55 protein-coding genes, 2 tRNA genes and 1 pseudogene (1 of these 58 running past the window's edge) are annotated in these 57671 nt (G+C 75.8%); 39 read left to right on the top strand and 19 right to left on the bottom strand.

Annotated elements, in window-relative coordinates:
- The 5 genes from ACI796_RS08200 to clpX form a co-directional block, all read left to right on the top strand.
- Positions 1-6, top strand: a tRNA-Pro gene (locus ACI796_RS08200) (it extends 68 nt beyond the left edge of the window).
- A gap of 86 nt (positions 7-92) precedes the next feature.
- Positions 93-1562, top strand: a complete 1470-nt coding sequence (gene tig, locus ACI796_RS08195) for a trigger factor (RefSeq protein ID WP_456940732.1) — start codon at positions 93-95, stop codon at positions 1560-1562.
- Positions 1563-1868: 306 nt separating this feature from the next.
- Positions 1869-2504: an ATP-dependent Clp protease proteolytic subunit gene (locus ACI796_RS08190; protein WP_456940731.1), complete on the top strand. Its 636-nt coding sequence runs from the start codon at positions 1869-1871 to the stop codon at positions 2502-2504.
- A 20-nt stretch (positions 2505-2524) separates the two neighbouring features.
- Entirely contained in the window at positions 2525-3154 is a 630-nt protein-coding gene (locus tag ACI796_RS08185) for an ATP-dependent Clp protease proteolytic subunit (RefSeq protein ID WP_387985431.1), read from the top strand.
- A 304-nt stretch (positions 3155-3458) separates the two neighbouring features.
- Entirely contained in the window at positions 3459-4733 is a 1275-nt protein-coding gene (gene clpX, locus ACI796_RS08180) for an ATP-dependent Clp protease ATP-binding subunit ClpX (protein ID WP_456940730.1), read from the top strand.
- 65 nt (positions 4734-4798) lie between these two features.
- Here the strand turns inward: clpX and ACI796_RS08175 are convergent, their stop codons facing one another.
- Positions 4799-5770, bottom strand: coding sequence for a DUF559 domain-containing protein (locus tag ACI796_RS08175; protein ID WP_456940729.1), 972 nt, complete (start codon positions 5768-5770; stop codon positions 4799-4801).
- Between the two features lie 71 nt (positions 5771-5841).
- A complete protein-coding gene (gene valS, locus ACI796_RS08170; RefSeq protein ID WP_456940728.1) occupies positions 5842-8424 on the bottom strand; it encodes a valine--tRNA ligase in 2583 nt (860 codons plus the stop codon).
- 41 nt (positions 8425-8465) lie between these two features.
- Between valS and folC the strand changes: the two genes are divergently transcribed.
- Both folC and ACI796_RS08160 read left to right on the top strand, forming a co-directional pair.
- Entirely contained in the window at positions 8466-9818 is a 1353-nt protein-coding gene (folC, locus tag ACI796_RS08165; RefSeq protein ID WP_456940727.1) for a bifunctional tetrahydrofolate synthase/dihydrofolate synthase, read from the top strand.
- The gene (locus ACI796_RS08160; RefSeq protein ID WP_456940726.1) at positions 9815-10207 is read left to right on the top strand and encodes a DUF4233 domain-containing protein; all 393 of its coding nucleotides are present in this window, start codon (positions 9815-9817) and stop codon (positions 10205-10207) included. The genes folC and ACI796_RS08160 overlap by 4 nt, the downstream gene beginning before the upstream one ends.
- Here ACI796_RS08160 and ACI796_RS08155 read toward each other — a convergent pair whose 3' ends face one another.
- On the bottom strand, positions 10208-10741 hold the full coding sequence (locus tag ACI796_RS08155; protein WP_456940725.1) for a Clp protease N-terminal domain-containing protein: 534 nt from the start codon (positions 10739-10741) through the stop codon (positions 10208-10210).
- Between the two features lies 1 nt (position 10742).
- On the bottom strand, positions 10743-10982 hold the full coding sequence (locus ACI796_RS08150) for a helix-turn-helix domain-containing protein (RefSeq protein ID WP_456940724.1): 240 nt from the start codon (positions 10980-10982) through the stop codon (positions 10743-10745).
- 74 nt (positions 10983-11056) lie between these two features.
- Here ACI796_RS08150 and ndk point away from each other — a divergent pair, with 74 nt between their 5' ends.
- Genes ndk through ACI796_RS08130 form a run of 4 tightly spaced genes read left to right on the top strand, consistent with a single transcriptional unit; the run spans position 11057 to position 14075 of the window.
- Complete coding sequence (gene ndk, locus ACI796_RS08145; protein WP_456940723.1) at positions 11057-11470, top strand: nucleoside-diphosphate kinase; 414 nt, start codon at positions 11057-11059, stop codon at positions 11468-11470.
- 43 nt (positions 11471-11513) lie between these two features.
- Entirely contained in the window at positions 11514-12467 is a 954-nt protein-coding gene (locus ACI796_RS08140; RefSeq protein ID WP_456940722.1) for an ABC transporter ATP-binding protein, read from the top strand.
- 1 nt (position 12468) lies between these two features.
- Positions 12469-13245 (top strand): ABC transporter permease, encoded by a 777-nt coding sequence (locus tag ACI796_RS08135; protein WP_456940721.1) that lies wholly within the window; start codon positions 12469-12471, stop codon positions 13243-13245.
- A complete protein-coding gene (locus ACI796_RS08130) occupies positions 13242-14075 on the top strand; it encodes an ABC transporter permease (protein WP_456940720.1) in 834 nt (277 codons plus the stop codon). The genes ACI796_RS08135 and ACI796_RS08130 overlap by 4 nt, the downstream gene beginning before the upstream one ends.
- On the opposite strand, the gene ACI796_RS08125 is transcribed toward ACI796_RS08130, so the two are convergent.
- The gene (locus ACI796_RS08125) at positions 14072-16318 is read right to left on the bottom strand and encodes a putative bifunctional diguanylate cyclase/phosphodiesterase (protein WP_456940719.1); all 2247 of its coding nucleotides are present in this window, start codon (positions 16316-16318) and stop codon (positions 14072-14074) included. The two genes, ACI796_RS08130 and ACI796_RS08125, sit on opposite strands and share 4 nt — an antisense overlap.
- Positions 16319-16618: 300 nt before the next feature.
- On the opposite strand from ACI796_RS08125, the gene ACI796_RS08120 reads away from it, so the two are divergent.
- The 9 genes from ACI796_RS08120 to ACI796_RS08080 all read left to right on the top strand — a co-directional run bounded on the left by ACI796_RS08120 (position 16619) and on the right by ACI796_RS08080 (position 27657).
- Positions 16619-18547, top strand: coding sequence for a TIGR03960 family B12-binding radical SAM protein (locus ACI796_RS08120; protein ID WP_456940718.1), 1929 nt, complete (start codon positions 16619-16621; stop codon positions 18545-18547).
- Positions 18548-18549: 2 nt separating this feature from the next.
- Positions 18550-19317: a TIGR03936 family radical SAM-associated protein gene (locus ACI796_RS08115; RefSeq protein WP_456940717.1), complete on the top strand. Its 768-nt coding sequence runs from the start codon at positions 18550-18552 to the stop codon at positions 19315-19317.
- 276 nt (positions 19318-19593) lie between these two features.
- Positions 19594-22857: an Rne/Rng family ribonuclease gene (locus tag ACI796_RS08110; RefSeq protein WP_456940716.1), complete on the top strand. Its 3264-nt coding sequence runs from the start codon at positions 19594-19596 to the stop codon at positions 22855-22857.
- A 191-nt stretch (positions 22858-23048) separates the two neighbouring features.
- Entirely contained in the window at positions 23049-23360 is a 312-nt protein-coding gene (gene rplU, locus ACI796_RS08105) for a 50S ribosomal protein L21 (protein ID WP_091113808.1), read from the top strand.
- A 7-nt stretch (positions 23361-23367) separates the two neighbouring features.
- Entirely contained in the window at positions 23368-23625 is a 258-nt protein-coding gene (gene rpmA / locus ACI796_RS08100; protein ID WP_073419148.1) for a 50S ribosomal protein L27, read from the top strand.
- Positions 23626-23728: 103 nt separating this feature from the next.
- Positions 23729-25240, top strand: a complete 1512-nt coding sequence (gene obgE, locus ACI796_RS08095; RefSeq protein WP_456940715.1) for a GTPase ObgE — start codon at positions 23729-23731, stop codon at positions 25238-25240.
- Positions 25237-26373: a glutamate 5-kinase gene (proB, locus tag ACI796_RS08090; protein WP_456940714.1), complete on the top strand. Its 1137-nt coding sequence runs from the start codon at positions 25237-25239 to the stop codon at positions 26371-26373. Before obgE ends, proB begins: the two co-directional genes overlap by 4 nt.
- Complete coding sequence (gene def / locus ACI796_RS08085; protein WP_456940713.1) at positions 26370-26852, top strand: peptide deformylase; 483 nt, start codon at positions 26370-26372, stop codon at positions 26850-26852. Before proB ends, def begins: the two co-directional genes overlap by 4 nt.
- Before the next feature lie 22 nt (positions 26853-26874).
- Positions 26875-27657 carry an isocitrate lyase/PEP mutase family protein gene (locus tag ACI796_RS08080; protein ID WP_456940712.1) on the top strand — a complete coding sequence of 261 codons (783 nt, stop codon included), beginning with the start codon at positions 26875-26877 and terminating at the stop codon, positions 27655-27657.
- A 9-nt stretch (positions 27658-27666) separates the two neighbouring features.
- On the opposite strand, the gene ACI796_RS08075 is transcribed toward ACI796_RS08080, so the two are convergent.
- From ACI796_RS08075 to ACI796_RS08065, 3 genes are read right to left on the bottom strand one after another with little or no spacing between them, the layout of a single operon-like run.
- Entirely contained in the window at positions 27667-28005 is a 339-nt protein-coding gene (locus tag ACI796_RS08075) for a hypothetical protein (RefSeq protein WP_456940711.1), read from the bottom strand.
- A gap of 34 nt (positions 28006-28039) precedes the next feature.
- The gene (locus ACI796_RS08070) at positions 28040-28354 is read right to left on the bottom strand and encodes a hypothetical protein (RefSeq protein WP_456940710.1); all 315 of its coding nucleotides are present in this window, start codon (positions 28352-28354) and stop codon (positions 28040-28042) included.
- Positions 28351-29007 (bottom strand): maleylpyruvate isomerase family mycothiol-dependent enzyme, encoded by a 657-nt coding sequence (locus ACI796_RS08065; RefSeq protein WP_456940709.1) that lies wholly within the window; start codon positions 29005-29007, stop codon positions 28351-28353. Before ACI796_RS08065 ends, ACI796_RS08070 begins: the two co-directional genes overlap by 4 nt.
- Before the next feature lie 72 nt (positions 29008-29079).
- Between ACI796_RS08065 and ACI796_RS08060 the strand changes: the two genes are divergently transcribed.
- Positions 29080-29565, top strand: a complete 486-nt coding sequence (locus ACI796_RS08060; RefSeq protein ID WP_456940708.1) for a MarR family winged helix-turn-helix transcriptional regulator — start codon at positions 29080-29082, stop codon at positions 29563-29565.
- Here ACI796_RS08060 and ACI796_RS08055 read toward each other — a convergent pair.
- From ACI796_RS08055 to ACI796_RS08040, 4 genes are read right to left on the bottom strand one after another with little or no spacing between them, the layout of a single operon-like run.
- Positions 29556-29966, bottom strand: coding sequence for a Fur family transcriptional regulator (locus ACI796_RS08055; protein ID WP_456940707.1), 411 nt, complete (start codon positions 29964-29966; stop codon positions 29556-29558). The genes ACI796_RS08060 and ACI796_RS08055 overlap by 10 nt on opposite strands.
- Positions 29963-30985, bottom strand: coding sequence for an iron chelate uptake ABC transporter family permease subunit (locus ACI796_RS08050; protein ID WP_456940706.1), 1023 nt, complete (start codon positions 30983-30985; stop codon positions 29963-29965). Before ACI796_RS08050 ends, ACI796_RS08055 begins: the two co-directional genes overlap by 4 nt.
- Before the next feature lies 1 nt (position 30986).
- On the bottom strand, positions 30987-31790 hold the full coding sequence (locus ACI796_RS08045) for a metal ABC transporter ATP-binding protein (protein ID WP_456940705.1): 804 nt from the start codon (positions 31788-31790) through the stop codon (positions 30987-30989).
- A complete protein-coding gene (locus ACI796_RS08040) occupies positions 31787-32743 on the bottom strand; it encodes a metal ABC transporter substrate-binding protein (RefSeq protein ID WP_456940704.1) in 957 nt (318 codons plus the stop codon). Before ACI796_RS08040 ends, ACI796_RS08045 begins: the two co-directional genes overlap by 4 nt.
- A gap of 65 nt (positions 32744-32808) precedes the next feature.
- On the opposite strand from ACI796_RS08040, the gene ACI796_RS08035 reads away from it, so the two are divergent.
- From ACI796_RS08035 to holA, 10 genes and pseudogenes are all read left to right on the top strand, one after another.
- A complete protein-coding gene (locus tag ACI796_RS08035) occupies positions 32809-34077 on the top strand; it encodes a glutamate-5-semialdehyde dehydrogenase (RefSeq protein WP_456940703.1) in 1269 nt (422 codons plus the stop codon).
- Positions 34078-34105: 28 nt separating this feature from the next.
- Positions 34106-34993, top strand: a complete 888-nt coding sequence (locus tag ACI796_RS08030; protein WP_456940702.1) for an AAA family ATPase — start codon at positions 34106-34108, stop codon at positions 34991-34993.
- Positions 34993-36444, top strand: coding sequence for a vWA domain-containing protein (locus ACI796_RS08025; RefSeq protein ID WP_456940701.1), 1452 nt, complete (start codon positions 34993-34995; stop codon positions 36442-36444). Before ACI796_RS08030 ends, ACI796_RS08025 begins: the two co-directional genes overlap by 1 nt.
- A gap of 298 nt (positions 36445-36742) precedes the next feature.
- Positions 36743-37465 carry a nicotinate-nucleotide adenylyltransferase gene (gene nadD, locus ACI796_RS08020; RefSeq protein ID WP_456940700.1) on the top strand — a complete coding sequence of 241 codons (723 nt, stop codon included), beginning with the start codon at positions 36743-36745 and terminating at the stop codon, positions 37463-37465.
- Entirely contained in the window at positions 37462-38040 is a 579-nt protein-coding gene (gene rsfS / locus ACI796_RS08015; protein ID WP_456940699.1) for a ribosome silencing factor, read from the top strand. The genes nadD and rsfS overlap by 4 nt, the downstream gene beginning before the upstream one ends.
- Complete coding sequence (locus ACI796_RS08010) at positions 38037-38792, top strand: histidine phosphatase family protein (protein ID WP_456940698.1); 756 nt, start codon at positions 38037-38039, stop codon at positions 38790-38792. The genes rsfS and ACI796_RS08010 overlap by 4 nt, the downstream gene beginning before the upstream one ends.
- 70 nt (positions 38793-38862) lie before the next feature.
- Positions 38863-39717, top strand: coding sequence for a DegV family protein (locus ACI796_RS08005; RefSeq protein WP_456940697.1), 855 nt, complete (start codon positions 38863-38865; stop codon positions 39715-39717).
- A 134-nt stretch (positions 39718-39851) separates the two neighbouring features.
- Positions 39852-40766, top strand: coding sequence for a ComEA family DNA-binding protein (locus ACI796_RS08000; RefSeq protein WP_456940696.1), 915 nt, complete (start codon positions 39852-39854; stop codon positions 40764-40766).
- Positions 40763-42871: pseudogene (locus ACI796_RS07995) on the top strand (ComEC/Rec2 family competence protein); the annotation flags it as partial. The gene ACI796_RS08000 and the pseudogene ACI796_RS07995, both read left to right, overlap by 4 nt.
- A 310-nt stretch (positions 42872-43181) precedes the next feature.
- The gene (holA, locus tag ACI796_RS07990; RefSeq protein WP_456940695.1) at positions 43182-44183 is read left to right on the top strand and encodes a DNA polymerase III subunit delta; all 1002 of its coding nucleotides are present in this window, start codon (positions 43182-43184) and stop codon (positions 44181-44183) included.
- An 84-nt stretch (positions 44184-44267) separates the two neighbouring features.
- Here holA and rpsT read toward each other — a convergent pair whose 3' ends face one another.
- A complete protein-coding gene (gene rpsT, locus ACI796_RS07985; protein ID WP_456940694.1) occupies positions 44268-44528 on the bottom strand; it encodes a 30S ribosomal protein S20 in 261 nt (86 codons plus the stop codon).
- A gap of 180 nt (positions 44529-44708) precedes the next feature.
- On the opposite strand from rpsT, the gene lepA reads away from it, so the two are divergent.
- Entirely contained in the window at positions 44709-46538 is a 1830-nt protein-coding gene (lepA, locus tag ACI796_RS07980; protein ID WP_456940693.1) for a translation elongation factor 4, read from the top strand.
- Positions 46535-47191: an MOSC domain-containing protein gene (locus tag ACI796_RS07975; RefSeq protein ID WP_456940692.1), complete on the top strand. Its 657-nt coding sequence runs from the start codon at positions 46535-46537 to the stop codon at positions 47189-47191. Before lepA ends, ACI796_RS07975 begins: the two co-directional genes overlap by 4 nt.
- Before the next feature lie 6 nt (positions 47192-47197).
- Here ACI796_RS07975 and ACI796_RS07970 read toward each other — a convergent pair whose 3' ends face one another.
- A complete protein-coding gene (locus tag ACI796_RS07970) occupies positions 47198-47608 on the bottom strand; it encodes a hypothetical protein (protein WP_456940691.1) in 411 nt (136 codons plus the stop codon).
- 122 nt (positions 47609-47730) lie between these two features.
- Between ACI796_RS07970 and ACI796_RS07965 the strand changes: the two genes are divergently transcribed.
- Together ACI796_RS07965 and ACI796_RS07960 are read left to right on the top strand one after the other, a co-directional pair.
- Positions 47731-48432, top strand: coding sequence for an LppX_LprAFG lipoprotein (locus ACI796_RS07965; protein ID WP_456940690.1), 702 nt, complete (start codon positions 47731-47733; stop codon positions 48430-48432).
- The gene (locus tag ACI796_RS07960) at positions 48401-50149 is read left to right on the top strand and encodes an MFS transporter (RefSeq protein WP_456940689.1); all 1749 of its coding nucleotides are present in this window, start codon (positions 48401-48403) and stop codon (positions 50147-50149) included. Before ACI796_RS07965 ends, ACI796_RS07960 begins: the two co-directional genes overlap by 32 nt.
- Here the strand turns inward: ACI796_RS07960 and ACI796_RS07955 are convergent.
- The 5 genes from ACI796_RS07955 to selD form a co-directional block, all read right to left on the bottom strand.
- Positions 50118-50432: a hypothetical protein gene (locus tag ACI796_RS07955; protein ID WP_456940688.1), complete on the bottom strand. Its 315-nt coding sequence runs from the start codon at positions 50430-50432 to the stop codon at positions 50118-50120. The two genes, ACI796_RS07960 and ACI796_RS07955, sit on opposite strands and share 32 nt — an antisense overlap.
- 14 nt (positions 50433-50446) lie before the next feature.
- Positions 50447-51412: a zinc-binding dehydrogenase gene (locus tag ACI796_RS07950; protein WP_456940687.1), complete on the bottom strand. Its 966-nt coding sequence runs from the start codon at positions 51410-51412 to the stop codon at positions 50447-50449.
- A gap of 138 nt (positions 51413-51550) precedes the next feature.
- On the bottom strand, positions 51551-52135 hold the full coding sequence (locus ACI796_RS07945; protein ID WP_456940686.1) for a hypothetical protein: 585 nt from the start codon (positions 52133-52135) through the stop codon (positions 51551-51553).
- A gap of 139 nt (positions 52136-52274) precedes the next feature.
- Positions 52275-52853: a hypothetical protein gene (locus ACI796_RS07940; RefSeq protein WP_456940685.1), complete on the bottom strand. Its 579-nt coding sequence runs from the start codon at positions 52851-52853 to the stop codon at positions 52275-52277.
- Positions 52854-52916: 63 nt separating this feature from the next.
- Positions 52917-53924, bottom strand: a complete 1008-nt coding sequence (gene selD / locus ACI796_RS07935; RefSeq protein WP_456940684.1) for a selenide, water dikinase SelD — start codon at positions 53922-53924, stop codon at positions 52917-52919.
- A 23-nt stretch (positions 53925-53947) separates the two neighbouring features.
- Between selD and ACI796_RS07930 the strand changes: the two genes are divergently transcribed.
- The 4 genes from ACI796_RS07930 to ACI796_RS07915 all read left to right on the top strand — a co-directional run bounded on the left by ACI796_RS07930 (position 53948) and on the right by ACI796_RS07915 (position 57551).
- Positions 53948-54043: transfer RNA gene (locus ACI796_RS07930), tRNA-OTHER, on the top strand.
- Positions 54044-54080: 37 nt separating this feature from the next.
- Entirely contained in the window at positions 54081-55391 is a 1311-nt protein-coding gene (gene selA, locus ACI796_RS07925) for an L-seryl-tRNA(Sec) selenium transferase (protein WP_456940683.1), read from the top strand.
- Entirely contained in the window at positions 55382-57127 is a 1746-nt protein-coding gene (gene selB, locus ACI796_RS07920; RefSeq protein WP_456940682.1) for a selenocysteine-specific translation elongation factor, read from the top strand. The genes selA and selB overlap by 10 nt, the downstream gene beginning before the upstream one ends.
- Positions 57128-57176: 49 nt before the next feature.
- Positions 57177-57551 (top strand): PH domain-containing protein, encoded by a 375-nt coding sequence (locus tag ACI796_RS07915; RefSeq protein ID WP_456940681.1) that lies wholly within the window; start codon positions 57177-57179, stop codon positions 57549-57551.
- Positions 57552-57671 lie beyond the last annotated feature (120 nt).

Genomic DNA, 57671 nt, shown 5'->3' with positions numbered 1-57671 from the left:
CCCCGACCCCGCCCCCGGCGTCTCTAGACTCGGGGGTCGACCCGGCGCCGGTCCCGGCGTCCCCTTCCGTCGTACCGAGGAGCACTGCCGCTGTGAAGAGCACCATCGAGGAACTGGGCCCCACGCGGGTCCGGATGGCGATCGAGGTGCCGTGGGGAGACCTGGACCACGCCTTCGGCGAGGTCTACAAGGAGCTCAAGCGGCAGGTGCGCGTCCCCGGGTTCCGTCCGGGCAAGGTGCCCAACCGGATCCTCGACCAGCGCATCGGCCGTCCGGTCGTCCTCGAGCAGGTCGTCCAGCACGCCATCCCGGAGGTCTACTCCGAGGTCGTCCGCGACAACCAGGTCCGCGTCATCGGCCAGCCCGACATCGAGGTCACCCGCCTCGACGACAACGACACCCTGGCGTTCACCGCCGAGGTCGACGTCGCCCCGAAGATCGAGCTGCCGGCCCTCGACGACCTGAACGTGACCGTCGACGACGTCGAGGTCACCGACGAGGAGATCGACCAGCAGGTCTCGGTCATGCGCGAGCGCTTCGCCATGCTGACCGGCGTCGAGCGCGCCGCCCAGGACGGCGACTACGTCTCCATCGACCTCGAGGCCCGCGTCGGCGACGAGGTGCTCGAGGACGGCACGACCAGCGGCATGTCCTACGAGGTCGGCTCCGGCTCCCTCATGGAGGGCCTCGACGACGCCGTCCGCGGGCTGTCCGCCGACGAGTCGGCCACCTTCGAGACCGCACTGCAGCAGGGCCCGCACGCCGGCGAGCAGGCCCAGGTCACCGTCACCGTCCGCTCGGTGAAGGCCAAGGAGCTGCCCGAGCTCGACGACGAGTTCGCCTCCACCGCCAGCGAGTTCGACACCCTCGAGGAGCTGCGCGACGACGTCCGCACCCGGCTGTCGCGGGTGAAGGTCATGCAGCAGGGCGCGCAGGCCCGCGACAAGCTGGTCGAGCACCTGCTCGAGGTCACCGAGGTCCCGATCCCCGAGGGCCTGGTCGACCGCGAGCTGGAGTTCCGCAACAACGCGCTGACCAACGAGCTCACCGGTGCCGGGATGGACTGGGACACCTTCCTGTCCATGTCCGGCAGCGAGAGCCGCGAGGCCTACGACGCCGAGCAGAAGAAGAACATCGAGGAGGCGGTCCGCACCCAGTTCGTCCTCGACGCGATCGCCGACGCCCGCGAGATCACCGTCGACAACGACGACCTGTCGGCGCAGATCATGGCCCAGGCCTCGCGCAACCGGATGAGCCCGGAGCAGTACGCCCAGCAGCTCCAGCAGAGCGGCAACATCGCCGAGTTCGTCGCCGACGTGCGCCGCACCAAGGCGCTGGCCCAGCTGCTCGAGCAGACGACGATCACCGACGCGTCGGGCAACGTCGTCGACCTGGAGGCCGCCCGCCCGCAGACGGTGCGCGCCGCCGAGGCCGCCCCCGCGGCTGACGGCACCGCCGCCGAGGAGGCCGACGAGGCCCCCGACGCCGAGGTCGCCGACGCGGCCGCCGTCGAGGCGACCGAGGGTGCCACCGAGGACAGCGAGGACGTCGCCAAGAGCTGACGAAGGACCCCGTCCTCTCACCCCGAGCGAGCTCGGGGCGAGCCTCGGACGGGGCCGCCCGGACGCTCACCACGGACGCCGTCCTGCCCCCGCGCACGCGGGGGAGGGCGGCGTCCGTCGTCTTCCCGGGGGCGCGCTGCGCCGTCGGCGAACAGGCCCCGCGCCGGGACTGCGGGCCCAGGGGTGCGCGTTAGGGTCGACGTGACTCGGGGCGGAGGCCGGGGGTACGGCCCGCCAGGGTCGCCGGCCCCGCTCCCCGCCCACCGAGACCGACTCGATCCACCGCCAACGGAGGTCACACCACCCGTGAGCACCCACCCGAACCCGGCCAGCAGCCCGCTCATGCGGGGCGGCGCCGGGGGGATGAACCTCAACGACTCGGTCTACGAGCGCCTGCTGCGCGAGCGCATCATCTTCCTGGGCACCCAGGTCGACGACGTCATCGCCAACCAGCTGGCCGCGCAGATGCTGCTGCTGTCCGCCGAGGACCCCAAGCAGGACATCCACCTGTACATCAACTCGCCGGGCGGCTCGGTCAGCGCCGGCATGGCCATCTACGACACGATGCAGTTCATCGACTGCGACGTCGCCACCTACGGCATGGGCCTGGCCGCCTCCATGGGGCAGTTCCTGCTGACCGCGGGCACCAAGGGCAAGCGCTACGCCCTGCCGCACGCGCGGATCATGATGCACCAGCCCTCGGCCGGCGTCGGCGGCACCGCCGCGGACATCGCCATCCAGGCCGACCTGTTCCGCCGCACCAAGCGCGAGCTCAACGAGCTGCAGTCGTTCCACACCGGCCAGTCCATCGAGCAGATCGAGCGGGACTCCGACCGCGACCGCTGGTTCACCGCGCAGGAGGCCCTCGAGTACGGCTTCGTCGACCACGTCGTCAGCCGCGCCGCGATGACCGACAGCGCCAACCCGGTCTCCGACAACTGAGCAGCGAGGACTGACAGACGATGAGCGACTTCCAGCTGCCCTCCAGCCGGTACGTGCTGCCCTCTTTCGTGGAGCGGACCAGCTACGGCATGAAGGAGAGCAACCCGTACAACAAGCTCTTCGAGGAGCGGATCATCTTCCTCGGGGTGCAGATCGACGACGCGTCGGCCAACGACGTGATGGCCCAGCTGATCACGCTGGAGTCGGCCGACCCCGACCGCGACATCACGATCTACATCAACTCGCCCGGTGGCTCGTTCACGTCGCTGATGGCCATCTACGACACGATGATGTTCGTCCGCCCGGACATCCAGACCGTGTGCATGGGCCAGGCCGCCTCGGCCGCCGCCGTCCTGCTCGCGGCCGGCACCCCGGGCAAGCGGCTGGCGCTGCCGTACTCGCGCGTGCTGATCCACCAGCCCTCCGGCGAGGCCGGCGGCCAGGTCTCGGACCTCGAGATCCACGCCGCCGAGATCGCCCGGGTGCGGGCCCAGATGGAGGAGATCCTGGCCCGCCACACCGGCCGCTCGGTGGAGCAGGTCCGCGCCGACATCGACCGCGACAAGATCCTGACGGCCCCCGAGGCCAAGGAGTACGGGATCGTCGACCAGGTCATCCAGAGCCGCAAGCTCAACGCGCTGCCGGTCTGATCCCGTGATCGCCCGATCGGTGCGGGTCGAGTTCGCGCGTGTCGCGCGCTCGACCCGTACCGTTCGGGGTGCAGTGCCGGGAGTGACGCGCGAGTCGGACGCCCCCGGCGCACCGGGGCGTCGAACCCCCGCGGCGTCGGCGGCGACAGGTACCGTCGGCGAACGCCCCAAGCCCGGCCGGCAGCGCCGGGAGGTCACCCTCGCGGCACCCGCTCCCGCGGAGCCAGCACGGGCAGCAAGCGACACACGATCCGCAGGTCCGCACCCCCGGGATCTGCAAACCCCCTGAGGTGGAGGTCAGCAGGTGGCACGAATCGGTGAGAGCGGTGACCTGCTCAAGTGCTCGTTCTGCGGGAAGAGCCAGAAGCAGGTCAAGAAGCTCATCGCGGGCCCCGGCGTCTACATCTGCGACGAGTGCATCGACCTCTGCAACGAGATCATCGAGGAGGAGCTCTCGGAGTCGTCGGACCTGAAGTTCGACGAGCTGCCGAAGCCCCGCGAGATCCACGACTTCCTCGAGCAGTACGTCATCGGCCAGGAGAAGGCCAAGCGCACCCTCGCCGTCGCGGTCTACAACCACTACAAGCGGGTGCAGGCCGGCGGTGAGCGCTCCAGCCGGGACGACTCGGTCGAGCTCGCCAAGTCCAACATCCTGCTGATGGGCCCGACCGGGTGCGGCAAGACGCACCTGGCGCAGACGCTGGCCCGGATGCTCAACGTCCCGTTCGCGATCGCCGACGCCACGGCGCTGACCGAGGCCGGTTACGTCGGCGAGGACGTCGAGAACATCCTGCTCAAGCTGATCCAGGCGGCGGACTACGACGTCAAGCGGGCCGAGACCGGGATCATCTACATCGACGAGGTCGACAAGATCGCCCGCAAGAGCGAGAACCCGTCGATCACCCGCGACGTCTCCGGTGAGGGCGTGCAGCAGGCGCTGCTGAAGATCCTCGAGGGGACGACGGCGTCGGTGCCCCCGCAGGGCGGCCGCAAGCACCCGCACCAGGAGTTCATCCAGATCGACACGACGAACGTGCTGTTCATCGTGGGCGGTGCCTTCGCCGGCCTGGAGAAGGTCATCGAGCAGCGGGTCGGCAAGCAGGGGATCGGCTTCGGCGCGGAGATCCGCGGCAAGAAGGAGATCGAGGAGGCCAACGCCTTCGCCGAGGTCATGCCCGAGGACCTGCTGAAGTTCGGCATGATCCCCGAGTTCATCGGCCGGCTCCCGGTGATCACCAGCGTGCAGGCCCTCGACCGGGACGCGCTGATCCAGATCCTCACCGAGCCGAAGAACGCGCTGGTGCGCCAGTACCGGCGGCTGTTCGAGCTCGACGGCGTGGAGCTGGAGTTCACCGAGGACGCCCTCGAGGCGATCGCCGACCAGGCCATCCTCCGCGGCACCGGCGCCCGCGGGCTCCGGGCGATCATGGAGGAGGTGCTGCAGTCGGTGATGTACGAGGTGCCCAGCCGCGAGGACGTCGCCTCCGTGGTGATCACCAAGGAGGTCGTGCTGGAGCACGTCAACCCGACCATCGTGCCGCGCAAGCCCAACCGCGAGCGCCGCGAGAAGAGCGCCTGACGCTCGGCTGACACACCGCTGTACCCCGGTGGCCCAGGACTCGGTGAGTCCTGGGCCACCGGCGTTCAGAGGGCCGCAAGCCGCCGGCGCAGGACCGCCTCGATCTCGCGCCGGCAGCCATCCGGGTCCGTGGTCAGCCGCCGGTAGCTGAACCGGAGCACGACCCAGCCGAGCGCCGCCAGGGCCGTGTCGCGGCGCAGGTCGCGCTCCCGCTGCTCGCGGCTGCCGTGGAAGGCGGCGCCGTCGAGCTCCACCGCCACCCGCAGCCCGGGCCACGCGACGTCGAGGTAGACGGTGCGGCCCCTGGCGAGCACGATCCGGTGCTGCTGCACGAACGGCGGGATGCCGGGTGTGCGGAGCACGTGCAGGACGCCGAACACCTCGAGCTCGCTCCGGCAGCCGCCCGCGACGAGACCGAGGAGGTCGGTCAGCTCCGCCCGGCCGGCGTGCACCCGCTGCTCCGCGGACTCCTCCAGCAGGTCCTCGACGTCGACCGCACGCGTGCGGACGGCCTCGACGACCGCCTGCCGGACCACCGGGACGTCGACGGCCGCCTGCGGGTTGCGCCGTGGGCTGGCGGCCCAGCTCCACGCGTCGACGAGGCTGCGGGCGGCGCCGAGCACGGGCAGGCCGGACACCCGGACGGGACGCATCGGCAGCGTCGTCCGGTGGGCGACGACTCCTGCGGATCCGCGGGGCCAGCGGTCGGCCGGCACGGTGACGTGCACCGGCCCGGAGGGCGCGGGCGCCAGCCCGTGCACGCCCAGGGCGGACAGGTGGCTCAGCGGACCGCGGGTCCACAGCACCGCGGCGAGCGCGCGGACCGGCCACTCGTCCTTCCGGTGGGTGAGGGCGAGCACGCCCGGATGCAGCAGGACGACGTCACCGCGGGTCAGCCACCGGCTGACGCTGCTGGAGCTCGTGGCGAGGGTGACCCGGTCCCGGCGGGCGGCGCCGTGGGGGAGGAGGCGGCGAGTTCGTGCACGGGCCGGGAGCCTGGCCCAGAGGAGTGCTCCGCCGCCGGGCCCTGTGGACATCCCGACCTCTGTACGCCGGTGGCCCAGGACCGGCGCGGTCCTGGGCCACAGCGGTACAGCGGTCCCGAGGGTCAGTCCGCGGGGGCGGCCAGGACGACGTCGACGGTCAGCGGGCCCTCGCCGGCCACGACGGTCAGCGAGGCGATCCGCCCGGCCGACACCAGGTCGTCCCGCGCGGCCTCCACCAGCGGCACCTGGGCCTCCGGTGCGGTCACCGTCGCGGACTCGACGTCGGCCCGCATCGACTGCTTGGCCTCCGACTTGGCCTTGCGCACGGCGGCCAGTGCCTCGGCGGCCACCTCGACGACCGCCGGGTCCCCGCCGCCGGGCAGCTCGTCGGCGGCCGGCCACGGCGCCCGGTGCACCGAGCCGGCCTGCCACCAGGACCAGACCTCCTCGGTGACGAACGGCAGCACCGGCGCGAACAGCCGCAGCTGCACCGACAGCGCGAGCGCCAGCGCGGCCTGGGCGGAGCGGGCGGCGTCGTCCGAGCCGTAGGCGCGGGACTTCACCAGCTCCACGTAGTCGTCGCAGAAGGTCCAGAAGAAGGACTCGGTGACCTCGAGCGCGCGGGTGTAGTTGTAGGCCTCCATCGCCGCGGTCGCCTCGTCGACGACGTCGGCCAGCCGGCGCAGCAGGCCGAGGTCGATCGGCTCGGTGACCTGGCCGGCGGACAGGTGCGCGGTGACGCCGAGCCCCAGCACGAACTTGCCGACGTTGAGGATCTTCATGGCCAGCCGGCGGCCGACCTTCATCTGCGCCTCGTCGAACGGCGAGTCCGCGCCCGGCCGGGCGCCGGCGGCGCGCCAGCGGACGGCGTCGGTGCCGTAGCGCTCGAGCACGTCGATCGGCGTGACGACGTTGCCCTTCGACTTCGACATCTTCTTGCGGTCGGGGTCGACGACGAACCCGGAGATCGTGGCGTGCGTCCACGGCACCGCGCCGAACTCGAAGTGCGAGCGGACGACGGTGGAGAACAGCCAGGTGCGGATGATGTCGTGCGCCTGCGGCCGCTGGTCCATCGGGAAGACGTGCGCGAACAGCTCCGGGTCGGTGTCCCAGCCCGAGGCCACCTGCGGCGACAGCGACGACGTCGCCCAGGTGTCCATGACGTCGGGGTCGGCCATGAACCCGCCCGGGACGCCGCGCTGCGACTCGTCGAAGCCCGGCGGCACGTCCGAGGACGGGTCGACCGGCAGCGACGACTCGTCGGCCAGGATCGGCTCGTCGTAGACCGGGTCGCCAGAGGCGTCGAGCCGGTACCAGACCGGGAACGGGACGCCGAAGAACCGCTGCCGGCTGATCAGCCAGTCGCCGTTGAGGCCCTCGACCCAGTTCTCGTAGCGGTGCCGCATGTGCTCGGGCACCCACTGGATCTCCCGGCCGCGGGCGACCAGGGCGTCCCGGAGGGAGGCGTCCCGCCCGCCGTTGCGGATGTACCACTGCCGCGTGGTGACGATCTCCAGCGGCCGGTCGCCCTTCTCGAAGAACTTGACCGGGTGGGTGATCGCCGTCGGCTCGCCCTGCAGGTCGCCGGACTCGCGCAGCATCTCCACGATCCGCTGCTGGGCGCTGAACGGCGTCTTGCCGGCGAGCTCGGCGTAGACGTCGGCGGGCACGCCGTCCGGGGCGTCGGTGACGAAGCGGCCGTCCCAGCCGACCACCGCGCGGGTGGGCAGCTGCAGCTCGCGCCACCAGGTGACGTCGTTGAGGTCGCCGAAGGTGCAGATCATCGCGATGCCCGAGCCCTTGTCCGGCTCGGCGAGGCGGTGGGCGACCACCGGCACCTCGACGTCGAACAGCGGCGTGCGCACCGTCCGGCCGAACAGGTCCTGGTAGCGCTCGTCGTCGGGGTGGGCCACCAGCGCGACGCACGCGGGCAGCAGCTCCGGCCGGGTGGTCTCGATGAGGACCGGGCCGTCCTCGGAGTGGAACGAGATCCGGTGGTAGGCGCCGGGGCGCTCGCGGTCCTCGAGCTCGGCCTGCGCGACGGCGGTGCGGAAGCTGACGTCCCAGAGGGTCGGCGCCTCCTGGGCGTAGGCCTCGCCGCGGGCCAGGTTGTGCAGGAACATCCGCTGCGCGGTGGCCCGCGAGGTCTCCGAGATGGTCCGGTAGACGTTCGACCAGTCCACCGACAGCCCGACCCGGCGCCACAGCTGCTCGTAGGCGTGCTCGTCCTCCGCCGTCAGCTGCATGCACAGCTCGACGAAGTTGCGCCGGCTGACCGGCACCTGGTCCTTGCCCGGCTTCGCCGGCGGCTCGAACGACGGGTCGTAGGGGAGCGAGGGGTCGCAGCGGACGCCGTAGTAGTTCTGCACCCGCCGCTCGGTCGGCAGCCCGTTGTCGTCCCAGCCCATCGGGTAGAAGACGTGCTTGCCGCGCATGCGCTGGTAGCGGGCGACGATGTCGGTGTGGGTGTAGCTGAACACGTGGCCCACGTGCAGCGACCCGCTGGCGGTCGGCGGCGGGGTGTCGATCGAGTACGTCTGCTCGCGCGGCGCGGCGAGGGCGGCGGCGCGGTCGAAGGCGTAGGTGTCCTGCTCGGCCCAGCGGGCGACCCAGGTGTCCTCGAGTCCGTCGAGGCTCGGCTTCTCGGGTACCCCGGCCCCGGCTCCCGGGGTGGTGCTGACCGGGGTGAGGGGATCGGCGACCATGCCCCCATCCTAGGAAGTGCGCGGCTGGCATCCTGGGGAGGATGAGCAGCAGTCCCGAGGCCGAGCTGGCCCGCGTCGAGAAGGAGCTGCTGGCGCGCTGGCCGGAGACCCGGCTGGAGCCCTCCCTGGGCCGCATCGCCGCCCTGGTCGACCTGCTGGGCAGCCCGCACCGGGCCTACCCGGTCGTGCAGGTCGCCGGCACCAACGGCAAGACGACGACGTCGCGCATGGTCGACGAGCTGCTGCGCGGGTTCGGCCTGCGCGTGGGCCGGTTCACCAGCCCGCACCTGCAGTCGGTGCGCGAGCGGATCGTGCTCGACGGCGAGCCGGTGAGCGTCGAGCGGTTCGTCGAGACCTACGACGACGTCGCGCCCTACGTGCAGATGGTCGATGCCGCCGGCGAGCACCCGATGAGCTTCTTCGAGGTGGTGGTCGGGATGGCGTACGCGCTGTTCGCCGAGGCGCCGGTCGACGTCGCGGTCGTCGAGGTCGGCATGGGCGGCACGTGGGACGCCACCAACGTCGCCGACGCGCGGGTCGCCGTCGTCACGCCGGTGGCCCTGGACCACGCCGAGTACCTCGGTCCCGACGTCGCCACGATCGCCGGCGAGAAGGCCGGGATCATCAAGCCCGACGCGATCGCCGTCCTCGCCCACCAGCAGCCCGGGGCGCTGGACGCGCTGGTCCGCCGCGCGGTCGAGGTCGAGGCCGTGGTGGCGCGCGAGGGTACCGAGTTCGGTGTGCTGGACCGGCGGGTCGCCGTCGGCGGGCAGCAGCTGCGGCTGCAGGGCCTGGGCGGGGAGTACGACGAGGTCTACCTCCCGCTGTTCGGCGCGCACCAGGCGCAGAACGCGGCCACCGCCCTGGCCGCCGTCGAGGCGTTCCTCGGCGCCGGCGCGGCCACCGGGACGGTCGACGTCGAGACGGTGCGTGCGGCCTTCGCCGCCGTCCGCTCGCCCGGCCGGCTCGAGCGGGTGCGCACCAGCCCGACGGTGCTGGTCGACGCCGCGCACAACCCCGCCGGGATGGCCGCGACCGTCGAGGCGATCCGGGAGTCCTTCGACTTCACCCGGCTGGTCGGGGTGATCGGCGCGGTGCACGGCAAGGACGTCGAGGGGATGCTGCGCGAGCTGGAGACCGTCTGCGCGGAGCTGGTCGTGACGCAGAACGGCTCGCCGCGGGCGATCCCGGCCGACGAGCTCGGCGCGCTCGCCGTCGACGTGTTCGGCGCCGACCGGGTGAGCGTCTCCCCGCGGCTGCCCGAGGCGCTCACCGAGGCGATCGAGCTGGCCGAGGCCGGGCCCGACGACGCCCTCGGCGGCTCCGGCGTGCTGGTCACCGGCAGCGTGGTCACCGCCGGTGAGGCCCGCACGGTCCTGGGCGGGACGCCGTGACCGCGCCCGACCCGGTCCGGGCCGGCCGGGCGCTGCGCGGGGCGGCCGCGGCGGTGCTGCTGCTCGAGGGCATCGCGGTGCTGTTCGTCCCGCGGGCGATCGCGCAGACCGCGGCGGGCCTCGGCGGCACGCGGCTGACGATCCTGCTCGTGCTCGCCGTCGTCCTCGTGCTGGCCAGCGGGGTCCAGCGGCGGCCGCGCGGCCTGGAGATCGGCACCGCGCTGCAGGTCCCGCTGCTGCTCACCGGCCTCATCGACGCGTCGATGTGGTTCGTCGGCGGCGTGTTCGTGCTGATCTGGCTGTACCTGCTGCAGATCCGCAAGGAGCTGCTCGGCTCGCCGTTCCGCGAGCCGGCCGCCCCCTCCGGGGACGACGCCCCGCCCGCCTGATCAGGCCGCGTCGGCCTGCCCGTCGAGCCGCCGGCGCAGGCCGGCGACGTCGGCGCCGGCGCGGGCCAGCGCCGCGGACACCGCGGGGTCGCCGACCTCGAGCACCCCGGCGAGCAGGTGCCGGCCGTCGATGACCCGGTCGCCCCGCGCGAGCGCCGCGCGCAGCGCCTCCTGCAGCGCCGTGCGGCTGCCCCGGGCGAAGCGCAGGTGCCCCCGCCGGCGGCCCCGGGCCCCGCGGTCGAGCGCACCCGGGCCGAACGCCGCCTCGGCGGCCGCCCGCACCCGGTCCAGGTCGATGCCCAGCGCGGCCAGCGCGTCGGCGTCGAGCGCGCCGCCCCCGGGGGAGGTCAGGCCCGCGCGGAGGTCGGTCACGTGCACGCCCGCGGCGGCCAGCAGCGGGCCGGCCGGGCCGGGCGCGGCGGCGAGGGCGACCAGCAGGTGCACCGGGTCGACGCTGTCGGCGCCGGCGGTGCGGGCCTCCTCCTGCGCCAGGACCACGACCGTGCGTGCCTCGGCGGCGAACCGTTCGAACACCTCAGGACTCCTTCCACGTCGTCCCGGACGACCGGGCGTGCTTCTTGTGCACCGCCTGCCGCGTGACGCCGAGCGCGTCGGCGACCTGCTGCCACGACCAGCCGCGACGGCGGGCGGCGGCGACCTGCAGGACCTCGAGCCGGTCGGCCAGGTCCCGCAGCGCGCGGACCCCGCGCAGGCCGACGGCGGGGTCGTCGCTGGTGGCGGCGGTGAGCGTCTCGTCCGAGGTCCGGCTGGTCACGGTGTCAACCATGGTTGACGGGACGGAGGATGTCAACCCCGGTTGACGGACGGCGACCCGTAGGCTGCCTCCCCGTGACTGATCGCACCCTGGTCCTCGTCAAGCCCGACGGCGTCGCCCGCGGCCTGGTCGGAGAGGTCGTCTCGCGGCTGGAGGCCAAGGGCCTGCGCCTGGTCGCCGCCGAGCTGCGCACCCTCACCCGGGAGGTCGCCGAGGAGCACTACGGCGAGCACCGCGAGAAGCCGTTCTTCGGCTCGCTGGTCGAGTTCATCACCGGCGGCCCGCTGCTCGCCCTCGTCGTCGAGGGGCCGCGCGCGGTCGAGGCGTTCCGCGCGCTGGCCGGCGCCACCGACCCGGTGAAGGCCGCACCCGGCACGATCCGCGGCGACTTCGCCCTCGAGGTGCAGTCGAACATCGTGCACGGCTCGGACTCCGACGAGTCCGCCGCCCGCGAGATCGGGCTGTTCTTCCCGGACCTCGCGGCGTAATCGGCTCGACCCGGCCCCCGGGGCCGGGGTCAGCATGGGGGACATGGTGGAGTCGCTGGTCCGGGCCCGGGGCCTGGTGAAGCGCTTCGGCGAGCACACCGCCGTCGACGGCATCGACGTCGACATCGCGCCCGGGGAGGCCTTCGGCTTCCTCGGGCCCAACGGCGCCGGCAAGAGCACGACCATGCGCATGGTCGGGGCGGTGTCGCCGCCGACGGCGGGGGAGCTGCGGATCCTCGGCATGGACCCCGCCGTCGACGGCCCGGCGATCCGCGCCCGCCTCGGCGTCGTCCCGCAGACCGACAACCTCGACCTCGAGCTCACCGTCGAGGAGAACCTGCTGGTCTACGGCCGGTACTTCGGGTTGCCGCGGGCGCTGGTGCGGGAGCGGGCCGCCGAGCTGCTGGACTTCGTGCAGCTCACCGACCGGGCGCGGGACCGGGTCGAGCCGCTGTCGGGCGGGATGAAGCGGCGGGTCACCATCGCCCGCGCGCTGGTCAACGACCCCGACGTCGTCCTGCTCGACGAGCCCACCACCGGGCTGGACCCGCAGGCCCGGCACGTGCTGTGGGAACGGCTGTACCGGCTCAAGCAGCGCGGGGTCACCCTCGTGCTCACCACGCACTACATGGACGAGGCCGAGCAGCTGTGCGACCGGCTGGTCGTCATGGACCGCGGCCGGATCGCGGCCGAGGGCTCCCCGGCGCAGCTGATCGCCACCTGGTCCACCCGCGAGGTGTGCGAGCTGCGCTTCGCGCTGACCGAGGGCGGCGCCGGGCCGGCCGCGCACGCCGACGCGCTGACGCCGCTGGTGCACCGCGGCGTCGTCGAGCGGGTCGAGGTGCTGCCCGACCGGCTGCTGCTCTACGCCGCCGACGGCGACGCCGCGCTGACCGAGGTGCTCGCGCTCGGGCTGCGGCCGCTGTCGTCGCTGGTCCGGCGCAGCTCGCTGGAGGACGTGTTCCTGCGGCTCACCGGCCGGACGCTGGTCGACTGACGTGGTCCCGTCCCCGGCCGCCCGTTCCTTCCTGGCCCAGCGGCTGACCGCGCACCGGCACTTCTGGCGCAGCAGCGCGATCGGCAGCGTGCTGGAGCCGGTGCTGTTCCTCGCCGCGATGGGCCTGACCCTCGGCACGCTGGTCGACCGCGGGCCCGGCGTCCCCGGCGGGGTGGGTTACCTGGCCTTCCTCGCCCCCGGCCTGCTGGTCGCCGCGGCCATGCAGACGGCGACCGGCGAGTCGACCTACCCGGTCCTCGGGGCGCTCAAGTGGGACCGGCTCTACGAGGCGGTGCTCGCCACCCCCGCCCGCCCGGCCGACGTCCTCACCGGCCACCTGCTCTACGTCGCCTTCCGCGTGACGACGTCGGCCGCGGCGTTCCTCGTCGTGCTCGTGCTGTTCGGCGCCGCGGAGAGCCCGCTGGTGGTCCTCGCGCTGCCGGTCGCGCTGCTCACCGGCCTGGCCTTCGCCGCGCCGGTCACCGCCATGGCCGCCCGGCTGGAGGAGGACGCCGCCTTCGCGGCGCTGCAGCGGTTCCTCATCGTGCCGATGTTCCTGTTCAGCGGGACGTTCTTCCCCGTCACGCAGCTGCCGGCGGCGCTGGAGTGGTTCGCCTACGCCACCCCGCTGTGGCACGGCGTCGCGCTGGCCCGCGACCTGGCCCTCGGGACGGCGGAGGCGGGGCCCGCGCTGCTGCACGTCGGCTACCTGGCGCTGTGGGTCACCGCCGGTGCCTGGCTGGCGGCCCGGGCGCTGCAGCGGCGGCTGGTCCGGTGACCGGCGTCCCCGCGCCGGTGCGCCCGGCGTCGCTGCTGCTGCGGGTCGTGCCGCTGTACCCGCTGTCCGGGCGGCGCGCCGGGCAGCTGGTGTACCGGAACCTCCTGGTCGCCCGGCGCAGCTGGCTGGTGTTCGTCTCCGGGTTCGCCGAGCCGTTCTTCTACCTGTTCTCGATCGGCGTCGGCATCGGCGGGCTGGTCGGCGACGTCGTCACCGACACCGGCACCGCGCTGACCTACCAGCAGTTCGTCGCCCCGGCACTGCTCGCCTCGGCCGCGATGAACGGCGCGGTCTACGACGCCGTCTTCAACCTGTTCTTCAAGCTGCGCTACGCCAAGCTCTACGACGCCGTCCTGGCCACGCCGGTCTCGGCCGCCGACGCCGCGGTGGGGGAGACGGTGTGGGCGCTGCTGCGCGGCGCCGTCTACTCCGCGGCGTTCCTGCTGGTCATGCTCGCGATGGGCCTGGTCGGCTCGTGGTGGGCGCTGCTCGCCCTGCCCGCGGCGGTGCTCATCGGCTTCGCCTTCGCCGCCGTCGGGCTGGCCGCGAGCACGTTCCTGCGCGGCTGGCAGGACTTCGAGTTCGTCCAGGTCGTGATCCTGCCGCTGTTCCTGTTCTCCACGACCTTCTACCCGCTGTCGACCTACCCGCGGCCGCTGCAGGTCGTCGTCGAGTGCACGCCGCTCTACCACGGCATCGAGCTGGTCCGCGGGCTGGTGACCGGCGACGTCCGGTGGGGGCTGCTGGTCTCGGTCGCCTACCTCGCGGTGATGGGCGTGGCGGGCCTCGCGGTGGGCGCCCGCCGGCTGGCGGGCCTGCTGCTGCGTTAGGCCGCGCCGAGCAGGGGGCGCCCGGCGCGGACCAGCCGCTCGACGGTGTCGGCGGGCACCGGGGAGCCGAACAGGTGGCCCTGCGCGGCGTCGCAGCCCAGCGACCGCAGCGCGGCCAGCTGCGCGGGCTGCTCGACGCCCTCGGCCACCACCTGCAGGCCCAGGCTGTTGCCCAGCGCGATGACCGCGTCGGCGACCGAGCCGGCCGCGGCGCCGGCGGCCAGCAGCGCCACCGACGACGGGTCGATCTTCAGCCGGTCCAGCGGCAGGTCCTGCAGCCGGGACAGCGAGGACGCGCCGGTGCCGAAGTCGTCGATGGCCACGTGCACGCCCAGCGCCCGCACCTCGCGGATCCCGGCCGCGGCGTCGGGGCCGGCGGCCACCGCCTCCGGGACCTCGATCTCCAGCCGGCCGGGGTCCACGCCGGCATCCCGGGCGGCCGCGGCGATGCTGACCGCGAGGTCGCCGGTGGCCAGCCGGCGCGGGGAGACGTTGACCGCCACCCGCAGCGGGGGCAGGCCGGCGTCGTCCCACGCGCGCAGCTGGGCGCAGGCCTGGCCGATCACCCAGTCGTCGATCACGTCGATGACGCCGCTGGCCTCGGCGACCGGGATGAACCCGGCCGGCTCCACCAGCCCGCGGGTGTGCGACTGCCACCGGGCCAGCGCCTCCACGCCGGTGACCGCGCCGCTGCGCAGGTCCACCTGCGGCTGGTAGAGCACCCGCAGCTCGCCGGAGTCGACGGCGGCGCGCAGGTCGCGGACCAGCTCGTCCTGCGCGGCGACCTCCTCGCGCATGCCGCGCTCGAACACCCGCACCCGGTTCTTCCCGCCGGACTTGGCCACGTACATGGCGAGGTCGGCGTCGCGGAGCAGGTCGTCCATGCCGCGGCGGTCGGCGGCGTCGGTGAAGGTGACGCCGACGCTGCCTCCGACGGTGAACTCCTCGCCGCCCCACCCGACCGGGCGGCGCAGCGCGCCCAGCAGCCGCTCGGCGACCTGGACGACGTCGCGGCGCCCCTCGACGTCCTCCATGAGCACCACGAACTCGTCGCCGCCGAGGCGGGCGACGGTGTCGGCCGGCCGCACGGAGGCCTCCAGCCGGCGGGCGACCGCGACGAGGACGGCGTCCCCGGCCTCGTGCCCGGCGACGTCGTTGACCGCCTTGAAGTCGTCGAGGTCCAGCAGCAGGACCGCGTGCCGGCGGGCGCGGCGGTCGGCGAGGGCGTGCTCGAGCCGGTCCTGCATGAGCGCCCGGTTCGCCAGGCCCGTGAGCGGGTCGTGCAGCGCCATCCGGGCCAGCTCGCCGGCCTGCCGCTCGAGCTGGCGGGCGGCGGCGCGGGCCTCGGCCTCCTCGCGCTTGCGGCCGGTGATGTCCCGGGTGATCCCGGCGATGCCGGTCGGGGTGCCGTCCTCGTCGCGGATGAGGGAGAAGGTGACCAGGGCGTCGAAGGCGGAGCCGTCCCGCCGGCGGTGCCGCCGCTCGTGGCTGCCGGGCGGCAGCCGGGTCAGGTCCGCGGGGAGCGGGGCTCCGGCGGACAGCATCGACGCGTGCCGGCCCAGGGCCTCCGCGGCGGTCCAGCCGTAGAGCCGCTCCGCGCCGGGGTTCCAGCTGGTGATCCGGCCGTCGGGGGTCGTCGTCACGACGGCGTCGTCGGTGGTCTGGACGACGGCGGCCAGGCGGGCCAGCTCGTCGCGCTGGGCGCGCAGCGCGGCGGTGCGCTCGGCGACCAGCTGCTCGACGTGCTCGCGCCGGTCGTCGAAGCGCCGCCAGGCCAGCAGGCACGCCCAGCTCTCCAGCAGCACGAGGGCCGCGTGGAGGGCCGCCATGGGCAGCGCCGCGACGGAGTGGGCGAACACCGCGTGCGGCCACAGCGTGCCCAGCACGAGGTGGTGGACGGCCACGAACCCGACCGCGAGCAGGAACGGCGCCCGCGCGGCGTAGAGGGCGGCGAGCGGGAGCAGCGCGAAGAACAGGAAGTGCGCCTCGGTGGCGCCGTCGGACAGCCACACGCCCAGGGCCGCGGCGGTCATCAGCCCGAGGGCGGCGGCCGCGGCGCGGGTGTTGCGCCCCAGCCCCGGCGCCCAGGCCAGCGCGGTCAGCAGGGCCAGGGGAGCGGCGTGCAGCACCGCGGAGACGACGCCGCCCCCGCGGACCAGCGCGTAGACCGGGACCGCGGCGACCAGGACCAGCAGCGTCCGGAGGACGAGCAGGTGGTGCGCCGCCCACTGCTCCGCCGGCATCGCCCGGCCTCGGGGCAACGAGAGCATCGCCCGGCCTCGGGGCAACGAGAGCATCGCCCGGCCTCGGGGCAACGAGAGCATCGCCCGGCCCCTGGGGAGCGGCATCGAGAACCGGCCGGAGGGTCGGGTCGGGGAGACGCCGTCGGCGTCGCGCAGTGCACCGGTGCTCCCGGCCGGCCGGACCATGCTCCTCCTCGAAGCCGCCCTGCTGGTCACCGTCAGTTTAGGTGTGATGACGCTGCGGCGCCGGTCGACAGCGGGACCGGGCCTCCCAGGGGAGCCGTCTACCCTGGACGGGTCATGAGCGGAGAGAGCCTCTACCCCCGTCTCGAGCCCCTGCTGGCCCAGGTGCAGAAGCCCATCCAGTACGTGGGCGGCGAGCTGAACGCGCAGGTCAAGGCCTGGGACGACGTCGCCGTGCACTGGGCGCTGATGTACCCGGACGCCTACGAGGTGGGGCTGCCCAACCAGGGCCTCATGATCCTCTACGAGGTGCTCAACGAGCGCCCCGACGCCCTCGCCGAGCGCACCTACGCCGTCTGGCCCGACCTCGCCGCGCTCATGCGCGAGCACGGCGTCGGCCAGTTCACCGTCGACGCCCACCGCCCGGTGCGTGACTTCGACGTCCTCGGGGTCAGCTTCGCCACCGAGCTGGGCTACACGAACCTGCTCGAGGCCCTCGACCTCGCCGGGATCCCGCTGCACGCCGCCGACCGCGACGAGACGCACCCCGTCGTCGTCGCCGGCGGGCACGCGGCGTTCAACCCCGAGCCGATCGCCGACTTCGTCGACTGCGCCGTCCTCGGTGACGGCGAGCAGGTCGTCGGCGACGTCACCGACGTCGTGGAGGCGTGGAAGGCGCAGGGCCGCCCCGGCGGCCGCGAGGAGCTGCTGGCCCGGCTGGCCCGCGTCGACGGCGTCTACGTGCCGCGCTTCTACTCCGTCTCCTACGGCGCCGACGGGACGATCGCCGCGGTGACCCGCACCCGCGACGACGTCCCGGCCCGGGTCGGCAAGCGCACCGTCATGGACCTCGACGAGTGGCCCTACCCGAAGACGCCGCTGGTGCCGCTGGCCGAGAGCGTCCACGAGCGGATGAGCGTCGAGATCTTCCGCGGCTGCACCCGCGGCTGCCGGTTCTGCCAGGCCGGGATGATCACCCGCCCGGTGCGCGAGCGGACGATCACCGGCATCGGCTCGATGGTCGACCAGGGGCTGCGCGCGACCGGCTACGAGGAGGTCGGGCTGCTGTCGCTGTCCAGCGCCGACCACTCCGAGATCGGCCAGGTCGCCAAGGAGCTCGCCGACCGCTACGAGGGCACCAACACCGGGCTGTCGCTGCCGAGCACGCGCGTCGACGCCTTCAACGTCACCCTCGCCAACGAGCTGTCCCGCAACGGCCGCCGGTCGGGGCTGACGTTCGCGCCCGAGGGCGGCAGCGAGCGGATCCGCCGCGTGATCAACAAGACCGTGTCCAAGGAGGACCTGGTCGCCACGGTCACCACCGCCTACGCCAACGGCTGGCAGCAGGTGAAGCTCTACTTCATGTGCGGGCTCCCGACGGAGACCGACGAGGACGTGCTGGAGATCGCCGAGCTGGCCGTGGAGGTCATCCGGGCCGGCCGCGAGGCCAGCGGCCGTAAGGACATCCGCTGCACGGTGTCCATCGGCGGGTTCGTGCCCAAGCCGCACACGCCGTTCCAGTGGGCCGGGCAGGCCAGCGCCGACACCATCGACCACCGCCTGAGGGTCCTGCGGCAGGCGATCAACGCCGACCGCCGGATCGGCCGCTCCATCGGCCTGCGCTACCACGACGGCAAGCCCGGCGTGATCGAGGGCCTGCTGTCCCGCGGCGACCGCCGGGTGGGCCGGGTGATCGAGCGGGTGTGGCGCGAGGGCGGCCGGTTCGACGGCTGGAGCGAGCACTTCTCCTACGAGCGCTGGACGGCCGCGGCCGCCGCGGAGCTCACCCCGCTCGGCGTCGACCTGGACTGGTTCACCACCCGCGAGCGCACCCAGGACGAGGTCCTGCCCTGGGACCACCTGGACTCCGGGCTGGACAAGGAGTGGCTCTGGGACGACTGGCAGGACGCGCTGTCGGAGGAGGAGGTCGCCGACTGCCGGTGGACCCCCTGCTACGACTGCGGGGTCTGCCCGACCAACGGCACCGAGATCCAGATCGGTCCCACCGGCCGCAGCCTGCTCCCGCTCACCGTCGTCGGCCGCTGACCGTGGCCCGCACCCCGGAGGGCCCGCCCCCGCCGCCGACCGTCCAGCGGCTGCGGCTGCGCTACGCCAAGCGCGGCCCGCTGCGCTTCGCCTCCCACCGCGACCTCGCGCGGGCGCTGGAGCGGGCGCTGCGCCGCGCGCGGGTGCCGATGGCCTACTCCGCCGGCTTCACCCCGCACCCGAAGATCAGCTACGTGGGCGCGGCGCCGACCGGGGCGGCCAGCGAGGCCGAGTACCTGGAGATCGGCCTGGCCGAGCGGCGCGACCCCGAGGAGGTCCGGGCCGCGCTGGACGCGTCGCTGCCCCCGGGCATCGACGTCCTCGAGTGCGTCGAGGCCGCCGAGGGCGGGGGCTCGCTGGCCGACCGGATCGACGCCGCGCGGTGGCGCGTCGACCTGCCCGGCGTCGAGCCCGCGACCCTCGCCGCGGCGGTCGACGCGTTCCTCGCCCGGGAGGAGGTGCTCGTCGCCAAACGCACCAAGAACGGCCTCCGCGACGTCGATGCGCGCGGCCCCGTCGCGTCCGCGTCCGCGAGCGGGGAGGCAGGTTGTGCCATACTGCACCTGGTCGTCCGGCAGGTGACGCCCGCCGTTCGACCCGACGACGTGGTGGCCGCTCTCGCCGCCGTCGCCGACCTGCGCCCGCCGTCGCCCCCCCGGGCCGTGCGTGAGGCGCAGGGCCGGCTCGACGGCAGCGGGACCGTGGCCGATCCGCTCGGTCCCGACCGAGCGGCGCGCACCCGCTGCCAGGGGGAGCACGCCGCCGTCTGACCGGGCGACCCGGGAGTCACCGCGACGTCGAGCGACACGGCTGCCAGACGTGCCGCCCCGGACCGGCACCACCCGAGACCATCGGCACCACCGCTCCACCAGCAGTGCGGCCCCGGCCGCGGCGACCGCCGCGCGGGACCGACCACAGACTTCGCGAGCCGGGCTCGCCGCCGCACCCCGAGCGGCCGCCCGGCCCGCCCAACCCGTGCTCCTGCGCGGCCGCCCGTCCCCGGTGGGGACCGGCGCCCGGGAGCACCACACAGGAGGCGAGCCCTCGTGGCCGACCAGGACAGCGACACCCCGACCACCGACACCGGTAGCAGCCCCGCTCCCGCCCTCCCGCCCGGCGACGCGCCGGTCGCGGAGGTGCTGAGCGGGGAGGCGGCGACCGGCGGGACCCCGGACGAGGAGCCGGCCGAGACCGCCGCGGCCGAGCCGCCGGCGGAGGCCGACCCCGAGCCCACCCCGGAGCCCGAGCCGCCCCCGGCGCTGGAGGAGGAGCCGGAGGACGAGCCGGACCGGTCGCCGTTCGGCGCCCAGTTCAGCTCGCCCGAGCCCACCGCGGTCATCGCCCGGCCCCGCCGCCGCGCCACCCGCCCGGCGGCCGCGCCCGAGCCCGCCGCCTGGACCCCGCCCCCGCCGGCCGCCGCCCCGGTGGCGCCGGCCTTCGTGAGCTTCGTGGCCCCCGAGGCCGAGCCGGCGCCGACCCCGCGCCGGCGCAGCCGCCGGCCCCTGCCCGAGTCGCCCGACGTCGAGGACGTCGCGGCGCCGGCCGAGGACGACGAGGAGACCCCGGCGCCGCGCTCGCGCCGCAGCCGCTCGCGCCGCCGCGGCGGGGCCGCCGAGGAGCAGCCCGCCGACGAGCGGGCCGCCGTCGATGCCGCCGACGACACGGACGAGGACACGGCCGAGGACGCCGACCGCGACGAGGCCGACCGCGACGACGCCGACCGCGACGAGGCCGACCGCGACGAGGCCGACCGCGAGGACGGCGACCGCGACGAGACCGCCGGCGGCAGCCGGCGCCGCCGTCGGGGCCGCCGCGGCCGCGGCCGGGGCCGCAGCGGGGACGAGTCCGCGGACGCCGACACCGACGAGGACGCCGCCGAGCGAGCCTCCGACGACGAGGACGCCGAGGACGAGGACACCGACGCCGAGGCGGTCGAGGACGCCGAGGGCGAGGACGCCGAGGGCACGTCGACCACCCGGCGGCGCCGCCGGCGCCGCCGCCGCGGCGGGGACGGCGAGGCGTCCGCGGCCGAGGACGACGACGACCGCCCCGAGCGCGCCGGCCGCAACGGCCGCAGCACCAGCGACGACGACGTCCGCGGCGTCACCGGCTCCACCCGGCTGGAGGCCAAGCGCCAGCGCCGCCGCGAGGGCCGGGACAGCGGCCGCCGCCGCGCGCCGATCCTCACCGAGGCCGAGTTCCTCGCCCGCCGCGAGGCGGTGGAGCGCCGGATGGTGATCCGCCAGCGCGGCGAGCGCACCCAGATCGCCGTCCTCGAGGACGGCGTGCTCGTCGAGCACTACGTCACCCAGGCGCAGGCGACGTCGTTCGCGGGGAACGTCTACCTCGGCCGGGTGCAGAACGTGCTGCCCAGCATGGAGGCCGCCTTCGTCGACATCGGCAAGGGCCGCAACGCCGTCCTGTACGCCGGCGAGGTCAACTGGGACGCCGCCGGGCTCAGCGGCAAGCAGCGCTCGATCGAGCAGGCGCTCAAGTCCGGCGACAAGGTCCTGGTGCAGGTCACCAAGGACCCGATCGGCCACAAGGGGGCCCGGCTGACCCAGCAGGTCAACCTGCCCGGCCGGTTCCTGGTCTACGTACCCGGCGGGTCGATGACCGGGATCAGCCGCAAGCTGCCCGACACCGAGCGGCAGCGGCTCAAGGACATCCTCAAGAAGATCGTCCCCGACGACGCCGGCGTCATCATCCGGACCGCCGCGGAGGGTGCCTCGGAGGAGGAGCTCACCCGCGACGTCGCCCGGCTGCAGGCGCAGTGGGACGTCATCAGGCAGAAGTCCGAGTCCTCGAACAACGCGCCGGCGCTGCTCTACGGCGAGCCCGACCTCGCCATCCGGGTCATCCGCGACGTCTTCAACGAGGACTTCAGCGAGCTCGTCGTCCAGGGCGACGACGCGTGGGACACCGTCGAGGCCTACGTCGCGCACGTCTCCCCGGAGCTCACCGGGCGGCTGACCCGGCACACCGGCGAGGGCGACGTCTTCCGCGACCTGCGCATCGACGAGCAGCTGGCCAAGGCGCTCGACCGCAAGGTGTGGCTGCCCTCGGGCGGCTCGCTGGTCATCGACCGCACCGAGGCGATGACGGTCATCGACGTCAACACCGGCAAGTTCACCGGGTCCGGCGGCAACCTCGAGCAGACCGTCACGCGCAACAACATGGAGGCGGCCGAGGAGATCGTCCGCCAGCTCCGGCTGCGCGACGTCGGCGGCATCATCGTCATCGACTTCATCGACATGGTGCTCGAGAGCAACCGCGACCTGGTGCTGCGGCGGCTGACCGAGTGCCTGGGCCGCGACCGCACCAAGCACCAGGTCGCCGAGGTGACCTCGCTGGGCCTGGTGCAGATGACCCGCAAGCGCGTGGGCCAGGGCCTGCTCGAGGTGTTCTCCGAGCCGTGCGAGCACTGCCGCGGCCGCGGCGTCCTCGTGCACGCCGACCCGGTCGACGACCGCCGCCGCGGCGGCAACGGCTCCGGCGGGCACGGCCCGGGCTCCGGCAACGGTGGCCGGCGCGACCAGGGCGGCCGCAAGGACGCCGAGCGCACCGAGCGGAAGGACGCCGAGCGGAAGGACGCCGACCGCAAGGACGCCGAGCGCAAGGACGCCGAGCGGACCGAGGCCGAGGCCGCGGCCCCCGAGGCCGGGCCCGACACCGCCGAGAACGGCGAGGGGCAGCGGTCCGGCGGCGGGCGGCGCAACCGGGGCCGGCGCAACCGTGGCCAGGCCGGTGAGGAGCGCGCCGCCGAGGACGCCGCGGTGCTCGCCGCAGCCTCACGTGACGTGCCCGCCGACGCCGGGACCTCCGGGGAAGCCGTCGTGGAGGAGGCCCCTGAGGTCGAGGTCACGGCCGCCGTCGGCGCCGAAGTCCCGGGCGCCGAGGTGACCGAGCCGGAGGAGACGGTCCGGCCCGAGGCGGCGGAGCCGGAGGACGTGGAGCCGGAGGACGTGGAGCCGGAGGACGTGGAGCCGGAGGACGTGGAGCCGGAGGACGCGGGGGAGGCCCCGCTGGCCGACCCGGGCCTGCTGGTCACCGACGCCGCCGTCCCGGCGGACGCCGTCGCGGAGCCGCAGGGCTCGGGCGAGGAGGCGGTCCCTGCGGGCGCCGGTCCCGACGACCCGGCCCCGGCCGCGGACCCGCAGGCCCCCGACGGCGCGGCCCCGATCCCGGACGCCCCGGCGGCCGCGGCCCAGCCGCCGGTGGCCGACGACGGCACCGGGGCGGCGGTGGGCGGGGGCCGTCCGCGCCGGCGTCGCGCCGCCAGCCGCCCGGCCGGGCCGCCGGCCAGCTAGACCCTCCGGGCAGCCGGGGCCGCGTTCGACCCGGTCCCGGCTGCTCGGGTACGCTGGTCGGGTTGCACCGCCCCGGACCGGGTCTCCCGGTCCCGCGCAGGCGGAGCGGCCCGTCCAGCACCCGGCGCCCGCCGCCGGGGTGCGCCCAGGACGCAGCGCGGGACAGACAGCAGCGATCGAGGAGTTCAGTGGTGTACGCAGTCGTGAAGGCCGGGGGCCGGCAGCACAAGGTGGCCGTGGGCGACCGGTTCACGGTCAACCGTCTCGTGGGTGAGGCGGGCGACACCGTCACCCTCCCGGCCCTGCTCCTGGTCGACGGCGAGACCGTCACCAGTGACGCGCAGGCGCTGGCCGGGGTGACCGTGACCGGCGAGATCGTCGGCCACGGCAAGGGCCCGAAGATCCGCATCCACAAGTTCAAGAACAAGACGGGCTACCACAAGCGTCAGGGCCACCGTCAGCCGCTGACCGACGTGGTCGTCCGCGACATCACGAAGGGCTGACGACGACATGGCACACAAGAAGGGCGCCTCGTCCTCCCGCAACGGCCGCGACTCGAACGCCCAGCGCCTCGGCGTCAAGCGCTTCGGCGGCCAGGTCGTCAAGGCCGGCGAGATCATCGTGCGCCAGCGTGGCACCCACTTCCACCCGGGCCTGGGCGTCGGCCGCGGCGGCGACGACACGCTGTTCGCGCTGACCCCCGGTGCGGTCACCTTCGGCACCAGCCGTGGCCGCAAGACCGTCTCGATCACGACGGTCGACGCCTGAGCCTCGGGCTCGGACGCACCAGACACGTACCGCCACGAGCGCACGGGCCGACCGGCCCGTGCGCTCGTCGGCGTTGAGCAGGCAGTGAGCAGGTAGAGCAGAGATGGCCGCGTTCGTCGACCGCGTCGTCGTGCACGTCGCCGCGGGCAACGGCGGTCACGGCGTCGCGTCCGTGCACCGCGAGAAGTACAAGCCCCTCGGTGGCCCAGACGGCGGCAACGGAGGGGACGGCGGCGACGTCGTCCTCGAGGTGGACCCGCAGGTCCACACGCTCCTCGACTTCCACCACCGCCCTCACCAGAAGGCCGGCAACGGCCGGCCCGGCGCCGGCAGCAACCGGCACGGCGCCCACGGCGAGGACCGCGTGCTACGCGTCCCCGAGGGCACCGTCGTCAGCGTCGGTGGCGAGGTGGTCGCCGATCTCATGGGTGCGGGCACCCGGGTCGTGCTCGCGCACGGCGGCAAGGGCGGGCTGGGCAACGCCGCGCTTGCCAACCCGCGGCGCAAGGCCCCCGGCTTCGCGCTGCTCGGCGAGCCGGGGGAGGGCTTCGACGCCGTCCTCGAGCTGAAGAGCGTCGCCGACGTCGGGCTGGTCGGGTTCCCCTCGGCGGGCAAGTCCTCGCTGATCGCGGCGATGTCCGCGGCCCGGCCCAAGATCGCCGACTACCCGTTCACCACGCTGGTGCCCAACCTCGGCGTCGTCCGCGCCGGCGACACCGTGTTCACGATGGCCGACGTGCCCGGGCTGATCCCGGGCGCGGCCACCGGCAAGGGCCTGGGCCTGCAGTTCCTCCGCCACGTCGAGCGCTGTGCGGTGCTCGTGCACGTGATCGACATGGCGACGCTCGAGCCCGGCCGCGACCCGGAGAGCGACATCGACGCGCTCGAGCACGAGCTCGCCGAGTACGGGGGCGACGAGCTGGACCTGGTGGGCCGGCTGCGGTTCGCCGTCCTCAACAAGATCGACGTGCCGGACGGCCGCGAGCTGGTCGACCTCGTCCGCCCGGCGCTGGAGGAGCGCGGGCTGCGGGTGTTCCCGGTCAGCGCCGCGACGGGGGAGGGGCTGGACGGGCTCGGCTACGCGCTGGGCGCCGCCGTCGAGCAGTACCGGGCCGCGCTGCCGGCGCCCGAGCCCGTCCGGATCACGCTGACCCCGCGCGCCGTCGACGACTCCGGGTTCACCGTCGCCTTCGACGCCGACGACGAGGCCTACGTCGTCCGAGGTGTGAAGCCCGAGCGCTGGGTGCGGCAGACCGACTTCACCAACGACGAGGCGGTCGGCTACCTCGCCGACCGGCTCAACCGGCTCGGCGTCGAGGACGAGCTGGTGAAGCTCGGGGCGCAGGAGGGCGACACCGTCGTCATCGGCGACGTCGCGTTCGACTTCGCGCCCAGCCTGCCGGCCGGCACGCCGCTGGCCGAGGAGACCGCGGGCCTGGGCGGCCGGGGCACCGACAACCGCATCGACGCGCCGCACCGCGTGCGCGCCGCCGAGCGGCTGGCCGCCAAGAAGGCCCGCCGGGTGCCCTACGAGCTCACCGAGACGTGGACCGACGAGGACCTGCCCGACGAGGACCTGCCCGACGACGACCTGCCCGGAGGGGACGAGGAGTGACCGCCCGTCCGCAGGTCGCCGGTGCGCCGCGCGTCGTCGTCAAGGTCGGCTCCTCGTCGCTGACCACGCTGCCCGGCGGGCTGGACGCCGGCCGGCTCGCCGCGCTGGTCGACGTCCTCGCCGCGGTGCGGGCGCAGGGCCGCGAGGTGGTGCTGGTGTCCTCCGGCGCGATCGCGGCGGGCCTGGCGCCGCTCGGCGTCGAGGGCCGGCCGCGGGACCTCGCGACGGCGCAGGCGGCGGCCAGCGTCGGGCAGCTGCGGCTGGTGCAGACCTACGCCGACGCCTTCGACCGGCACGGCGTCACCGTCGGGCAGGTGCTGCTGACCGCCGACGACCTCACCCGCCGCGGGCACTACCGCAACGCCCGGCAGACGCTGGAGCGGCTGCTCACCCTCGGCGTGATCCCGATCGTCAACGAGAACGACACCGTCGCCACCGACGAGATCCGCTTCGGCGACAACGACCGGCTCGCCGCCCTGGTGGCGCACGTGGCCGCCGCCGACGCGCTGGTGCTGCTGTCCGACGTCGACGGCGTCTACGACGGCGACCCGCGCACCGGCCCGGCGCAGCTGCTCGACACCGTCCGCGGTCCCGCCGACCTCGCCGCGGTCACCCTCGGCACCGCCCGGCGCAACGGCGTCGGCACCGGCGGCATGGCCACCAAGGTCGAGGCGGCGCTCATCGCCTCGGGCGCGGGCGTGCCGGTCGTGGTCACGTCGACGCCGCAGGCCGCGGCCGCACTGGCCGGCGAGCGGGTCGGCACGCTGTTCGAGCCCTCGGGCCGCCGGCCCTCGGGCCGGCAGTTCTGGCTGCGCTACGCCAGCCGGCCGCGCGGGCGGCTGCTGCTCGACGACGGCGCGGTGCGCGCGGTCCGCGAGCGGCACGCCTCGCTGCTGGCCGCCGGGGTCACCGGCGTCGACGGCGACTTCCTGGCCGACGACCCGGTGGAGCTCGTCGGGCCCGACGGCACCGTGGTCGCCCGCGGGCTGGTCGCCTACGACGCCCGGGAGATGCCGGCGCTGCTCGGCCGCCGCACCGGGGACCTCGAGCCGGAGTACCGGCGCGAGGTCGTGCACCGCGACGAGATGGTGCTGGTCGGGCGTCCGCGGACGGCTGCGAGACTGCCTCGGTGACGATCCGCCCGATCCGCGAGCTCGGTGACCCGGTGCTCCGCACGCCCGCCGACGAGGTGCGGGCCTTCGACAGGGAACTGGCCGCCCTGGTGCGCGACCTCGAGGAGACCGTCGACCACCCCGGCCGCGCCGGGCTGGCCGCCCCGCAGATCGGGGTGAGCGCCCGGGTGTTCAGCTACAACGTCGACGGCGAGATCGGCCACCTGGTGAACCCGCGGGTGGTGGAGCTGTCGGGGGAGACCCAGGACGGCGACGAGGGCTGCCTGTCCATCCCGGGGCTGTGGGCGCCCACGGTGCGGGCGGTGTCCGCCGTCGTCGAGGGCTTCGACGTGCACGGGGAGCCGCTGCGGCTGTCGGGCACCGGTCTCATGGCCCGCTGCCTGCAGCACGAGGTGGACCACCTCGACGGGAAGGTGTTCCTCGACCGGCTCACCGGCGAGGCCCGGAAGGCGGCCCTCCGCGCGCTGCGCGACCGCTGACCGGGCCCTACCGTCGGGTCCCGTGACCGACCTCGCCACCCGCGCCCGGACGCTCCTCGACCTGCACACCGCCCCGGAGATCCTGGTCCTCACCAACGTGTGGGACGTCGTCTCCGCGCAGGTGGTGGCCGCCACCGACGGCGTGCGGGCCCTGGCCACCGCCAGCCACGGCATCGCCTCGACCTTCGGCTACCCGGACGGCGAGAACATCCCGCTCGACCTGCACCTGGACATGGTCGGCCGGATCACCGCCGCCGTGGACCTGCCGGTGAGCATGGACATGGAGGCCGGCTACGGCGACGCCGGCGAGACCGCCCGCCGCGCCATCGAGAAGGGCGTCGTCGGCGGCAACCTCGAGGACCAGATGAAGCCGCTCGACGAGGCCGTGGCCGCCGTCGAGGCGGTGGTGCGGGCCGGCCGGGACGCCGGCATCGAGTTCGTCCTCAACGCGCGCACCGACGCCTTCGTCCGCGCCGCCAAGGGTGCCGACCGCGGCGAGCTGGTCGCTGAGGCGATCCGCCGCGGGCAGGCCTACCTGGAGGCCGGTGCCCCGGTCGTGTTCGTGCCCGGGCTGATCGGGCGCGAGGAGATCGAGACGGTCGTCGAGGGTCTGGGCCGCAACAAGCTGACGGTGATCAGTGTGCCCGGCCGGTCGCTTCCGGCCCGCGAGATGCAGGAGCTCGGCGTCGCCCGCGTCTCCACCGGCCCGTTCACCCAGCGGGTCGCGTTGACCGCACTGCAGGACGCCGTCGTCGACATGGTCGGTGGCGGCGTCCTGCCGCCCGGCACCCGCGCTCTGAACTAGGCCGGTGGGTCACCGGCCGGCGGGGAGCGCCACCCCGCCGGCCGGGACCACCAGGCCGCGGACGTCGAAGCGGGTCACGAGCTCGGGCGGGTGCGGCCGCCCGGTCAGGACCTCGTCGACCAGCGGCCCGATGACCTCGCGGCCGTAGCGGTCGTACTGCTCGCGGGAGTCCCACACCTCGACCACCCGCAACCCGTCGGCGGTCGCCCAGGCCAGGTGGACCAGCCGGCCGTCGAACTCCCCGCCGGTGCGCTCCAGCAGCAGCCGGTGCACGGCGTCGTACAGCTCCACCAGGTCGTACGGCTGCTCCACGGGTGCGGACACGTCCTCGAACACCGCCCACATCACCGGGTCCTCCTCCCCGACGGGCCGGATGCCGGTGTCAGACCGCGACGCCGGCCCGCGGCAGCACGAGGCCGCGGACCTCGAACTCCGTGTCCACCGAGGCGGGGGGCGCCTGGCCCCGCAGGACCTCGGCGAACACCGGCCCGACCACCTCACGGTTCCCGCGCTCGTAGGCCTCCCGCGACTCCCACACCCCGATCACCTGGAACCCGTCCGCGGTGGGCCGGGCCAGGTGCAGCAGCAGCCCGTCGAGGGCCGGGCCGATCCGCTCGACCCGCTCGAGCATCGCCGCGTGCACGGCGTCGTAGAGCTCGACCGGTGCGGACACGTCCGTGATCACGCCCAGGGTCATCTCGTCCTCCTCGACTCCTGCCGGCGACCGTCCGCCGCCGGCAGCCGTTGCAGGCCCTCTCCGGTGAGCCGGTGCACCGTGGCGGTGCGCCCGGTGATGAGCAGGAGCAGGTCGCCGGTCGTGCCCTCGACCGAAGCGCCCTCGCCGAGCACGAGGTCGCTGTCGGTGGCCCGCAGCCGCAGTCCGGCCAACCGCCTGCGCACCCCGAACGGGAAGCTCATGTCGTAGGCCCGTCTGGCCGACACGGCCGCGGGGGCCGGCGGGATGGGCCGCTCACGGCCCAGCGGCAGGGCGATGTCCTGACCGTGCACGAGGACGTCGGTGAGCGGCTCGATGGGGGAGATGAACGGCGCCCGCTTCCGCGAGCCGACCATCGCCCGGATCCGCCGGCCGTACTCGTCGTCGGGCAGCGGGCCGACGCGCAGCGCCGTGTCCCGGATGATCCGGTTGAAGCTGCCGCCCGCCCGGATCGCCGGGCCGACCGCGTACCGGAGTCCCATCTGCGCCAGCGTCAGGTGCGCCGCGACGTCGCGCACCCGCCAGGCGTCGCACAGCGACGGGGTCTCCCACTCGGCCGGCGACAGGTCGTCGAGCAGGTCGGCCAGGCTCAGGCGCTGGGCGTCGATGGTGCGCCACACGTCGTCGAGGTCCACGACGGCCCCCTTGGTGTTGGTAAGATGGTCTGACCATTCAGTCAGATCGTCTGACCAACGTCAAGGGGGATCGTGAGCGTTCGCGACGAGGTCCGGCGGGACGGGGACCGCCGGGACCACGAGGAGCAGGGGCACCAGAACCTGGCCCTGCTGTGCTTCTACCCGCACCGGGCGATGGAGGCCCGGCTGCTCGCGACGCTGGCGGCCGAGGGGCACGACGACATCACGCTCGCCCAGGGGCGCATCGCCGCCCGGATCGGCCCCGCCGGCACCCGGCTGACCGACCTGGCCGCGCAGGCGCTGGTCACCAAGCAGACCGCCGGCCACCTCGTCGACCAGCTCGAGCGGGCCGGCTACGTGCGCCGCGTGCCCGACCCCACCGACGCCCGCGCCCGGCTGGTGCAGATCGCCGAGCGGGGTCAGGAGCTGGTGGCGCTCGCCCGCCGGGTCGAGGCCGAGGTGGAGGCCGAGTGGACCGCGTACCTGGGGGAGGAGACCACGGCCCAGCTGCGGGCGGCGCTCACCCGGCTGCGCGAGGTGACCGACCCCTACCGCTGAGCGGCGGTGCAGCTGCCGCAGGTCCCGAAGACCTCCAGCTGGTGCTGCACGTCGGCGAAGCCGTGCTCGGCGGCGACCCTCGCGGCCCAGCGCTCCACCGGCGGGTCGGCGACCTCCACGGTGGTCCCGCAGGAGCGGCAGACCAGGTGGTGGTGGTGCACCGGCGAGCAGTGCCGGTAGGCGGCCTCGCCGTCCTCGCCGCGCAGCACGTCGACCAGGCCGTCGTCGACCAGCGCCTGCAGGGTCCGGTACACGGTGGCCAGGCCGACCGCGTCGCCGCGCTCGCGCAGCAGGGCGTGCAGCTCCTGGGCGGTGCGGAACCCGTCGAGCTCCTCGAGCAGGGCCATGACCGCGGTCCGCTGGCGCGTCTGGCGGCGGACCGGGACCTCGGGCGCGCTCACGGCCGCTCCGTCCCGACCGGCGGCGGGGCGGCGTGCTCGGTGTGCTCGTCGTAGTGCACGCCCGTGCCGGTGCGGTGCGGCGCGTGCAGGTGCCCGTCGTGGTCGTAGTCGACGTGGTCGCCGTGCGGCACCGGGCGGTGGCCGCAGCCGTCACCGTGCTCGTGCGGGTGCGCGGCGTGCACCTGCACCCGTCGCCCGTGCCGGCGCCGCGCCGTCGCCTCGCGCAGCGCCACGACCACCGTGACCAGCAGGAACAGGGCGATGGTCAGCAGCACGATCGTGCCGCCGGAGGGGGTGCCGGTGTAGTACGACGCCGCCGTCCCCGCCACGCTGACCACGACGCCGATCGCGCAGGCCAGGTGCAGGGTGGCGCGGAAGCTGCGCCCGACCAGCTGGGCCACCGCGCTCGGCAGGATCATCAGCGCGCTGATCAGCAGCAGGCCGACCACGCGCATCGACAGCACGACGGTCGAGGCGACCAGCGCGGCCAGCACCACGTTGAGCGGCAGCACCGGCAGGCCGACCGCGCGGGCGTACTCCTCGTCGTCGCTGACCGCGTACAGCCGCCGGCCGAGCAGCCACACGACCGCGAGCACCACCACGGTGATGACGGCGAACACGGCGACGTCGGCGGTGGTCGTCGTGGTGATCGCGCCGAACAGGTAGGCGTCGAGGTTGGTGGCCTGCCCGCGCGGCGCCAGCGACAGCAGCACCACGCCGCCGGCGATGCCGCCGTAGAACAGCACCGCGAGGGCGACGTCGCCGCTGGTCCGCCCGCGCGCGCGGACCAGCTCGATGAGCACAGCGCCCAGCACGGCGGCGACCAGCGCCGTCCCCACCGGCGCGGTGGAGGTGAGCACTCCGATGCCGACGCCGGTCAGCGCGACGTGCCCGAGGCCGTCGCCGAGCAGCGACAGCCGGCGCTGCACCAGGAAGACGCCGACGGCGGGCGCGACCAGACCGACCATCAGCGAGGCCAGCAGCGCCCGCTGCATGAACCCGTACTCGAGCAGCTCCACGTCAGCGGCTCCCGTCGCGCACGCGGACGGCGTCCGGCGCCGGCCGGGGCTGGTCCAGGCGGTAGCCGCGGGCCGCCGGCTCGGCGGCCTCCTCGGGGTGGTGGCAGTCCGGGCCGGCGGGCCCGGCGCCGGCCAGCGGCCCGTCGTAGGTGAGCCGGCCGGAGTCGACGACGACCGCGCGCGAGAGCACGCCCGCGAGCGGGCCGGTCTCGTGGGTCACGACGACGAGTGTCGTCCCGGCGGCCGCGACGCGGGCCAGCACCGCGGCCAGCGCGGCCTGGCTGGCGGCGTCGACGCCGGCGGTCGGCTCGTCCATGACCAGCAGCTCCGGCTCGGCGGCCAGCGCCCGGGCCACCAGCACCCGGCGCTGCTGCCCGCCGGACAGGGAGGCGACCGGGTCCTCGAGCCGGTCGGCGAGGCCCACGGCGTCGACCGCCTCGGCGACGGCGGCCCGGTCGCGCGGGCCGGGCCGGCGGAACAGGCCCAGCCGCGGCAGCCGGCCGACGCCGACCACCTCGCGCACGGTGGCCGGCATCGCGCCGCTGACGGTGTGCCGCTGCGGGACGTAGCCCACGCGCCCGCGCTCGCGCTGCCGGCCGACCGGGGCGCCGAGCACCTCGACGGTGCCGCCGAGGACGGTGGCCAGGCCCAGCACGCCCCGCATGAGGGTGGTCTTGCCCGAGCCGTTGGAGCCGAGGACCGCGACGGCCTCGCCGCGCCGGACGGTCAGGCCGGCGTCGCGGACGATGGCCACGTCGCCGTAGCCGATCGTGGCGCCGGCCAGCCGGAGCGCGGCGTCGTTCACGCGCAGCCCTGCCCCTCCTGCAGCGTGGCGAGGTCCGCGCGCATGACCGCGAGGTAGTCGTCCCCGGCCGACTCGTCGGTGAGGCCCTCGAGCGGGTCGAGGACGGCGGTTCGCACACCGGCCTCCTCGGCGACGGTCTCGGCCACGGCGGGGTCGACGAGGGTCTCGGTGTAGACGGTCGTCACCCCGCGCTCCCGGACCAGCGTAGAGATCTCGGCCAGCTGCGCCGGGCTGGGCTCGGTCGACGGGCTCAGCCCGCTGACGCCGACCACGTCGAGTCCGTACCGCTCGCCGAGGTAGCCGAACGCGTCGTGCGCGGTGACCAGCGTGGTCACCGCGCAGTCCGCCAGGCCCTGCTCCATCTCGGCGTCGAGGGTCTCCAGGTCGGTGCGCAGCGCCGCGGCGTTCCCGCGGTAGGTGTCCGCGCCGTCGGGGTCGACCTCGGCCAGCCGGTCGGCCAGGGCGTCGCCGACGTCGGCCAGCCGGGTGGGGTCGAGCCAGAAGTGCGGGTCGACGGCCTCGCCGTCCTCGCCGGCGTGCTCGGCGTGCTCCTCCTCGCTCTCGCCCTCGTGGCCGTGCTCCTCGGCGGCCGGCGACAGGTCGGCGGCCTCGCCGGCGTCCCAGGCGGCGTCCCCGGCCTCGTCGACGGCCTCGTCGAGGCCGGGCTGGAACCCGGCGAGGTAGACGACGAGGTCGGCCTCCGTCAGTGACGCGACGTCCTGCGGGGTCAGCTCCAGGTCGTGGGGCTCGGCGCCCGGCGGGGTGAGCGACTCGACGTCGACGCGGTCGCCGCCGACCCGCTCGGCCGCCCACCGCAGGGGGTAGAAGGCGGCCTCGACCGAGACGCCGTCCGCGGCTGCGGCCTCGTCCTCCCCGGCGGAGCCGCACGCGGCCAGCAGCAGGCCGGTGGCGGCGGCGGTCGTCGCGGCGAGGACACGCGTCGTCGTGGTCATGAGAACCATTCTCACACAGCGGCGGAGGTCCCTGGCCGGAGGGGACGGCGCGTACCCTGCGGGGCGTGTCCGACGCCGCCGACCTGCCGCTGATCGGGGCCGCCGCGCTGCGTGCCCGCGCCGCCTCCCGCGTGCTGCGCACCCTCCCGACCGACGTCAAGGACGCCGCGCTCACCGCGATGGCCGAGGCGCTGGTCGAGCGGTCCGACGAGGTGCTGGCCGCCAACGCCCAGGACGTCGCCGCCGCCGAGGCCGACGGCACGCCGGCGTCGGTGCTCGACCGGCTCCGGCTCGACGCCGGGCGGGTGGCCGGCGTGGCCGCCGCGCTGCGCGAGCTGGTCGCCCTGCCCGACCCGGTCGGCGACGTCGTCCGCGGCTCGCGGCTGCCCAACGGGCTGGAGCTGCGGCAGGTCCGGGTGCCCTTCGGCGTGGTCGGCATCGTCTACGAGGCCCGCCCGAACGTGACCGTCGACGCCGCCGGCCTCTGCCTCAAGAGCGGCAACGCGGCGCTGCTGCGCGGCTCGGCCTCGGCGTACCGGACCAACGCCGCGCTGGTCACCGTGCTCATGGAGGCCGGCCAGAAGGCCGGGCTGCCCGAGGGCTCGGTCGAGCTGCTGCCGGCCGACCGCGCCTCGGTGGGCGAGCTGCTGTCCGCGCGCGGGCACGTCGACCTGGTCATCCCGCGCGGCGGCGCCTCGCTCATCCAGCGGGTCGTGCGCGAGGCGCAGGTGCCGGTGATCGAGACCGGCGTCGGCAACTGCCACGTCTACGTCGACGCCTCCGCCGACCCGGCGATGGCCGAGGCGATCGTGCTCAACTCCAAGACCCACCGGGTGAGCGTCTGCAACTCCGCCGAGACGCTGCTCGTGCACCGCGACGTGCCGTTCCTCCCGCGGCTGCTCACCGCGCTCGCCGACGCCGGGGTGACCCTGCACGGCGACCAGGCGACGATCGACGCCGCCGCGCAGTCCGGTCTCCAGGCCGTCGTCCCGGCCACCGACGAGGACTGGGCCACCGAGTACCTGTCGATGGACATGGCGGTGCGCGTCGTCGACGACCTGCCGGCCGCGCTCGAGCACGTCGCGCGGTGGGGGAGCGGGCACAGCGAGGCGATCGTCGCCGACTCCGCGTCGGCCATCGCCGCGTTCACCGCCGGCGTCGACGCCGCCGCCGTCCTGGTCAACGCCTCCACCCGGTTCACCGACGGCGGCGAGTTCGGCTTCGGCGCCGAGATCGGCATCTCCACCCAGAAGCTGCACGCGCGCGGGCCGCTGGGCCTGCCCGAGCTGACCAGCACCACCTACGTCGTCACCGGGAACGGCCACACCCGCTGATCCCCGGCCGCTTGACCTGAGGAGCCGCATGCCCCGCCCGCCGACCCAGTCGCCGCAGTTCTCCTCGGTGGCGGACGTGAGCAAGCGGCTGTCGACCGCCGGGTACCTGCCGGACGCGCAGATCGCGACGACGGTCTTCCTCGCCGACCGGCTGGGCAAGCCGCTGCTGGTCGAGGGCCCGGCGGGCACCGGCAAGACCGAGCTGGCCAAGGCGCTGGCCGCGGCGACGGGCTCGGAGCTGATCCGGCTGCAGTGCTACGAGGGCCTGGACGAGGCCCGGGCGCTGTACGAGTGGAACTACAAGAAGCAGCTGCTGCGCATCCAGGCGGCCCAGGGCGGGGACGGCGCCGACTGGGGCACCGTCCACGACGACATCTTCGGCGAGGAGTTCCTGCTCTCCCGGCCGCTGCTGACCGCGATCCGGCGCACCGAGCCGACCGTGCTGCTCATCGACGAGACCGACAAGGCCGACGTCGAGGTCGAGGGCCTGCTGCTGGAGGTGCTCAGCGACTTCCAGGTGACGATCCCCGAGCTCGGCACGGTGACCGCGACCCGCCGGCCGACCGTCGTCCTCACCTCCAACGCCACCCGCGAGCTGTCCGAGGCGCTCAAGCGGCGCTGCCTGTACCTGTCGCTGGACTACCCCTCGGCCGAGCGGGAGCGGGAGATCGTGCTCTCCCGGGTGCCCGACCTCGCGCCGGGGCTGGCCGAGCAGCTGGTCCGCACCATCCGGGCGCTGCGGGCGATGGAGCTGAAGAAGTCGCCGTCGATCTCCGAGACCCTCGACTGGGCGCAGACCCTGCTCGAGCTCGGCCTGGACACCCTCGACGAGACGGCGGTGCGCTCGACGCTCGGCGTGGTGCTCAAGCACGCCAGCGACCAGGACCGCGCCGCCGCCGAGCTGCGGCTCAACTGATGTCCGCGCCGTCGGTGTCCCCCGGGGGGCTGGCCGGTCACCTCGACGGCTTCGTGCGGGCGGTGCGGGAGGCCGGCATCCCGGTCGGGATCAGCCAGGCCGTCGACGCCGCGGAGATCCTCACCGTCGTCGACCTGCTCGACCGCGAGCAGCTGCGGCACGGGCTGGCGGCGGTACTGCTGCAGCGCGCCTCGCAGCGCCCGGCCTACGACGTGCTGTTCGACCTGTGGTGGCCGCTGTCGGACCGGCCCGCTCCGGGCTCCGCCGACGACGGCGCGGAGCCCTCCGACGGCGAGCCGGGGGCCGACGACGGCTCCACGCTGGACCTGCCCGACGGGCACGGCGACGGCGACGAGCGCGACCTCGCCCAGCGGATGCGCGAGCAGCTGGCCCGGTTGCTGCTCGAGGGCGACGACGAGGCGCTGCGCCGCTTCGCCCGCCAGGCGGTCGAGCAGCTCGGGCGGGCGCCGGCGTCGCCGTCGGGGCAGTCGTACTTCGGCTACCGGGTGATGCGCGCGCTGTCGCCGGACACCCTGGTCACGCAGCTGCTGGCCGGGCTGCTCGGCGACGGCGGCCGGGGGGGGCTGGCCGAGCAGGTGGCCCGGCAGACCGTCCGGGAGCGGCTGGCCGCCTTCCGCTCCGCCGTCGACGCCGAGGTGCGCCGCCGGGCCGCGGCCGACCGCGGGCGGGACCGGGTGGCGAAGAGCGCGGTGCGGCCACTGGCCGAGCAGGTCGACTTCCTGCGCGCCCAGCAGTCCGACCTCGCCGAGCTGCGGCGGGCGGTGGCGCCGCTGGCCCGCCGGCTCGCGGTGCGGCTGTCGGCGCGGCGGCGGATGGGCCGCCAGGGCCGGCTGGACTTCCGCAAGACCGTGCGCGCCTCCCTCGGCACCGGCGGGGTGCCCGTGGTCACCCACCACCGGCCGCGGAAGGTGCACAAGCCGGAGCTGGTCGTGCTCTGCGACGTCAGCGGCTCGGTGGCCGGGTTCAGCCACTTCACGCTGATGCTCACCCAGGCGCTGCGCGAGCACTTCTCCGGCGTCCGCGCGTTCGCCTTCGTCGACTCCACCGACGAGGTGACCCGGTTCTTCCGGCCCGGCGCCGACGTCGCCGGCGCCGTCGCGCGGATCGGCCGCGAGGCCGACGTCGTCGCCTTCGACGGGCACAGCGACTACGGCAACGCCCTCGAGGTGTTCGCCGACCGCTGGCCCACCGCCGTCGGGCCGAAGACCTCGCTGCTGGTGCTCGGCGACGGGCGGACCAACTACCGCCAGCCCGGCCTGCCGGTGCTCGCCGACCTGGTCCGCCGCGCCCGCTCGGCGCACTGGCTCAACCCCGAGCCGCGGCGGCTGTGGGGGAGCGGTGACTCCGCCGCCGACCGCTACGGCGAGGTCGTCGACATGGTCGAGTGCCGCAACGCCACCCAGCTGGCGGAGTTCGTCACCACGCTCTGACCCCACCCGGTGCCGGCGACACGCCCGGGGGACCCCTCTCCGAGACCGCTCGTAACCGGTGGACGGCTGGGCCGTTGGTCAGCGCGGGCACCGAGGCGCGACACGGTGCCCGGCCCGTGCTCCCGTCGTCGAGGCCGGGAGCGCAGGCGGCGCGACCGACGGCACGGGGGTGCCGGTCGCGAGCGGACGGTCCCGTCCCGACGGCCGGGTGCGGCGGCGCCCCGCGCCCGGCCGTCCGGGGACCGCACCCGCCGGGTGCACCCGGGCCACGCGGGCGCCGCCCGGCTAGGCTCGATCGGTGGCTGGTACCCGGGTCGGCGTGATGGGTGGGACGTTCGACCCCATCCACCACGGTCACCTGGTCGCCGCCAGCGAGGTGGCCGGGCTGTTCGGTCTGGACGAGGTGGTCTTCGTCCCCACCGGCCAGCCCTGGCAGAAGACCGAGCGCGAGGTCAGCCCCGCCGAGGACCGCTACCTCATGACCGTCATCGCCACCGCCTCCAACCCGCGGTTCTCCGTCAGCCGCGTCGACGTCGACCGCGAGGGCCCGACCTACACGATCGACACGCTCACCGACCTGCACGCCCAGCGTCCCGACGCCGAACTGTTCTTCATCACCGGTGCCGACGCGCTGGCGCAGATCCTCAGCTGGCGCGACAGCGACCGGTTCCTCCGGCTGGCCCACTTCATCGGGGTCACCCGGCCCGGGTTCACCCTCGCCGACGGGCACCTGCCCGAGGGCGCGGTCAGCCTGGTCGAGGTCCCGGCCCTGGCGATCAGCTCCACCGACTGCCGCGACCGCGTGGCCCGCGGCATGCCGGTCTGGTACCTCGTGCCCGACGGCGTGGTGCAGTACATCGAGAAGCGGGGCCTGTACCGCGCCGGCGGCCGGCGCTCGCCGGGCCCGCGCGGTGACCGGCCCACCTACGACCGCCCACCGGCCGCCCCCGCGCCCGCGGACCCGGCCGGTCCCCACCCCACCGCCCCACCGTCTGCCCACCTCCGGGAGGTGCCCCGATGACCGCCTCCGCCGAGGCCCGGGAGACCGCGCTGCTCGCCGCCCAGGCCGCCGCGGACAAGCTCGCCACCGACGTCTCGATCGTCGACGTCAGCGACCGCCTGGCCATCACCGACGCGTTCGTGCTCGCCGCGGCGCCCAACGAGCGCCAGGTGCAGGCGATCGTCGACGAGGTCGAGGAGCGGCTGCGCCGGCACGGCGTGAAGCCCGTCCGCCGCGAGGGCGTCGCCGAGGCCCGCTGGGTGCTGCTGGACTTCGTCGACGTCGTGGTGCACGTCCAGCACGCCGAGGAGCGCGCGTACTACGCCCTCGAGCGGCTGTGGAAGGACTGCCCGACCATCCCGTTCGTCGACCGCGCGGCCCCGCCCGCCGCCGACGGCGCACCCCCCGGGACCGGCACGCTGTCCACCGACGACGTCGACCCGGGCAGCTCCGACCCGGTCCCGCTGGCGCCCGACCCGACCGAGGACCTCACCGAGGACGACCTCACCGACGAGGACGTTCTCGAGGACGACCCGCTCCAGGACGAGCCCCTCGGCGGCGGTGCCGACGGGGACCCGGGGACGACCGGCCGGTGACGGCTCCCGCCGCCCTCGACCTGCCGGTGCCCCGGCTGGTCGTCTGGCGGCACGGGCGGACCGAGTGGAACGCCACCGGGCGCTTCCAGGGCCAGATGGACCCGCCGCTGGACGCCGAGGGCCGGGCGCAGGCCGCCCGCACCGCACCGCACCTGGTGGCCGCCGGGCTCACGCCCGGGACGACCGTCGTCGTGGCCAGCGACCTGGTCCGCGCCGCCGACACCGCCGCCGCGCTGACCGGCCTGCTCGGCGTGCCGCTGCGGCTGGACGAGCGACTGCGCGAGCACGGGCTGGGCTGCTGGGAGGGGCTCACCCGCGCCGAGGTCGCCGAGCGCCACCCCGAGCAGTACGCCGACTGGCTCGCGGGGCGGCCGGTGCAGGGCCGCGGCGGCGAGGAGGCCACCGACGTCGCCCGCCGCGCGCTGGCCGCGCTCCACGACCTGCCGCCGGCCGAGGTGGCCGTCGTCGTCACCCACGGCGGGACCGCCGGCCGGCTCGTCGAGGCCCTGCTCGGGCTCGGCCCGCAGCACCGGCGGGTGTTCGGGCCGCTGGCCAACTGCGGCTGGAGCGAGCTGGCCCGCCAGGGGGACCGGTGGCGGCTGATGCGGCACAACGCCGTCGTCGCCGCCCTGCCGGGCCGGGTCGAGGGACCGGCCGTCGTCGCCGCCCCGGCGCCGGTCCCGGCCGACGCCGCGGCCACCCCCGAGGGCGCCGCACCCCCGCCCACCCAGGACGCCGACGCGGTCCTCTGAGGACACCCGTCGGACACCGGCCGTCCGCCTGCGCGTCGGCCCTCGGCCGGCGTCGGGCTAGCCTCCCCTGGTGTCCGTCGCCGTGGTCACCGACTCCACGGCCTACCTGCCGGCCGACCTCGTCGCGCGGTACGGCATCGAGGTGGTCCCGCTCTACGTCGTCCTCGCCGGGCACTCCGGCCGGGAGGGCACCGAGATCACCCCGGAGGACGTCGCCCGGGCGCTGACCTCCCGCGGCCAGCACGTCTCGACCTCGCGGCCGACCCCCGGCGACTTCGTCGCCGCCTACCGCCGCCGGCTGGCCGAGGGCGCCGACCGGGTGGTGTCGGTCCACCTGTCCGCCGAGCTGTCGAGCACCTGGGACGCCGCCCGGATGGCCGCCGCCCAGGTCGGGGAGCACCTCGTCACCGTCGTCGACTCGCGGTCGACGGCCATGGGCACCGGCTTCCCCGTGCTCGCCGCCGCCCGCGCGGCGGCCGACGGCGCCACCGCCGCCGAGGTCGCCGCCGTGGCCGCACGGACCGCCGCGCGCACCCGCACGCTGTTCGTCGTCGACACCCTCGAGCACCTGCGCCGCGGGGGCCGCATCGGCTCGGCCGCCTCGCTGCTGGGCACCGCCCTGGCGGTCAAGCCGGTGCTGCACGTCGCGGAGGGGAGGGTCGTCCCCCTGGAGCGGGTGCGCACCTCCGCGCGTGCCCTCGCCCGGTTGGTGAAGCGCGCGGAGGAGGCCGCCGGTGGTCCGGGCGCCTCCCTCGCCGTCCACCACCTGGCCGCGCCCGAGCGCGCCCAGCGCCTGGCGGCCGAGCTGCAGCGCGCCGTGCCCGACGTCCGGGAGCTGCACGTCAGTGAGCTGGGCGCGGCGGTCGGCGCGCACGTCGGGCCGGGCGCGGTCGGCGTCGTGGTGACCCCGGCGGACGGGGACTGAGCGAGGGGCGGACACGGCGCGCAGCGTGCACCGGCTCCCGTCGGACGGCCCGCGCCCGTCCACAGCCCGCACCGCCGTCCACAGCTCCTCACGGAGCAGTCCTCCCGGGCGGCGGCCTGCCTAGCGTCCGCCGCGTGCGCCTGACCTCCCGCCGCGACCCAGCCGCCGACGTCATCCGTGCCCGCCTGCGGGTGCTGCTCGACGAGGGCCGGCGCTCGGGCTGGCTGCCCGACGACGACCCGCTCGAGTCCCCGCCGGGCACCGGCGTGGCCCTCCTCCGCCGCCCGGAGCCGCCCGGGGGCCGAGGCGAGGACGACCTCGGCGCCCACCTCGACGACGAACGGGACGACCCGGACGACCAGGCGGACGGTCGGCTGCCGGGCGGGCTCGGCCGGCACCGGGCGCCCGGGCGGGCGGTGCGCCTGGACCCCGGCCGGCGCGGCGGCGCGGCGCTGTGGCTCACCGGTCTGCTGGTGGCGCTGCTGCTCGCCGGGTGGACCTGGCTGCAGCGGCCGGAGGTGGAGCCGGCACCCGAGCCCGTCCCGGCCGGGGGCGAGCCCGTCGCGGCCGGGGTCGAGCCCGCACCGGCCGCCACCACGGAGTCCGCGCCCGCGGCGGCGGCCGGGGCGCGCACGACGGTCGTGGTCTCGGTCGTCGGCCTCGTCGTCACGCCCGGCCTGGTGACGCTGCCCGAGGGTGCCCGGGTCGCCGACGCGGTGGCCGCGGCCGGCGGCCTCCTGCCCGAGGCCGATCCCGCCTCGGTCAACCTGGCCGCGGTCGTCAGCGACGGGCAGCAGATCGCCGTCGGCGTCCCGGGAGCGGCTCCCGCGCCGGCCGCCGGGGGAGCGGCCCCGGCCGGCCCGCTGGACCTCAACGCGGCCACGGTCGCCGACCTCGACGCCCTGCCCGGCATCGGCCCGGTGCTCGCCCAGCGCATCGTCGACCACCGCGAGCAGCACGGCCGGTTCACCAGCGTCGAGCAGCTCGACGACGTCCCGGGCATCGGCCCCGCCGTCTACGGCGACCTGGCCGACCTGGTCCGGGTGTGAGCGCCCTCCCGGACCGGCGCTGGTCGTGGCTGGACCTGCGCCTCGTCCCGGCCGCCGCCGCGGTCTGGGCGGTCACCCTCGCGGCCGGCCTGCTGTCGGCGCCCGTCCTGCTCGTCCTGGCCGGCGCGGCCACGCTGGGGGCGGTGCTGCTCGTCCGGCACCGGGGACGGGCCGGCGTCCTCGTGCTCCTCGCCGTGCTCGCCGCGGTGGCCACCACCGCGACGGTCGCCGCGGTCCGCGGCGCCGCCCGCGCCGCCTCCCCGCTGGCCGACGTGGCGGCCGGCCGCACGGTCGAGGTGGTCCTGGAGGCCGACGGCGACCCGCGGCGCGTCGCCGGCGTCGGCCCGCCCCGGCTGGCCCTCGACGTCACGGTCACCGCGGTGACCGACCGGGCGGCCACGGTGTCGCTGACCGCCGCCGCCGTGCTGTTCGCGCCCGCGGAGGACTGGACCGGCGTGCTGCCCGGGCAGGTGGTGCGCACGAGGGTGGCGGTGGCGACCGCGCCCGCTACCGACGGCGTCGTGGCGCGGCTGTCGGCCCGCGGCCCACCGGAGCCGGTCGAGGGGCCGTCCCGGCTGCAGCGCGCCGCCGGTGCCGTCCGCGACGGGCTGGCCGCCTCCGCCCGGCGCGTGCTGCCCGCACCCGCGGACGGGCTGCTGCCCGGCCTGGTCGTCGGCGACACGCGGAGCCTGGACCCGGTGCTGGAGGAGGACTTCCGCCGCGCGGGCCTGTCCCACCTCACCGCTGTCTCCGGCGCCAACGTGGCGATCGTCCTCACCGGCGTGCTGGCACCGCTGCGCCGGCGGGCGGTCGACCGCCGGGTGCAGGCAGCAGTGGCCCTCGCGGTCCTCGCCGGCTTCGTGGTGCTGGTCCGGCCCGACGCCAGCGTCGTCCGGGCGGCGGCCATGGGCGCGGTCACCCTGCTCGCCCTGGCCTCCGGCCGCACACGGGCCGCGGTCCCCGCGCTGGCCGCGTCGGTGGCGGTGCTCCTGCTGCTCGACCCGCGGCTGGCCCGGGACGCCGGGTTCGCCCTGTCGGTCGCGGCGACGGCGGCGATCGTGCTGCTGGCGCCCCGCTGGTCGCGCCGGCTGCAGCGCCGGGGCTGGCCGCGCACGCCTGCCGACGCGGTGGCGGTGGCCGCGGCCGCCGGGCTGGCCACCGCGCCGCTGGTGGCGGGCCTGTCCGGGCTGGTCAGCCCGGTGTCGCTGCCGGCCAACCTGCTCGCCGCGCCCGCGGTGGCGCCGGCGACCGTGCTCGGCCTGCTGGCCGCCGTCGTGGGGCCGGTCGTGCCGGTCGCCGGGGGCGGCCTCGTGTGGCTGGCCGGCTGGCCGGTGCGGTGGCTGGTCGCCGTGGCGCGCACCGCGGCGGCGCTGCCCGACGGCGCGACCGGCTGGCCGGCCGGCACCGGTGGCGCGCTGCTGCTCACGGTCCTGCTGCTCGCCGGCGGGCTGCTGCTGTGGCGGTACCGGCGGCTGCGCCCGCTGGGGCTGGCCGCAGTGCTCGGGCTGGTGCTGCTCGGCTGGCCGCTGCGCCAGGTCGCCGACGGCTGGCCCCCGCCGGGGACCGTGCTGGTCGCCTGCGACGTCGGCCAGGGCGACGCGCTGGTGCTCCCGACCGGCCCGGGCGAGGGCGTGCTCGTCGACGCCGGCCCGGAGGTGGGCCCGGTCGACCGCTGCCTGGACCGGCTGGGCGTCGACCGGCTGCCGCTGGTGCTGCTGTCGCACCTCGACGCCGACCACGTCGGCGGGCTGGCCGGCGCGCTGGACGGGCGGGAGGTCGGCGCCGTCGCCACCGGCACGCTGTCCCCGGCCGACGAGCGGGCCGGCGACCTGGCGCGCGCCGCCGCCCGGGCCGGGGCGCGCCGCGAGGTCCTCGTCCCCGGCGACCGCCGCGACGTGGGCGGCACCCGGCTCGAGGTGCTGGCGCCGCCGCCGGAGATCGCGACCGCCGCGGCCGAGCCCAACGACCTCTCGCTGGTCGTGCGGGTCACCGTGCGCGGCGTGCGGGTGCTGCTCACCGGCGACCTGGGTGCGGCCGCCGAGGAGCGGGTCCTCGACCGGGGCGTGGACCTGCGCGCCGACGTGCTCAAGGTCCCGCACCACGGCAGCGCCGACGCCGCCCCGGCCTTCCTCGCCGCGACCGGCGCCCGGGTGGCGCTGGTCAGCGTCGGCGCGGAGAACACCTACGGGCACCCGGCGCCACGGCTGCTGTCGCTGCTGGCCCGGGAGGGCATGCAGGTCCACCGCACCGACCGGGAGGGCGACCTGGCCGTCGTCGGCTCGGCAGGGGAGTGGGGCGTCGCCGCCCGCGGTGGAGGAGAGGTGCAGGCCGGGGCGGTGCACCCCGCCGACGGCGGCGTGCCGGGCGGACCCGCGGTGCGGCCGGACCGTCGGCGGGCCGTGACACCATCGGGGCGTGGCAGCGGCACCCCCGGCACCGACCTCCCGCCTGCGGGCCGTCGTCGGGGAGGAGGAGCTGCTGCGCTCCCGCGCCGTGGCCGCCGTGCGCGCCGCCGTCCTCGAGCGCCACCCCGCCGCGGAGGTGCACGAGCTGGTCGCCGCCGGCCTGCCGGTCGGCCAGCTCGCCGACGTGCTGGCGCCGTCGCTGTTCGGCGAGCACCGGCTGGTCGTCGTCAGTGGGGTGCACGAGGCCGCGGGCGCCCTGGTCGACGCGCTGACCGGCTACTGCAAGGACCCCGATCCCGACCTCACGCTGGTCGTCGTCCACCACGGCGGCAAGCGCAACGAGGCGCTGGTCAAGGCGTTCACCGCGGCCGGGGCGGCGCTCGACGAGTGCGCCAAGATCTCCTCGCCCGGCGACCGGGCGGCGTTCGTCCGCAACGAGGTGCGCACGGCCGGCGGCCGGATCACCCCCGACGCGGTGGCCGCCCTGGTCGACGCGGTCGGCGGGGACCTGCGGGCGCTGTCGTCGGCGGCCACCCAGCTGGTCGCCGACTTCGGCGGGGCCATCGACGCCGACGCCGTCGCCCGGTTCCACCGCGGGCAGGCCGAGGTCACCGGCTTCACCGTCGCCGAGAAGGTGCTGGTGGGGGACCGCCAGGGCTCGCTGGAGACGTTGCGGTGGGCGCTGGACCGCGGCGTCGCGCACGTGCTCATCGCCGACGCGATCGCCGACGGCATCCGCACCGCGGCCCGGGTCACCTCGCTGAACACCTCCAACACCGGCGACCTCGCGCGGGCGCTCAAGCTGCCGCCGTGGAAGGTGAAGAAGGCCCAGACCCAGGCCCGCGGCTGGAGCATCGAGGGCCTGCAGCAGGCGATCGGGGTGGCCGCCGAGCTCAACGCCGACGTCAAGGGCGTGGCCGCGAGCGCCGACTACGCGCTCGAGCGGGCCATCCGCCGGATCGTCGACATCCGCGCCACCACCGGCCGCGGCCGGGCCCGCGCCGGCTACTGAGCGGCCGGGCCCGCGCCCCCGGAAAGCGACGGGCCCCCGTCCTCCGGGAGGGAGGACGGGGGCCCGGGAGCGCTGGGGCGCAGCTCAGAGGCTGGTCAGCTGCTTGGCCATGCCCGACTTGCGGTTGGCGGCCTGGTTCTTGTGGATGATGCCCTTGCTGGCGGCCTTGTCGAGGGCCTTGCCGGCCTTCTGCAGCGCCGCGGTCGCGGCCTCGGTGTCGCCGGTGGCGGCGGCCTCGCGGAAGCGGCGGACGGCCGTCTTCAGGGCGGACTTGACGGCGACGTTGCGCTGGCGCGCCTTCTCGTTCGTCTTGTTCCGCTTGATCTGGGACTTGATGTTCGCCACGCGTGAGCCTCGGTGTCTCGCAGGAGGGAAAGGGTCTGTCGGTGCGTCCGGACGGCATGCGTCAGCGGACCGGCCTGCCAGGTTACCAGCGTGCGGCGCGCCGTCCCACCCCGGCTGCCGGCAGGCCCCTCCGGCACGGTGCTCCACCGCGGTGCCCCGGCGTGGGACGATGGCGGCACTGTGACGACTCCCGCTGCCACCGATCCCACCCGGATCCGGAACTTCTGCATCATCGCCCACATCGACCACGGCAAGTCGACGCTGGCCGACCGGATGCTCGAGGTGACCGGGATCATCGAGGCGCGGCAGATGCGCGCGCAGTACCTCGACCGGATGGACATCGAGCGCGAGCGCGGCATCACCATCAAGGCCCAGAACGTGCGCCTGCCCTGGAAGGTCGGGGACACCGAGTACGTCCTCGACATGATCGACACCCCGGGCCACGTCGACTTCACCTACGAGGTGTCCCGGTCGCTGGCGGCCTGCGAGGGTGCGGTCCTGCTGGTCGACGCCGCGCAGGGCATCGAGGCGCAGACCCTGGCCAACCTCTACCTGGCCCTGGAGAACGACCTCACGATCATCCCGGTCCTCAACAAGATCGACCTGCCGGCCGCCCAGCCCGAGAGGTACGCCGCCGAGATCGCGCACATCATCGGCTGCGACCCCGAGGACGTCCTCAAGGTCAGCGGCAAGACCGGCGAGGGTGTGCCGGAACTGCTGGACGCGATCGTCGCGCAGATCCCCCCACCGGAGGGCGACGCCGAGGCCCCGGCCCGCGCGATGATCTTCGACTCGGTCTACGACATCTACCGCGGCGTCATCACCTACGTCCGCGTCGTCGACGGGCGGATCTCCAGCCGCGAGCGCATCCGGATGATGTCGACCGGCGCCACCCACGAGCTGCTCGAGATCGGCGTCATCTCGCCCGAGCCCAAGCCGGTCGACGGCCTCGGCGTCGGTGAGGTCGGCTACTTCATCACCGGGGTGAAGGACGTCCGCCAGTCCCGCGTCGGCGACACCGTCACGCTGCAGCACCGCCCGGCCGCCGAGCCGATCGGCGGCTACAGCGACCCCAAGCCGATGGTCTACTCCGGCCTCTACCCGATCGACGGCAGCGAGTACCCGCTGCTGCGCGAGGCGCTGGACAAGCTGCTGCTCAACGACGCGGCCCTGACCTACGAGCCGGAGACCTCCGCGGCGCTCGGCTTCGGCTTCCGCGTCGGCTTCCTCGGCCTGCTGCACCTGGAGATCGTCCGCGAGCGGCTCGAGCGCGAGGCCGGCATCAGCCTGATCTCCACCGCGCCCAACGTCGTCTACCGGGTGGTGATGGAGGACGGCACCGAGCACACCGTCACCAACCCCAGCGACTGGCCCGAGGGCAAGATCGACAAGGTCTTCGAGCCGGTCGTCAACGCCACGATCATCGCGCCCAGCGACTACACCGGCGCGATCATGGAGCTGTGCCAGAGCCGGCGCGGCCAGCTCGGCGGCATGGACTACCTGAGCGAGTCCCGCGTCGAGCTGCGCTACACGCTGCCGCTCGGCGAGATCATCTTCGACTTCTTCGACGCGCTGAAGTCGCGCACCCGCGGCTACGCCAGCCTCGACTACTCCGAGGCCGGCGAGCAGGAGTCCTCGCTGGTGAAGGTCGACATCCTGCTGCAGGGCGAGGCGGTCGACGCGTTCAGCGCGATCGTGCACAAGGACAAGGCCTACGGCTACGGCGTGATGATGGCCGGCAAGCTGCGGGAGCTCATCCCGCGGCAGCAGTTCGAGGTGCCGATCCAGGCCGCCGTCGGCTCCCGGGTGATCGCCCGCGAGACCGTCCGCGCCATCCGCAAGGACGTCCTCGCCAAGTGCTACGGCGGTGACATCACCCGCAAGCGGAAGCTGCTGGAGAAGCAGAAGGAGGGCAAGAAGCGGATGAAGATGGTCGGCCGCGTCGAGGTCCCCCAGGAGGCGTTCGTCGCCGCGCTCTCCACCAACGAGCCCGCAGCCGGCAAGAAGTGAGCGGGCGGCTCCTCGCCGTCTGCGTCTCCGGCTCCGACCTGCTGCCGCTCCCCGGGCGCCGGCCCGACCGCAGCGGCATCGACAAGCGCCCGCGGCCCGGCCGCGTCGCCGTCGGCGAGCTCGGCCTGGACGGCGACGTCCAGGTCAACCGGAAGTACCACGGCGGGGAGGGGCAGGCGGTCTACGCCTACGCCCAGGAGGACGCCGACGTCTGGGCCGCCGAGCTCGGCCGCGACCTGCCTCCGGGCCGGTTCGGGGAGAACCTGCGGACGGCGGGTCTGGATCTGACCGCCGCCGAGATCGGCGAGCGCTGGCGGGTCGGGACGGCGCTGCTCGAGGTGACCGCGCCGCGCATCCCGTGCGCCAACTTCGCCCGCTTCTGGGACGTCCCCGACCTGGTCAAGCGGTTCACCGCGCGCGGCGCGACCGGCGCCTACCTGCGGGTGCTGGAGACCGGCGCGGTCGGCGCCGGCGACGAGATCACCGTCGTCGAGCGGCCCGGCCACGGCGTCACCACCGGCCTGGCGTTCCGCGCGCTGACCACCCAGCGGTACCGGATCGCCCAGCTCGAGCCGGCGCTGGCGTCGTTCCCGGTCAAGGACCGGCCGAAGCTGGCGGCGCGGATCGCCGCGAGGACCGCCGCCCCGGCCTGAGCGCGCTCAGTGCAGCCAGGGCGCGAAGGACAACCCGACCACCAGCCCCTCCCGCGACTGCAGCCGGGCGACCGTCTGCCCCCACGGCTCGGTGCGCGCCCCGTGCAGCAGCGTGTGCCCCCGGTCCTCGAGCTCGGCCGCGCCGGCCGCCACCGCGTCGGCGCCGGCGAGCTCGAACTCGATGCTCGCCTGCGGCACCGGGCGGTCCGCCGGCCAGTCGGGGGCGCCGAAGCAGGCCTGCGCGGCCTGGGTCAGCGGCCAGACGCCGAAGTGCCGGCTGCCCTCGATCCGCTCGCTGGCGACGTACTCGCCGTCCATCCGCTCCAGGGGCAGGCCCAGCGCGTCGACGTACAGACGGCGGCTGGTCGCGGGGTCCGCGGTGATCACGCTGACGCCGGCGATGAACAGGACGTCCACGGCCCCCAGCGTGGACCCGCCGCCCCGACCGCGGGACCCCCCGCCGCCTGCGTCTGCGGGCCGCCGCGACGCGCTACCGTGCCCGCGCCGGGGGCCGACCGGCACGGACGGGGAGGACGACGATGGTGCTGCGCCGCGCTGCCGCGACGGTGGCCGGGCTGGTGGTCGCGGTGTCCGCGCTGGCCGGCTGCGGCGGGGGCGAGCCGGAGGAGTCCGCCGACGACCTGCTCGCCCGCGCGAAGACCACGCTCGACGAGACCGAGTCGCTGCACTTCGTGCTGACCAGCGAGGGCGCGCCGACCACCGGCACCGCGCTGGTCGGCGGCGAGGGCGACGTCCTCCGCCCGGCGTCGTTCGAGGGCACCCTGCAGGTGCTGGCCGTCGGCTCGGCGCTCGACCTCGCCGTCGTCTCGGTCGACGGCACCGTCTACGCACAGCTGCCGTTCACCAGCGGCTACAGCGTCGTCGACCCCGCGCAGTTCGGCTTCGGCGACCCCGGCGCGCTGCTGGACCCCGACACCGGCATCTCGCAGCTGCTCGCCCAGGCCGACGCCGCCGAGCTGGGGGAGGAGCGCCGGGTCGACGGCGAGGTGGTGCGCGAGGTGACCGCCGAGATCCCCGGCGACCTGGTCGAGCAGGTGCTCACCAGCGAGGACCCGAGCCAGCCGGTGGAGGCCCGCTTCGCCGTGGCTCCCGAGTCGGGTGAGCTGCGCCGCGCCGAGCTCACCGGCCCCTTCTTCGCCGCCGACCAGGACGCCACCTTCACCCTCGAGCTCTCCGACCCCGGCGACGATGTCGAGATCACCGCACCGCCTGCCGGCTGAGCCGCAGGCACCCGCGGTCCCGGGACTGCCGCTGGTCGTCCTCGCCACGCTGGCGGTGCTGGTCACCGCGGCCGACACCTACGTCGTCGTCCTCGCGCTGCCGGACATCCTCACCGGGGTCGGCGTCGGCATCGACGAGCTGCAGCGGGCGACGCCGATCGTCGGCGGCTTCCTGCTCGGCTACACCGCCACGCTGCCGCTGCTGGGCCGGCTGGCCGACCTGCGCGGCCGGGTGCCGGTGCTCGCCGGCTGCCTGCTGCTGTTCGCGCTGGGTTCCCTGTTGACCGCGACGGCGACCGACCTGGGCCCGGCCGTCGCCGGCCGCGGGCTGCAGGGCGTGGGCGCCGGCGGGCTGGTCCCGGCCACGCTGGCGCTGGTCGCCGACCGGTGGCCGCCCGAGCGCCGGGCGGTGCCGCTGGGCGTGGTCGGCGCGGTGCAGGAGGCCGGCGCGGTGCTCGGCCCGCTGGCCGGCGCCGCGGTGCTCGCGGTCAGCGACTGGCGGGCGGTGTTCTGGCTCAACCTGCTGCTCGGGCTGGTCCTCGCCGCGGGCGTGGTGCTCACAGGCGGCGGCCGGCGGCCCGACCCCGTCGGCCTGGTCCTGCTGCTGCTCACCGGCGCCGCCGCCGGGCTGCAGCTGGCCGCGCCGGCCGCGCTCGCCGAGGACGTCACGCTCGGCCTGGCCTGGGTGCCGCTGGCCGACGGCGTGACCGCGTCGACGCCGCTGGTGCTGGCCGCCGCCGTCGCCGGGCTGGCCCTGGTCGCGCGCAGCCTCGCGCACCCCGCCGGCGCGGTGCTGCCGCTGCGCGGGGTCCCGCGGCTGCTCCGCGAGGTCGACGTGCTCGGCTCGCTGCTCGCCGTCGTCGCGCTCGGGGCGCTGGTGTGGGCCTTCGCCGCGGCCGACCCGGCCACCGAGGTCGTCGCGCACGGCCCGGTGCTGCTGCCGGTCGCCGCGCTGGCCGCCACCGGCTTCTGGCTGCACGAGCGGCGCGCGCCCGACCCGGTGCTGCCCCTGGGCGCGCTGCGGCCGGCCGGCGCGTGGGGTGCGCTGCTGGTCAACCTGCTGGTCGGGGTGGCGCTGGTGGCCGCGCTGGTCGACGTCCCGCTGTTCGCCCGCGCGACGACGACGCCCGGCGACCAGCTCGGCGCCGCGCTCGTGCTGGTGCGGCTGCTGGTCGCCGTCCCGGTGGGCGCGGTCGCCGGCGGCTGGCTGTGCCGGGTGCTGCCCCCGCGGCTGGTCGCGGCCGGCGGCACGGTGCTCGCCGCGCTGGCGCTGTGGGCGATGACCGGCTGGGGCGAGACGTCGCTGGACCGGTGGTGGTCCACGGTCGTGCTGCTGGCCGCGGGGCTCGGGTTCGGCCTGGCGATCGCGCCGGTCAACGCGGTGCTCCTGGCGGTCACCGGGCCGGCCGTGCACGGCAGCGCGAGCGCGCTCGCCGTCGTCGCCCGGACCGTGGGGATGCTGGTCGGGCTGTCGCTGCTCACCGCGGTGGCGCTGCGCCGGTTCACCGCCGAGGTCGAGGCGATCGGCTCGCCGCTGACCGTCTGCCCGGACACCCCGGCCGACTGCCCCGCCTACGAGGCGGCCGTCGACCAGGCCGTCCTCACCCAGCTGCACACCGTCTTCGCCGGCGCCGCGGTCGCCGCCGCGCTGGCGGCGGTCGCGGCGCTGGTGCTGCTGCGCGAGGTCAGCCGGGCCCGCGCACCTCGTAGTGCGTGACGGTGTCCTCGCGCTGCACGAGGTACCGGTCGTCCTCGGGGTAGTAGACGGCGGCCTCGAGGTTGTCGCCGGCGAACCCGCGGACCGCCTCCAGCGACTCCCACAGGCTCAGCGCCACGACCTCGGTGCGGCCGTCGCCGAGGTCCCGGGTGAGCACCCAGGCGCCCTCGTTGCCCGGCGTCCGCCGGTACTCGCCCACGCCGGTCTCCTCGACGTAGGCGGCGTAGGCGTCGGCGTCCCCGGTGCGGACCCAGCCCCGCCACACCCGCGCTGTCCTGGCCACGGCCGGCCTCCTCGTCAGAGCGTGAAGACGATCTTCCCGGCGGTGCGGCCCTCGAGCATCCGGCTGAAGCCCTCGCGGGCCTGCTCCAGCGGCAGCTCGACGTCGATGACCGGGCGGACGCCGGTCACCGCGCACATCCGGACCAGCGACTCCAGCTCGTCGCGGGTGCCCATGGTGGAGCCGACCACCGACAGCTGGGTGAAGTACACCCGGTTGAGCTCGGCGCTCGGGTCGTAGCCGGTGGTGGCGCCGGAGGTCACGATGACGCCGCCGGGCTTCAGCGACTTCACGCTGTGGCTCCAGGTCGCCTTGCCGACGGTCTCCATGACGCCGTCGACCCGCTCGGGCAGCCGGGCGCCGGTCTCGAACGCCTGCTCGGCGCCGAGCTCGAGCGCGGCCGCGCGCTTCTCCTCGCTGCGCCCGGTGACCCACATCCGGTAGCCGGCGGCCCGGCCCAGCACGACCAGCGCGGTGGCCACGCCGCCGCTGGCGCCCTGCACGAGCACCGTCTGGCCGGGCCGCAGGCCGGAGCGGACGAAGAGCATGCGGTAGGCGGTGAGCCAGGCGGTGGGCAGGCAGGCGGCCTCGGCGAAGGACAGCTCGGCGGGCTTGGGCAGCACGTTGCGCCGGGGGACGGCGACCCGCTCGGCCATCGTGCCCTGGTGCAGCTCGGAGAACAGCGAGCGCTTCGGGTCCAGCGTCTCGTCGCCGGTCCAGCCGGGGCTGGCGACGACGCCGTGGACGACGACCTCGTTGCCGTCCTCGTCGAGCCCGGCCGCGTCGGTGCCCAGGATCATCGGCATCCGCTCCCGCGGCAGGCCCACGCCGCGCAGGCTGAACAGGTCGTGGTGGTTGAGCGAGACGGCCTTCACCTGCACCGTCGTCCAGCCGTCGGGCGCCTCCGGCTCGGGCCGGTCGCCGACCTCCAGGACGGAGAGCGGGTCGTCGGGCGAGGGCGTGGAGACGAAGACGGCGCGCATGCGCCGGACGTTAGGACACCCCCGTCCGGCGGGCGACACCGCGCCCGCCGGACGGCGGCGGCTCAGGCCTTCGGCGGCGGCTCAGGCCTTCGGCGGGGGCTCAGGCCTTCGGCGGCGGCTCAGGCCTTCGGCGGCGGCTCAGGCCTTCGGCGGCGGGCAGGCCACGTGCTGGTACTGCAGCCGCGTGTCCCCGGTGTACCCGGACACCTCCACGGTCGCGGTCGGGCCGCCGTCGATCGAGACGGTCACCGACCCGGTGACGGTCGCCTCCCGGACGAGGACCCGGCCGACGCAGTGGTCCAGTTCCTGCGGGAAGCGGGTGGTGTCGCCGGTACCCGTCCACACGAGCTCGACGTCCATCGTCCCGGTGAGCTCGACCAGGCCCTGACCCCCGCCGTCGGGCGTGCAGCTCAGCGCCACGTCCTCGCCGGAGAGGGTGGCCGACTCCAGCGGGACCAGGGAGGCGGCGGGCGACTCCACCGGTCGGCAGGCGTACCCGGCCGTGTGTGCCTCGAGGTCGACGGTCAGCGCGCCGTCCCGGTTCCCGGTGACCGTGGCGCTCACCCGCAGGTCGCCGCCCTCCTCACCGAGGCCCGTGGTGGCCTTCCACTCCGTCGTCGCGCCGCGGCCCTCGGGCGGTGCCGCGGCGGCCGTGCCCGCCGTGCCGCCCAGTGCCGCCGTGGCCAGCAGCACGGTCAGCGCCCGGGCCGTCCTCGTCCTCATGCCGTCCTCCTCGGGTACCGGTCCCGGACCTCCCGGGCCGGTGCGGGCGGGAGGGTGGCAGCGGCGGCCGGCGACCGGGACGGATCCGTGCGCGGCCGGCCGCGGGTGCGGCGTGTCGTCCCCGACGCGCCGCGGCCGGTCAGGGGCAGGCCGGGACGCCGCGGGAGACCGAGTCGTCGTCGTCGGCCAGGCTGACCGCGACGCCGTCGTAGCCGAGCCCCGGCACGACGACGCGCACCTGCCCGGTCACCACGGCGTGCCGGTCGGTGAGCAGCTCGCGGCAGGCGCCGTCGGGGCTGTCGAGGGCGTACTCGTGGCCGGGGCCCTCCGCGGTCCACGTCAGGTCGACCACGGCGGTGCCGGTGACCTCGCCGGCCGCGGTGTGGGACCCGCAGGTCAGCGCCAGCTCCCCGCGGGCGGTGGCGGAGTCCAGCCCGGCGACGGTCGCGGGCACCCGCTCCTCGGTCAGGCAGTCCCAGCCGAGGACGAAGAACTCGCCGTTGCCGAAGGCGTCCGCGTCCGGCGGGTCGAACACGGTGACGTGCACGAAGACGTCGTCGCTGCCGCTCTCGCCGCCGGCGCCGAGGAACGCGCTGGCGTACCCCGTGCCGCCGTCGTCCGCTGCCTCGGTGGTCGCGGGGGCGGCCGGCGGGGGCGCCGCCGGCCCGCTCCCGCACCCGGCCAGCAGCAGGGCCGCCCCGCCCGCGATCCACCGCACGCCGTCCTCCTCCGCCGTCGCCGGGCGCGGAGGATGGCAGCCGCCGCCGGGCGGGGGAAGGGCCTAGCGGACGACGACCACCGCGTCCTGGCGCGGCACGAACGCGCCGATCACCGGGGCGCCGGGCACCTCGCCCGCCAGCAGCAGCCCGCCGGAGGTCTGCGCGTCGGCCAGCAGCAGCGCCTCGTCCTCGCCGACGGCGGACAGGTCGGTGTGCGGGCGCACCCAGTCGAGGTTGCGCCGGGTGCCGCCGGAGACGAACCCGGCGGCCAGCGCCTCGCGCGCCCCGGCCAGGTAGGGGACCGCGGCGGCGTCGACGACCGCGGTCACCCCGCTGGCGCGCGCCATCTTGTAGAGGTGGCCGAGCAGGCCGAAGCCGGTGACGTCGGTGCCCGCGCGGATGCCGGCGGCCAGCGCGGCGCGGGCGGCGTCCCGGTTGAGCGCGGTCATCGAGGCCACCGCCTCCTCGCTGACCTCGCCGGTGGCCTTCATCCGGTTGTTGAGCACGCCGACCCCCAGCGGTTTGGTCAGCGACAGCGGCGTCCCGGCGACGGCGGCGTCGTTGCGGATGACCCGGTCGAGGTCGAGGACGCCGGTGACCGCCATGCCGTACTTCGGCTCGGGGTCGTCGATCGAGTGCCCGCCGCCGACGTGGCAGCCGGCCTCTTGCGCCGCCTCCAGCCCGCCGCGCAGCACCTCGGCGGCGAGCTCGGCGGGCAGCACGTCGCGCGGCCAGCCGAGCAGGTTGACCGCGACCACCGGGGTGCCGCCCATCGCGTAGACGTCGGACAGCGCGTTGGCCGCGGCGATCCGGCCGAAGGTGTACGCGTCGTCGACGACGGGGGTGAAGAAGTCGGTGGTGAGCACCAGCCCCTGCCCGCCGGCGGTCCGGACGACGGCCGCGTCGTCGCCGTCGTCGAGGCCGACGACCAGCTCGGCGGCCGGGTCGGCCGGGCCGGTGCCGGTCAGCCCGGCGACGACGGCCTCGAGCTCCCCGGGCGGGATCTTGCAGGCGCAGCCGCCGCCGTGTGCGTACCGGGTGAGGCGGATCCGTGCGGGCGCGCTGGTCACGGCCCCACCGTAGGCTGGCCGGCGGAGGCGTCAGGGTGCCTGGTGGCCCCCGCGGCCTCTAAAGCCGGCGTGGCCGAGCAGCTCGGTCAGGCGGGTTCGATTCCCGTCCGCCTCCGCCAGCCTCCCCGCGGGCCGGCGCGCATACGCTCCGCAGCGATGAGCGCCGACCCGCGGCGGGCAGTGCCCCGCACCGACACGCTGCTGGCCGACCCGGCGCTGGCCGACGCCGTGTCGCGCCTGGGCCGGGACCTGGTCAAGGACGCCGTCCGCGCCGTGCAGCAGCGCGTCCGCGCGGGCGAGCTCGCGCCCGAGGACGCGGTCGCCGCCGTCCTCGCCGGCCTGCCCGTGACCGCGTCCGCCCTGCGCCCGGTGCTCAACGCCACCGGCGTCCTCGTGCACACCAACCTCGGGCGGGCGCCGCTGTCGGCCGCGGCCGTCGAGGCGGTGGTCGCGGCCAGCGGCACCACCGACGTCGAGCTGGACCTCGCCACCGGCCGCCGCGGGCCGCGCGGCGAGGCCGCCCTGTCGGCCCTGCTGGCGGCGGTGCCGGCGGCCGGGGCCGCGCTCGTGGTGAACAACTGCGCGGCGGCGCTGGCGCTGGTGGCCACGGCGCTGGGCGGCGAGCTGGTCATCGCCCGCGGCGAGCTGGTCGAGATCGGCGACGGGTTCCGCATCCCCGCCCTGCTGGAGTCGACCGGCGCCCGGCTGCGCGAGGTGGGGACGACGAACCGGGTGACCCTCGACGACTACCGCGACGCCCTGCACGACGACACCGGCGCGGTGCTCAAGGTGCACCCGTCGAACTTCGTCGTCCGCGGCTTCACGCGGGCGGTGCCGGTCCACGAGCTGGCGGAGGCGCTGCACACCAGCGGCGTGCCGCTGGTGGCCGACGTCGGCTCCGGGCTGCTGCGGCCGCACCCGGCGCTGCCCGACGAGCCGGACCTGCAGACGACGCTGGCCGACGGCGCCGACCTGGTGCTCGCCAGCGGCGACAAGCTGCTCGGCGGCCCGCAGGCCGGGCTGGTGCTCGGCCGCGCCGACCTGGTGCAGCGGCTGCGCCGGCACCCGCTGTACCGGGCGCTGCGGGTCGACAAGACGACGCTCGCCGCGCTGGAGGCCACCCTGCGCGGCCCGCAGCCGCCGGTGCAGCAGATGCTCGCCGCCGACGTCGCCGGGCTGCGGGCCCGGGCGCGGGCGCTGGCCGGCCGGCTGGCCGACGCCGGGGTCGACGCGCACGCCGTGGACTCCGCCGCGCGGGTCGGCGGGGGAGGGGCGCCCGAGCACCCGCTGCCCAGCGCCGCGGTCTCGCTGCCCGAGCCGTTCGCCGAGCCGCTGCGGCGGGGCGCCCGGCCGGTGGTCGGGTACGTCGCCGACGGGCGCACCCTGCTCGACCTGCGCAGCGTGCCGCCGTCGGCCGACGACGACCTCGCCGCCGCGGTGCTGGAGGTGGCGCGGGCGTGGACGTGATCGCCACCGCCGGCCACGTCGACCACGGCAAGTCGACGCTGGTCCGCGCGCTCACCGGCATGGAGCCCGACCGGTGGGAGGAGGAGCGCCGCCGCGGCCTGACCATCGACCTGGGCTTCGCCTGGACGACGCTGCCCTCGGGCCGGGTGCTGGCCGTCGTCGACGTGCCCGGGCACGAGCGGTTCGTCGGCAACATGCTCGCCGGCGTCGGGCCGGTGCCGGCCGCGCTGGTCGTGGTCGCCGCCGACGACGGCTGGTCGCCGCAGACCGCCGAGCACGTCGCCGTCCTGGACGCGCTCGGCGTGCGGCACGCGCTGCTGGCCGTCACCAAGGCCGACCTCGCCGACCCCGCGCCCGTGCTCGCCGACGCCACCGAGCGGCTGGCCGCGACGTCGATGGGCACGGTCCCGGGCGTGGCGGTGAGCGCGCCGACCGGCCGCGGCGTCCCCGAGCTCACCGCTGCCCTGGAGGCGCTGCTGGCCGGGCTGCCCGCGCCGGACGCCGCCGCGCCGGTGCGGCTGTGGGTCGACCGCGCATTCCCCATCCGCGGCGCGGGCACCGTCGTCACCGGCACCCTGTCCGCGGGGTCGGTGGCGCCCGGCGACCGGCTGCGGCTCGGCGACCGCGAGGTGGGCGTGCGCGGCGTGCAGTCGCTGGGCCGGCCGGTGGAGCGGGCGACGGCGACCGCGCGGGTGGCGCTGAACCTGCGCGGGGTCGCCGTCGAGGACCTCTCCCGCGGCGACGCGCTGGTCACCCCCGGCGCGTTCCGGTCCACCGCGGAGGCCGACGTCGTCCTGGCCCGCGCGCCCGAGGGTCGGCTGCCGGCCGGGGCGGTGCTGCACGTCGGGTCGGCGGCGGTGCCGGTGCGGCTGCGCCCGCTCGACGGGCGGGCGGTGCGGCTGCGGCTGGCGGGCCCGCTGCCGCTGCGGGTCGGCGACCGCGTGCTGCTGCGCGACCCGGGCGCCCGGCGGGTGCTCGGCGCCGACGTCCGCGACGTCGCCCCGCCCGAGCTGCGCCGCCGCGGCGCGGCCCGGCAGCGGGCCGGCGAGCTGGGGCGGCAGCAGGCCGGGCCGGCCGGGGCCGCCGCCGACCTCGCCCGCCGCCGGGTGGTGCGCGCCGACGACTTCGCGGCGATGGGGTGGCCGGTGCCGGGCGACGCCGTCCGCGCCGGGCCGTGGCTGGTGGCGCCCGGGCTGGTCGGCGAGCTGGCCCGCCGGGTGCCCGGGCTGGTGGCCGCGCACCGGCGGGCGCACCCGCTGGAGCCGGGGCCGCCGGTCGCCGTCGTCCGCCGGGAGCTGGACCTCCCCGACGACGACCTGGTGGCCCTGGTCGTCCGGCCGCCGCTGGCCCTGCGCGAGGGCCGGGTGGTGGTGGCCGCCGCCGGGCTGCCGCCGGCCGTGCAGCGGGCGGTCGATGCGATCCGGGCGCGGCTGGCCGCCGACCCGTTCGCCGCCCCGGACGCCGATGAGTTGCGCGCCGCCCGGCTCGGCCCGCGCGAGCTGGCGGCCGCGGTGCGCGACGGGCAGCTGGTGCGCATCGCGGACGGCGTCTACCTGGCGCCCGGCGTGGAGGAGGCAGCCCGCGCCCGGCTGGCCGCGGTGCCGCAGCCGTTCACGCTCAGCCAGGCGCGCTCGGCGTGGGGGACGACGCGGCGGGTGGCCGTGCCGCTCATGGAGTGGCTCGACGCGCGCGGGGTCACCCAGCGGCTGCCCGACGCCACCCGGCGGCTCCGCTGACCCGGCGTGGGACACGGTCGGTGACGTTCCGCTGACCTAGCGTGTCCCGGTGATCGACTTCTCCAACGGCTCGGTGTTCAAGCTGAGCCAGTGCAACCCCCAGGACGTCGCCGACGACGTCGCCCCGCTGCTCATCCCCGGCGAGCAGCTGTACTTCGCGTTCAAGACGGTGCGCGACTTCGTCGTCTTCACCGACAAGCGGCTGATCGCGGTGAACGTCCAGGGCATGACCGGCCGCAAGAAGGACTTCACCTCGCTGCCCTACAGCAGGATCCAGGCCTTCTCGGTGGAGACCGCGGGCACCTTCGACCTCGACGCCGAGCTGGACCTGTGGTTCAGCGGGCTGGGCAAGGTGCGGCTGGAGTTCAAGGGCAACTCCGACATCCGACAGCTCGGTCAGATGATCGCCACCCACGTGCTCTGAGCGCGGGGGGGGGGGGGGGGGGGGGGGGGGGGGGGGGGGGGGGGGGGGGGGGGGGGGGGGGGGGGGGGGGGGGGGCGGGGGGGGGGGGGGGGCGGGGGCGGGGGGGGTGTTGGGGCTGGG

The organism is Geodermatophilus sp. SYSU D00525 (assembly GCF_054050475.1).
The sequence above is the reverse complement of the archived record's forward strand: the minus strand, read 5'-3'. Positions and strand labels throughout refer to the sequence as shown.

Bases quoted from the DNA above. Each gene is read 5' to 3' on its own strand.
- ACI796_RS08185 (WP_387985431.1), top strand. From the start codon at position 2,525: ATGAGCGACTTCCAGCTGCCCTCCAGCCGGTACGTGCTGCCCTCTTTC.
- ACI796_RS08175 (WP_456940729.1), bottom strand. From the start codon at position 5,770: ATGTCCACAGGGCCCGGCGGCGGAGCACTCCTCTGGGCCAGGCTCCCG.
- valS (WP_456940728.1), bottom strand. From the start codon at position 8,424: ATGGTCGCCGATCCCCTCACCCCGGTCAGCACCACCCCGGGAGCCGGG.
- folC (WP_456940727.1), top strand. From the start codon at position 8,466: ATGAGCAGCAGTCCCGAGGCCGAGCTGGCCCGCGTCGAGAAGGAGCTG.
- ACI796_RS08140 (WP_456940722.1), top strand. From the start codon at position 11,514: ATGGTGGAGTCGCTGGTCCGGGCCCGGGGCCTGGTGAAGCGCTTCGGC.
- ACI796_RS08125 (WP_456940719.1), bottom strand. From the start codon at position 16,318: ATGCCGGCGGAGCAGTGGGCGGCGCACCACCTGCTCGTCCTCCGGACG.
- ACI796_RS08120 (WP_456940718.1), top strand. From the start codon at position 16,619: ATGAGCGGAGAGAGCCTCTACCCCCGTCTCGAGCCCCTGCTGGCCCAG.
- rpmA (WP_073419148.1), top strand. From the start codon at position 23,368: ATGGCACACAAGAAGGGCGCCTCGTCCTCCCGCAACGGCCGCGACTCG.
- obgE (WP_456940715.1), top strand. From the start codon at position 23,729: ATGGCCGCGTTCGTCGACCGCGTCGTCGTGCACGTCGCCGCGGGCAAC.
- ACI796_RS08070 (WP_456940710.1), bottom strand. From the start codon at position 28,354: ATGACCCTGGGCGTGATCACGGACGTGTCCGCACCGGTCGAGCTCTAC.
- ACI796_RS08040 (WP_456940704.1), bottom strand. From the start codon at position 32,743: ATGACCACGACGACGCGTGTCCTCGCCGCGACGACCGCCGCCGCCACC.
- ACI796_RS08030 (WP_456940702.1), top strand. From the start codon at position 34,106: ATGCCCCGCCCGCCGACCCAGTCGCCGCAGTTCTCCTCGGTGGCGGAC.
- ACI796_RS08025 (WP_456940701.1), top strand. From the start codon at position 34,993: ATGTCCGCGCCGTCGGTGTCCCCCGGGGGGCTGGCCGGTCACCTCGAC.
- rsfS (WP_456940699.1), top strand. From the start codon at position 37,462: ATGACCGCCTCCGCCGAGGCCCGGGAGACCGCGCTGCTCGCCGCCCAG.
- ACI796_RS07965 (WP_456940690.1), top strand. From the start codon at position 47,731: ATGGTGCTGCGCCGCGCTGCCGCGACGGTGGCCGGGCTGGTGGTCGCG.
- ACI796_RS07960 (WP_456940689.1), top strand. From the start codon at position 48,401: ATGTCGAGATCACCGCACCGCCTGCCGGCTGAGCCGCAGGCACCCGCG.
- ACI796_RS07950 (WP_456940687.1), bottom strand. From the start codon at position 51,412: ATGCGCGCCGTCTTCGTCTCCACGCCCTCGCCCGACGACCCGCTCTCC.
- ACI796_RS07945 (WP_456940686.1), bottom strand. From the start codon at position 52,135: ATGAGGACGAGGACGGCCCGGGCGCTGACCGTGCTGCTGGCCACGGCG.
- selA (WP_456940683.1), top strand. From the start codon at position 54,081: ATGAGCGCCGACCCGCGGCGGGCAGTGCCCCGCACCGACACGCTGCTG.